This is a genomic window from Kitasatospora sp. NPDC058492 (assembly GCF_042720685.1).
GTDB lineage: Bacteria > Actinomycetota > Actinomycetes > Streptomycetales > Streptomycetaceae > Kitasatospora.
In genome coordinates, this window is sequence record NZ_JBHXMU010000001.1 from 55,897 (window position 1) to 113,567 (window position 57,671).

Genomic DNA, 57,671 nt, shown 5'->3' on the forward strand with positions numbered 1-57,671 from the left:
TGGCCGGTGTAAGTGCAGGTCCAGCTACACGTGTTCTGGCAAGGACGCAGGCCAGCGGCCTCCTCCTCCCCGTCCAGCGCCTGCAGCGCATCGACGTCAACGGTCATCGTGTTCACCCCCCTTCGGGCAGAAAGCTCAGCATCCGACCGACCCGAAATCACTGGCCGGTGTAAGTGCAGGTCCAGCTACACGTGTTCTGGCAAGGACGCAGGCCAACGGCCTCCTCCTCCCCGTCCAGCGCCTGCAGCGCATCGACATCAACGGTCATCGTGTTCACCCCCCTTCTTGAAGGTCGTCGCAGGTGACACCGGCCGTACCGGCGTCGCACGGCCCGATTGGCCGTGAGTCTCTGGTCCCGCGGTCCCGAGCGGTCCTCACGCGTTCCCGGGGCGTTGGGAGAGGAACTCCACCAGCTGCTCCCGCAGGTGCGCGCCCGCACGGTCCTCCAGCGGGGAGTGTCCGCCGCCGGGTACTTCGGCGTAGCGGAAGTGGGTGCCCTCGCTGCGGCCGGTGTCGAGCAGCCGTTGCCGCAGCTGCCGGGACTGGTCGACCGGGATCGTCCGGTCGTCCGTGCCGTGGACGATCATCAGTGGGGTGCGGATCCGGTCGGCGAGGGTCCACAGGTCGCGGGGGCCCAGTCCGTCCTCGATCTCGGTCCGGCCGCCGAGCCGGTCGATGAGCGCACGGACCGCGGGCGCCGCCTGAGCGTGCAGCCGGGCGGCGGACAGAAAGGGGGCGACGACCGCGCAGCGGGACCACAGCTGCGGGTCCGCGGCAGCCGCCAGCAAGGCGAGATGGGCGCCGTAGCTGACCCCGTACAGCATGGGTGGTGGCGCCGATCCGGGTCGCCCTGTGGCGAGGGCTCTGACCAGGCCGCGGATGTCGGCGAGGTCGGGTCCGCCCCAGGCGCCGTGCAGGGCCTGGGCGTGCGCGGCCCCGTAGCCGGTGCTGCCGCGCTGGTTCGGGGCGACGATGGCGATGCCGGCGGTGGCGAGCCGGTGCAGCACGGGCTCGTATCCGAGGTCCCAGGCTGCCTCGGGCCCGCCGTGCAGGGCGACCAGTACGGCGTCGGCGCTGCGCCAGTCGCCTTGGCAGACGGCCTCGAACTGCCCTGCGGGGCCGGAGAACCGCTCGACTCGCGAGCGTCCCGCCGCCTGGCTTCCGGCTGGGGCCCACTCCGTCGTGGCCTCGGGCGGGAGCACCGCGATCTCGGCCGGGCGGTCCGCCGTGGAAACGGGCACCAGCAGGCCGCTGCGCCCCCAGCCGGCCACCTGCTGGACCGCCCCCGCTGCCAGCGGCACCTCCGTGATCCGGTCCTGGCGCAGGTCGTGGACCAGCAGCCGGGCCCGGGCTCCGCGGAGCACTCGCAGGGCCACCCGCTCACCGACCGGGTCGAAGGCCAGTGGCAGGACGGCGCCGTCGATGGTGTTGAGCCGCTCGGGGACGCGCAGTCCGGCCGGCTCGGCCAGGGATCTCCACGCCAGCCGGCGTCCCTGTGGCGTGTCGGTCGCCATCAGCAGCAGACCGGAGGACGGGCTTGCCAGCAGGAGGGCGTCGCCTTCCCGGCCGGGCGTGCAGGGCAGGTCGTGGTGGCTGCCGTCGGTGAGATCGACGAGTACGGTCCGGGAGCGGCTCTCGTGTCGCAGGGCCACGCCGAGCAGCCGTCCGCCGTGGTCCAACCCGCAGATGCGGCCGACCGTGCCGGGCAGGACCGCGACCGGCTCCAACCGCAACGGACTGTCGAGCACCCGGTACAGCACCGACCGGCCCGGGCTGTCGGAGCGGACCGCCAGCGCCAGGGTGCCCGGTTCGGCGGAGGCGACCAGACGCAGCGCGCGGCACTCGACGGTGAGGTGCTCACCGGCCCGCCCCGTCTGCGGGTCGGCCAGGACGAGTTCGTGCCGGCCGGCCGCACCGCGCAGCAGCAGGAGTCTCCCGTCCTCGGTCGGCAGCGGCTGGGTCCGCAGGGACTCCTCCAGCGCGAGCGTCCGGCGCCGGGGCGACGACCCGTCGAACGACCAGTGCTCGGGCACCAGGCCGCCCTGCGCGCCTGTCGTCAGGCACGCGGCATGCTCGGCCGTCGCGGAGAAGGCGAAACTCGTCCGGGTGGCCGGCAGCGCGGGCACCACGGGCACCTCGGGCGCGCGGCTCGGAGCCGGGGTCCAGGTCACCATGCGCCGGCCTCGATCCCGACCGGCTCGTCCGTCGGCACGGAGAGTGCGAGGGAGTCGGGCAGCCAGAGCCGGGTGCCGCCGTGCCGTAGCCGGACCAGTGCGGCCAGCATGCCGGCGGTCCCACCGCTGTAACCGGCCGTCACCTCGGTGTTCGACTCGTCGGGCAGGAGCAGGAGACCGTCACGCAGCGTGTGGCGCGCGTGGGCACAGGCGACGAGTTCCGCCGCCCGCTGCCGGTAGCCCGGGTCGTCCAGGGCGGCGGCCAGGTCCAGCAGGAACTCCGCGTTGCCCGCCAGTCCGTGGCAGGCCGCCGGAGAGAGCTGCCACCTCCTGCGGTACACCTCTTCTGCGGCCTGTTCGGCCAGGTTCCGGTAGCGCTGGTCGGCAGTGGCGGTCCAGAGCCTCACCAGGAAGGTCCCCACTCCCGAGGATCCGCTGCACCAGTAGGGCAGCCGGAAGGGGGCGTTCTCGTCGTGGTCGCCCTCGGGCCACCAGGCCGCACCGTCGCCGGTCCGCGCTGCCGCCACCAGGGTGTCACCGGCACTTTGCGCGAGTGCCAGGAAGTCGTCCCGTCCGATGGCCTGGCCGGCCAGCAGGAGAAAGGTGCCGATTCCGGCGACGCCATGGGCGAATCCCAGGTGCTTGGCTCCCGCCATCGCGGAGTCGAAGTCCTTCGGAACAGGCCAGAGCGTTCCGGACCGGCCCGGTTCGGCGGCGGCCAGCAGCCCCTCGGCGGCCTCGACCGCCCGGGCCCGGAAGTCCGGCTCGCCGGTGGCCTGCCAGAAGTGCAGCTGTGTCAGACCCGCGCCGGCCGCGCCGTGGCAGACGTCGGGGTTCGGCCAGCGCACCGGCACCGCCCGGGCCAGGCGTGCCGCGGTGTCGGCCAGTTTGTCGTCGTCCAGCAGCCGGGCTGCGTCCAGCAGTGCCCAGGCGGTGCCGGAGCGGCCGAAGTACAGGCCGGGGAGCTGCGGTTCGTCCAGCCGCAGACGGCCCGCCATCCAGTCGGCCGCCTCGGCGACCCCGGACCTGAGCCGGGGGTCCGTCCGCGCGACGTCGGCCGCGGTGAGCACCGCCAGGACCCCGGCGGCGCCGTGCTGCACGTTGAGCGGGTCGTTGAGGGCGGCGAACCCGTCGGCGGACCACAGCCGCGGCTGCCCGGCCGGGGTCATGGTGTCCAGCAGGTGGGTCAGCCCGTCGGCCAGCACCCGCTCCTCGACATCCGCCGCAAGGACCGGGCTTGCCGCTTCCCCGGGAAGCTCCGGCCGGCCGGACCGCAGTTCGGCCAGGAGCTCGCGCAGCCGCTCCAGGCTCCACCGCTGATCGACGGACTCCGCCGTCAGCCCGAGGATCGCGGGGACGAACGGCCGCGCGACCGGGTTGTCGGCAAGGGTCCGGGACACCAGAAGGGCCAGCCGCTCGCCGTTCGTGCGGGTCGTCGGGCGGTCCGCGGCGAGCACCGTCTCGGCGCCACTCACCAGGTGGAACAGGACCGCGCCGAGACTGAACAGGTCCGAGGTGAAGTCCGGCGCCGGGCCGCTGCGTTCCGCAGCCACCACCTCGGGCGCGGCATACCCTGGGGTGTAGGCGCGCTGGACCTGGTCGCCCGGTCGAACGACCATCTCCAGGTCGATCAGCCGCAGCGCCCCGTCCCGGGTGAGCATGAGGTTGTTCGGGTTCAGGTCCCGCAGCACATGGCCGGCGGCGTGCACACGCTCGACGATCGTCACCAGCTGCTCGACCAGGTCCAGCAGGACGGCGCCGACCGGCGCGGGATTCGCCACTACCCAGTCCCGCAGGTTCTCTCCGTCCACGCGTTCCTGGACGAGGTAGAGATTGCCCCCCTGGGTGAACACGCCGAACGCCTGCGGGCACACGCCCAGGGGTGCCAGCACCGCGTGCATCCGCGCCTCGTGCTGCAACAGGTCGCCGGCGTCCGTGCCGGCGACGGTCGACCCGACGTGGCGTCGGGCCTCCTTGATGACGACCTGCCGATCGGTCTCCCGCTCCGTGCCGTAGTACACCCCGCCCTTGTAGGTGTGCCGGATGGCCGAGCGCACCACGTAGCGGCCGTCGAGAAGGACGGCGGCCGGCCGGCTCGCCGCCTGCGGCTGCGAACCGGCCTGCGGCTGCGAACCGGGCTCCGGCGGCTGCTGCGGCAACGGCGACCGCGCCCAGGCCGGTGGCTTGAACCGCGCCAGGCGGAGGTCCCTGACCAGAGCGCCGTCGGGGGTGCGCAGCAGGGACTCGACGGTGCCGTCGTTGCCGAGCTGCGTCGTGCCGGTGAAGACGCCGTAGCGGTAGTGCACCAGGCTGCCGGGGCGGTACGGCCGGTCGGAGAGGATGCCGGGGCCGGGCAGCCCGCGGGTGGCGTGGTGGAGCTCCTCGGCGAGTGCGCGGAAGTGCTCGTCGTCATCCGGATAGACGGTGATGAACTTGCCACCGCCACCCCGGTCGTAGCTCGCGGAGACCAGTTCGGTCACCCGGTCGAGGGTGCCGGCGAACTTGAACGAGGCCCGCCCGGCGACCAGGACCTCTGCTGCCTTGAGGAGGACGATGGGCGCGGACAGCGGAGTCGCCGAGAGGTGAAGCTTCCACCCCTGCGCCGGGATGGTGCGGCCTTCCGGAGTGACATGGCACCAGAACTCCCGCGAACCGACCGTCCAGCCGCGCGCATCCCGCCGGTGCAGGACCGACGCCACGAGGCCCGGGAGCAGGTCGGAGTCCTCGTCGCGGACCGCGCTCGGCGTCGCGCTCGTACCTGTCATCAGCGGGCCTCCTACGGCGGTGGGGAGCGGCGGTGCGGAGCGGCGGCGGACCGCTCTGCTCCGTTTGCATCACCGATCCTTCCGGCGATCCGCCGGCCCGGCATCGGGGCGGCCCACGTAGGTTCCGGCCGGCGACCGGGCGAATCCGGCCTGCGGGCACGTAGGTTCCCGGACCGGGCCGTTCATCGCCCGGTACCCGCAGGCCGGTCGCGGGGCCGGTCGCGGGGTCAGGCACGGGGGGAGACCTCGATGGCCAACCGGCAGAGCGCCGCACGGTCGGGACTGCCGGTCTTGCTGATCAGCGTGGCCATGTGCTTCTCCACCGTGCGCGGCGAGATGGACAGCCGCCGGGCGATGTCCTGGTTGCCGGGCCGCTCCACGAGCAGTGCGAGGATCTCGTACTCGCGAGCGGTGAGGCCCTGCGCGCGCAGCTGGGCCGGGATCCGGTCCCACCCGCTGCGGCGCTGGGCGACCGTCGCGCCGCTGCGACGCAACAGGGCCCGACAGGCGCCCGCCACCGAGGGGACGTCGTGGTCGTGGAAGTACTCCTCGGAGCTGCGCAGCCATGCCACCGGCTCGCCCCAGCCGTCGGCGATCGCCGCCTCGGCGACCAGCCGCAGTCCGAGGTGATGGGCCATCGGGAACAGCCCGGCACTCTGCTCGGCCCTACGGACGGCCAGGGCTGCCTCCTCGGCCCGCCCCTCCCGGCCCAGTAGGACCGCGTGGGCCAGCAGCAGGAACTGCCGGTTCCAGACCAGCCCCGCCGCCGGGGCGGCGGCCACGGCTTCGTACTCGGCCCGGCCTGCGGTGCCCGCGAGAACGTCCAGCAGGGGGCCCAGCCCGTACCGCCCGGAGAGGTAGAAGACGTTCGGGTGCCGCTCCTCCCATGCCGCCGCGGCGGCGAGTTCGGTGACCGCCTGGATCCGGTCCTCCTCCAACAGCGCGCAGATCGTGCGACAGAGGCCGAGCATCACCGGGGTCAGGAAGGACTCACCACCGCCGGACTGCCGGAAGGCCAGCAGCTCGTGCTCCATCTCGCGGCGGCGTCCCCCGTGCGCGGCGAGCGTCGCCGAGGTGAGCAGCAGGTAGCGGTGGGTCCCGAGGTCGCTCATCCGCGCGCTGGCGTCCAGGCAGCGGTCGATGGTCTCGCGCGCCTTCGCGCCGTTCCCGGTGAGCACCGCGTTCATCGCGAGCAGTGCCTCCACGCGCTGGGTCAGCATGATGGCACCCAGCCCTCGCGCGGCGTCCCGCGCCTGTTCGAGCGTGCGGGTGTCACCGGTCCGCATGAAGCTGTTGGCGCCGAGCCGCAGCGCGGCCTCGATGCGCCAGGCCGGCAGGCTGTGGGTCTCGGCGACGGCCAGCATCCGCTTCAGGCACTCGTCCGCGTCGTCGAAGCCCCGCTCCCGGGCCAGCAGCGCGAGCAACTGCCAGGCCTGGCAGGCGACCACCGGAAGCCCCTCGCGCTGCGCCACCGCCGCCGCCTCCAGGGCCGACCGCTCGGCGTCGACCATCCGCTCGCCCTGGCCCGGGAGCAGGGCGAGGTGCCCCTCGACCACGGCCAGCGCGGCGGTCTGTTCGGGACCGGCGCAGCTGTCGAGGAGCGCCCTGGCCGCCGCCACGTGCGCGACGGTGTCGGCGCTCCGTTCCGCGATCACGGCGGCCCAGGCGAGCCGGGTGTGCAGCGCTATCCTGCGGTCGGTGCCGAGAGACCCCGCCCCGACGGACGGCAGGGTGTCCGCCGAGGCGAAGGCGCGGTCGAGTTGACCGGCTTCGGCGAGGGCGGACAGCAGCGCCTCCGTGATGTCGGTCCGGTCCGCCTGGTCGGCGAGGTCGTGAGCGCGCTCCAGCAACCGGACCGCGGACCCCGACGTACCGTCGGCCAGCGCCCGTCGGCCCGCCTCCGCGTACGCCAGCGCCGCTGCGGCCTCGTCCCCGGCGGCGAGACGGAGCCCCGCGACCACCTGGCACCGGCCGTCGGTCAGCTCGGGATCGGCCTCCAGCAGCGACGTGGCGGCCTGGCGGGCGATGGCCGCGCGCTCCGCCCGGGGGAGGTTCGCCAGCAGCGCCTCGGCGGTGAGCGCGTGCCGGAACGCGTACTGGTCCGTACCGGCCCAGTCGGGGACGATCAGGCCTGCCTCGACGCCGGACCTGAGATGGGCGAAGAGGGTCTGTTCGTCGTGCCCGGTGATGAGCCGGAGCGTGCCGATCGAGAAGCGGGCGCCCAGGGTGGCCCCGACCAGCAGGAGTTCCCGCAGCGCGGGGTCCAGCAGATCGATCCGGTGCCCGTAGCTCTGGACGACGCTCTGCGGAACGGTCGCGGAGAGGTCGCGGTCCACGCGCCAGCCGCCGTCCTCCAGGCGGAGCGCCCCGGAGCCGACCATGTCCTTCAGCAGTTCCTCGATCAGGTACGGGTTCCCGTCGCCGCCCTCGGCCAACCGGTCGGCCACGGCCACCGGTACCTCGTCGACGGGAACGGCGAGGCAACCGCCGGCGATCGCGCGGACGTCCGGCGCGGCCAGTGGGCGCAGTGGGAGAAGGGAAGCCGTCCGGCGCCGTTCGGCCGCGCGGGCCAGGTCGGAGGCGGCCCCGGGTTCGGGGCGCAGCGTGGCCAGCAGCAGCACCGGCAGTCCGGCGATGTTGTCGACGAGGTACTCGACGACGGCGATCGTCTCGGTGTCCGCGTCGTGCAGGTCCTCCAGCGCCAGCACCATGCCCGTCCCCCGCCCGAGGACGGCGAGCAGGCGCAGCAGCGCCTCGGCGAGTTCGACCACGCTCTCGGGGTAGCCGGGGACGGCGGTGTGCCGCCATTCCGGAACGACCCGGGCCAGGGCCGGACGGTAGGGTTCGAGCTCCGCGTCCTCGGGCGGCCCGCTGGTCCGGAAACGGGACGACAGCGCCTCGACGAGCGGGCGGAAGGGCGTTCCCGCGCTCGTCGGGCTGCCCCGGCCGCGCAGGACCGGCAGGCCCAGGTCGGCGGCCTGGCCGCAGCAGTCGCCGAGCAGCCGGGACTTGCCGATCCCGGCATCTCCCAGCAGGAACACGGCACGACCCTCCCCCTCTCGGAGCGCCGTCAAGGCTCCGCTGAGCTGGGACAGTTCGGCTTTCCGGCCGATGGTGACCGACGAGGTTGTACGCATACCGCGCAGGTTACTGGAGGGTTGTGACGGTCCGGCAGGAGTGGATCAAGGGGGGTTTCTCACACCCGGCAGCCGGTACGGCCCTGTCGGAGGCACCGGCTGCCGGTCGGCGGATGCCGACTACCGGCTCACCTCGGGGCCGCCGGTGAAGGTCATCGTCGGGAACTGGTGGGAGAACCGCACGCCGTCGTGCGCGGCGAGCAGAGCGGTGCGACGGGCGAGCCCGCCGGCCGCCCGGAGCCTGATCTCACCGGCGGGGTGATCCACGGCTTCGCCCTGCCGCATGCCGGGCTGCTTCCACTGGCGGACCAGATCGGGGGTGTTCATGGTGTTCGGCCGTTCCTTTCCTGAGGCCACGGTGTCCACGATGACGACCGGGGCGTGATCGGCGGCTGCAGCAGCAGCGCCGAAGCTGTTCGTTCGGGGGCGGCGAGCCGCAGCAGACCGTGTCCGATACCGGCGAGCCCGGTCAGCAGGCCGGGTGTGCTGAGCCCTCCAGGAGTGCCGCAGCGCGGTCCGCTCCGGTCGAGCGTCTCCAGCAGCGCGCCCGCGCGCCGGTTGTGCACGGTGTGCTCAACGGAGTGCTCAGCCGTACCGGTGAGCAGTTCGAGGGCGCCGAGTTCGCCGTGGCAGAGACTGTGGTTGGGCAGTGGGTCACCAAGCGCGAGCACCCTGACCGCGCTGTCGACGATCTCCGTCGGCCCGGCTGCGCTGTCGGAGGCCGCCAACGCGATGCCCGGCAGGCCCGTGCACCAGGAGTGGTCCAGGTCCTGTCCGACTGCCGCCCGCAGGGCGGCCAGCCCCGCCTGCTCGTACCTGGCACCGCCGCCTACCGCCGCGAACCTGAGCAGAGCCCAGCCGATGCCCGCCGATCCGGTACCGAAGCCGGGGGCGGCGGGGAGGGGACGATCGGCGAGGCGGGCCGCGCACAGCTGCGCACCCTGCCAGGCTTCGGCGGAGCCGGTGGCCTCGTGCACCGAGAGCAGGGCCACCAGGCCGCCGGCGGTGCCGTCGAAGACACCGGACGCGTCCTCGGCCCGGGCCGCAGCGGTGGTGAGGTCCACCGCCGGTCCGATCCAGCCACGGATCTCGGCGTCGTCCACAATGGTGGACACCTGGGTGAGGCCGTAGGCGATACCGCCCAGACCGGCGAAGGCCCCGGACCCGACGACACCGAGCTCCTCCGGGTGCTCCGCAAGCCGCTCCAGCAGGCGGGGCAGCGGCCGCAGAGCACGGCGGGCCACCTCCGCGTAGCGCGCCTCGCCGGTGAGGCCGGCGAGTTGCGCCAGGAAGAGCGCCACCCCCGGGTAACCGGCGCCCAGGTCGGCACCGGACGGTCCGAGGCGCCAGTACCGGTCCGCGAGGAGTTCGAGCCCGAGCCAGTTGACGCGCGTCCCGCTCTGCTTCGCCCTGTCCACCAGCTGGTCGCCGATGCCCCGGGCGGCGGCAAGCAGCCGTGCCGGATCCAGGGCAGATCCGCGGGCGGGCCGGGGAGGAAGCCGGGGCGGGGCGCCGACGCCGTGGGCGGAGGCGGTGGACCTGCCGGCCATCGCCGCCCGGACTATCCACTCCTGCTCGTCGCGGTCCGTGCGGCCCATCGCCCGGATCTTGTCCGACACCCGGTCCAGGCCCGGCCGGTCGAGTACGCCGGGCAGCCGGCGGCCCGTGCCGCTCCAAAGGTCCGACGAACCCGGCCGCGTGGTGAACAACGGGATGTCGCCGTCCCACAGTTCGGCGATCTCCTCATCGAGCAGCCCGGGCCAACCGGAGGCTTCGAGCGCGTCCGTCCCCAAGAGGCTCAGGATCTCGTCCCGGTCCACCGCGTCCCGCAGGACATCGGGATGGGTCGACTCATCGAGCAGCGTCGCGTAGACGAGGCTGGCCCGGGCCACCACACGCACCTCGTCCCCCGCGAACCCTCGCAACAGGCCCTGTGGTCCCACGAGTTCGTCCCGGCCGGCCTCGATCGCGCGGTATCCGGCGCGGAAGCCGGCGACGAGGGCCTCGGTGTACCCGGCCGGGTCCACTTCGGCTCCGTCGAGCAGGGGGCGGTTCCCGGCGCCGGTGATCTCTCCGGCCCGGCGGACCAGTCTCATCTCGTCCGTACCTCCGGCCGCCCAGTCCACCCCCTCCACCGGTGAGCGGCACCCCGCGTCGCCGCCCAGGCCCGAGACGTCGACCGCCGTCTCGTCGCCGAGCAGCAGACGCGGCAGCAGGCCGCTGCGGTACACCGAGGACTCCAGCGCGCGAGCCGCCGGATCCTCCTGCGGGTCGGCCGGGACGCACGGATGGAAGAGGGTCTCGACGTCGACCAGGACGGGTTCGTCCCCGCAGGCGATCAGGTTCTCGAAGTGCAGGTCGGTGCCGTCCAGTGCGTACAGCAGCGCCAGCCACGCCCCCTGCCGGAGGTAGAACCGCTCCAGCTGCCGCTCCGCCGTGCAGGAGCCGGGCGCGACGAACTCCACCCAGCCGTACCCGTCACGCTCCAGCAGAGCGAGGACCCGCAGCCCCGGTGTACCGGGCCGCGCGTTGAACCAGCCGACCAGCTCGTTGAAGCGTCCGTGCACGCGCAGCGATCTCGGCTTGTACACGACCCGGGTGCCGTCGGCGAACCGCAGCACCGCGACGCTGCGCCCACGGCGGTGCCCGTCGCCCGTGGTCCGTTCGACCGCGACCAACCGCCCGGGGTCGGCGCCGGCCAACAGGGTGGCGACGACGGCGGCCCGGTCGGCGGCGAACCGGTCGAGCAGTTCCGCCAACGCCGAACCGCCGTGGCGGCAGGCCTGCGCCAGGAGGCGGGCGAGCACCGGGTACTCGCCCAGCAGTGCGGACAGCCCATCCTGACGTCCGACCAGAAGAAGGAAGTTCCGGAACCGATCCGATGGTGCCGCGCCATCGAGGCGGCCCGTCACCCTCGCGACGTTGAGCTCCAGTACGAGGGTGCGGGCGGCCAGTCGGGCCAGCACACCGGCGAGCTGTCGGACGAAGTCCGCCCGGATGGCCCGGAGGTCGGCCACGGCGTCCGGCACGACGGTTGGGAGTCGCGCTCCGGCCAGCTCGGCGAAGGGCGCCAGCACGGCCGCGAAGCCGGTGATGCCCGGCAGCTCCCCAGTCGGCACGCGCGGCGCCGACGCGGCGCGCGCGAGGGCCGATTCGGCGAACTCGGCCCACTCCGGCCGCTGGCCGCAGGGCATTTCGGCCGCGAGTACGCCCCGCAGCCACCAGGCGCCGTCCGTGGTCTCCGCTGCTCCGACGTCCTTGTCGATCATGATTCTGAGCCTCCCAGCCAATGGCAGGCCCACACAAGCCAATTCCGTTGTGTCCACCGGACCATCAGGATCGAGCCCCTGCTCCCGTGTCCGCCGCCCCTGTTCCTGCCTCATCTGCTGACTCCGAGCGGCCGGGATCGGCTGCCGCCCCGAGGGGCCGCGGGAATGGTACGTTCGCCCCATGACCCTATCTGGAAGATATAGCGAGGATCCAGGCGCCGCCGACATCGGACTGCCGAAGCTCACGCCCACGGGATGGACGGTGCTCGGCTTCCTGTCGCTCAGCTCCCGCAACGGCTACCAGCTACGACAGGCCGTGCAGCGCTCCGTCGGGCACTTCTGGGGCGTGAGCTACGGCCAGCTCTACCCGCAGCTGAAGCACCTGGAGGCGAGCGGCCTGATCGCCGCGGACGAGCCGGCCGCCGAGCGGGGCAGGCAGACCGTCTGGCAGCTGACCGAGCAGGGCGCGACAGCCCTGGACGGCTGGCTCAGCCTCCCGGCCCAGCCTGCCCAGCGGCGCGACGAGGGCATGGTCAAGCTGTTGTTCAGCGACCACGCCGGTCCACGGGCGATGTTGCGGCTGATCGAGCAGCGCCGCGACGAGGCACACGCCCGCCGCGATCAGGCCACGGCGACCGTGCCCGGCGCCCAATGGCCCGAGCAGACCGAGCGCAGCGCCGACACCGTCCCGGCCACCTGGCTGGTCCGTGCCCACACGATCGCCCTGGCCGACGCGGAACTCGCCTGGTGCGACCAGGCCCAGGCCCTGATCGCCGAACAACTCGGCGCCTCCAGCGAGTCCGACGATGTCCGCTGACCGCGACCTGCCCGGGCGGCGACCACGCGACGTGACCGTGATCCGGATGCTGCTGCTCCTCACGGGCGTCGCCACCGTGCTCAACGGCCTACTGGAACAGAACCCGGCCTACCCGGCCACCACCCGGGGCTTCGGCCTGCTGCTGGCCGTCTTCGGCCTCGGCTGCTGGTGGACGGTCTGGCGGCTGCGCCGGCCCGGAACACGGCTGTTCGGCCAGTTACTGGTGCTGCTCGGGCTGCTCGCGGCGATCCGGGTCTACCAGGCCCTCCGGTTCGACAGCGCACTGCCGGCAGCCGGACTCGTCCTGCCACTGCTGGTCTACGGGCGGCTGCGCAAACCTGCGGTCCGCCGCTGGCTGGAGCAGGGCACCGCGGACGGGCCCGCGACACAGCGCACAGCGGCCGGTCGGGCACCGCTGCTGCGCCGATGGGTGGGGGCGTTGGGAGTGCTGGGCGTCACCGTCGCCGCACTGGGCGTGCTGACCGGTGCGGGCGCCGCCGTCGCGCTGATGCCCTGCGCCTTCCCCACGCCCGCGGTGGGCGGATTGCAGCAGGACCAGACCACCGCAGCCACGAACGCCGACCCGACCGGGCGGGTCGCCGCGACCGACGGGGTGCCGCTCGCCTACCACGCGTACCTCCCCGCCAACCCGGTCGCGAGCCTGGTGTTCTACCACGGCTCGGGCGCCAACAGCGCGGCCGGATACCTCCCGCTCGGCCGCGAACTCGCCGACGACCACCACATCGCGACGTACCTGGTGGACATTCGGGGCCACGGCGCCTCCGGCGGCCCGCGCGGTGACGCGCCGACACCGGAACAGGTCTGGCAGGACACCCGGACCATGGTCGACTTCGTGCACCGGCAGCAGCCGAAACTGCCGCTCTTCGTCGGTGGCCACTCGGCCGGCGCCGGCCTGGTACTCAACAGCCTCGACCGGATCGACGACCAGGTAGCCGGCTATGTCCTCCTCGCCCCGGACTTCGGCCTGCACTCCGACACCGAACAGGTGAGCGGCGCCTCGAACTTCGCCACCGTCTGCCAGCGCGCCTTCGTGGTCAACGCGGTCAGCAACCACGTGCTCGACGGACACACCCCGGCACTCGGGTTCGCGTACACGTCCCAGGAGGTCCAGTCAGCGAAGCTGGTCCCGCGCTACACGGTGAACATGGCACTGGCGCAGAACGCCGACAACAGCGCCGCCGTGCTGCGCGGCCTGACCAAGCCGCTCGGCGTGTGGATCGGGGCCCAGGACGAGGTGTTCAACCCGGCCCGGGTGATCGCCTACGCGGCACAAGCCGGCCACCCGGCCAACGACACCTTCCAGACCGTGGCACATGACAACCACCTCGGCATCCTGACGGACGGCGCCGCATCGATCGGCCCGTGGATCGACCATCAGGCCGGCCTCCGCCAACGGTGACCTCTCGACGGCGGGTCAGGGCTCCGGCGGGCCGGCAACAGAGGAACCGCTGCCTCGCCACCCGAGAGCTGCGATGACCCGCCGTCAGCCGTCGTGTCGGCCACCGGGTATCTCAGGACAACCCACGGCCTCGGGCGCCGAAACCGCCCGAACAGCAGCGCCCCACCACCCGGTTCGCCGCTTGGCCACCGCCGGGCGTTCGGACCGGATCGGCTGCGACGGGACGTCCCGGAAACCTCGAATTCGCACACCTCGTCGCTCCCGGACGGGCAGAGTGGGAACCCGATCCGCCGAACAGCAGACCTGGAGGCTCCCGTGCTCAACCTCTCCCGCGAGGAACTACCGGAACGGCACCAGGAGTTGCTGGACGTCCTGGTGACACGGCATGACCTGGCCACCGAGCGCCGCCGTAACACCTCGTTCGTACTCCTCGACCACGACGGACGTCGCTTCGCCGTCTGCGAGTACGGAGCGCACTGGTACGAGGAAGGCGTGCCGGTGCACCTGGCAGTCGACCTGACCACGGGCAGCCATGTGTCGATCACCGCCTACCGCGCCTCCGCCATGTGGCCGGGAACGTTCTGGTCGTTCTTCGAACCCGGCCGCGTCCCCTCCGACGACCCGGTGCGGGCCTGGCTGGCGACCCCGGCGGCCGCCCCCGGGCCGCGCCCGAGCGTCGCCGTGGCGTGGCCGGACCAACTCGAACGGTTCTGCGCTGCGGAGCTGGTCCGCACCGACCAACCCGAGCTGCTCGCACAGGCCGAGCTGGTCGCGGACCCGGAACTTCCCGAGGACCAGACCACACTGGTACGACGGCACTCCGCGGCGGCACTGCCGTACGCCGTGCTGTTCCGCCACGAGGACGCGCTGAGCGTCGTCAACAAGCTGATCGGCAGCGGCCGGGGCTGTCCGCTCCCCGATCTCTGAGCCAGCGTTTATCGTCGCAGGTCGAGTGACCTGCGACGATAAACGCCAAGCTCAGAGCGGGAGCGTCACCCAGGGTCTACCAGTCGGTGCCGATGTTGGTGCGGTTACCGAAGGTGCTCTGGCCGGTGCCGGGGTAGAAGTACATGTCGCCGGTGGATCCTTGAGGGGCCTGGACGGCGGCGACGTCCGACTTCCCGTCGGCGTTGAAGTCGCCGCCGATGAGGTCGCGCATGATGTTCCAGCCGGTGCCGGCATTGACCGGCGCTGCGAAGGAACCAGCGCCATTGCCCGGATAGACGTACAGATTCCCGTCAGCGGTGCCGACCGCGGCGATGTCCGTCTTCCCGTCACCGTTGAAGTCACCGCTGGCGAATTTACCCACGGTGTTCCAGCCGGTGCCGGCGTTGATCGGGGCTGCGAAAGAGCCGGCGCCATTACCCGGATAGACGTACAGATTCCCGTCAGCGACGCCGACCGCCGCGATGTCCGACTTCCCGTCACCGTTGAAGTCACCGCCGATGAGGTGGTCCAGGTTGTTCCAGCCGGTGCCCGCCAACCACGGCGTTCCGAACGCACCGGCGCCATTGCCCGGGTAGACGTACAGATTCCCGTTGGCGGTGTTCACCGCGGCGAGATCGATCTTCCCATCGCCGTTGAAGTCACCCGGTGTCACATTGCTCACCGTGTTCCACCCGGTACCGATCAGGCTCCGCTCACCGAACGTACCGACACCGGTACCCGGGTACAGGTACATCTTCCCCGTCGCCGCGTCCACCGCCGCCAGATCGGTCTTCCCGTCACCATTGAAGTCAGCCGACGCAAAACCCGTCATCCCCACCGGAGTCGCCGGCGGAGGCGTGGTGTTGTCCTCAACGACCTTGTTGAGGCGGAGGGCCACGTAGCTGCTTGCCGGGTAGCTGGAGATGTTTCCGGTGTAGACGTTCCCGTTCCCATAGGTCACGTCGGTCCTCGGGTTCGACTGGTGGATGTAGGTGAAGTCCCCGGTCGCCTGGTTGTTCCACCTCACGAAGAGCACGACGTGGTCGCTGATGTTGTCCAGCGCGTCGCCGGGGCGGAGTTCGCTCTTGTTGATGCGCGTGCTCAGCGATCGGCTGTCGAGGGTGTTGGTGGTCGGCGAGCCGAGCCCGGTGGCCGACAGGTGCCAAGCCATCGAGATGAACCCTGAGCAGTCGGTGCGGTAGGTGTGGCCGTCGCCGTCCCCGTACGTCGCGCCCTGGTTGTACTGGACGTTCTGGTCGTCCCAGTACTGGGCGCGCTGCAGGATCTCGGATCGGTTGACGGGGCCTCCGAGGGAGGAGCCGGCCTGGGCGGGCGGCGCGGTCAGGCCCACGGCGGCCATGGCGGCGATTAACGGAACGAGAACGGACGCGCGGCGGAATCGGCTGTTCTTGGGCATGGCTGTCTACCTCGATCTGGTAAATGGTGTGTGTCGACTACTGAGTTGGGGGGCGGGCTACCAGCCGGTGCCGATGCTGGTGCGGTTGCCGAAGGTGTTCTGGCCGGTGCCGGGATAGAAGTACATGTCACCGGTGGATCCTTGCGGAGCCTGGACGGCGGCGATGTCCGACTTCCCGTCGGCGTTGAAGTCGCCGCCGATGAGGTCGCGCATGATGTTCCAGCCGGTACCGGCGTTGACCGGCGCTGCGAAGGAACCGGCGCCGTTGCCCGGATAGACGTACAGATTCCCGTCAGCAGTACCGACCGCGGCGATGTCCGACTTCCCGTCACCGTTGAAGTCACCGCTCGCGAATTTACCCAGGGTGTTCCAACCGGTACCGGCGTTGATCGGCGCTGCGAAGGAACCGGCACCGTTACCCGGATAGACGTACAGATTCCCGTCAGCAGTACCGACCGCGGCGATGTCCGACTTCCCGTCACCGTTGAAGTCACCGCCGATGAGGTGGTCCAGGTTGTTCCAGCCGGTGCCCGCCAACCACGGCGTGCCGAACGCGCCGGCGCCATTGCCCGGATAGACGTACAGATTCCCGTTGGCGGTGTTCACCGCGGCGAGATCGATCTTCCCATCGCCGTTGAAGTCACCCGGCGTCACATTGCTCACCGTGTCCCAACCGGTGCCGATCAGACTCCGCTCACCGAACGTACCGACACCGGTACCCGGGTACAGGTACATCTTCCCCGTCGCCGCATCCACCGCCGCCAGATCGGTCTTCCCGTCACCATTGAAGTCAGCCGACGCAAAACCCGTCATCCCCACCGGAATAGCGGGGCTCTGACCGATGGCGTTGACGATCTTCTGCGCGTCGGCCGCCTGACCCTGGTAGAGGCTGGGATAGGCCGACTGCTGGACACCTTGGCAGACCTCGCCGATCGACTTGCTCTGCCACGTGTTGTTCGGATACGTCGAGAGCATCGCGCTGATGAACTTGCGGGTCGTCGTCGCCGGGTCGAGCCGCTGCGCGGTGGTGCCCCACGAGGCCCGCTGCTGGAACAGGCCGACGCTGTCGTGGTCCTCCATGTTCGGGTTGTTCCGCAGGGTGGATTCCACGACCGCCGTGGTGATCGCGATGACCTCCGCCTGCTGCGGTAAGCCGTTGGCCCGCACGGTGTTGACGATGGCCCGGGCGCAGGACATCCGGTACGCGTTCATCGCGTTCCGCAGGCTGCCGGTGAGCTGTTGGTTCAGTTGGACGGCGGCGGTGGTGTCGGCGGAGGTGACCGTGCCACAGGACACATCGGGCAGCGCCGCGTGCGCGGGGCTCGTCGCAACCATCGTCCCGCCGGCCAGGACCCCACTCACCGCGAGAAGTTGCAGGGCGTTGCGCACAGTCCTCTTCATGGTGAAACGTTTCCTTCGTTCGCAGGTCGGATGTGTCGTGGCCAGAGATCTGGGCCACGACAGGTCTCAAGGGCAGTGAGGGAATTCGCCTTCGACCGTGCGCCGGACAGGGCATGGACAAGCCCGGCGCGCAACACGTGAGAGCAGAGTGAGAACGCCCCGGATCGACGACCGCCCCGGTTCGGCGACCGCCCCGGCCGCGCGGCGCCATCACGGCGACGGGCGCGGCGCCCGGGCCGGTGACGTGCGGGTGGGCCCGAAGTGGGCTGCTACCGCCGGCCCATGGTGTCGGTGCACACCAGGGGCGGCGCCGGAAGCGGGGTGGCGGTGACGAGCGGGGTGACGAGGGCGGCGACCGCGGCGGCCTTCGCGATGCGGGTGCGGATCATGGCAGGGCTCCTTCGGGACACACGCGCAACAGGGAGTGGTCCGGATCCGGTGCGTCCCGCGGTGACGCTGCCCCGGTTCCTTTCGGCTGCGTGTCGCTGCCGTTGGGTACGATCCTGCCCGCCGGCCAGTGGCCCAACTAGGGTTCTGTGCTGGCCTGAACCGGCCTTGGCCCAAGCCGTCCACCGTGGTCGGATGCGGACGCCCAGCGCCTCGGGCCGACGCATGCGGCTGCAGGGCGATCGATGTTCCGGAATGCGGTCGGTGACGGTTCGGACTGTGGCCTTGAACGAGCGATCGGCAGAATCAGCAGGCTATCTGACTGATCATCATCGCCCGGCGGATGCTCGCGGCCAAGGCCCGGTGAAGGCGTGCCAGGCCCGCGACGCGATATGCCAGTGGGGCTGTCCACGACGCCGGGCCCGGTCACCGCGACGGCGAGCACCGTGCCAGCCCGGCTGTGCGAGGCGGGGCCGGCCGAGGTGAAGGTCGAGTTGGATCGGGCAGCTGGTCGACCGGGCCCGCGTCACCGGCGCTGGAAGGCTCCGGCAGCAGATGACGCAGTAGCTCCTGGAGCCCGCCCTTGAGGGCGAGATGACGGACCACCCCGGCTACGAGAAGCACGACCATGCGGGGGCTGGCAGCGGGAAGTCACGCAACGCGGTCCGGTCGAAGACCGTGCTGACCGAGGTCGGCCCGACCGTGGCCGGGGGCCGACGCTTCGGGACCGTTCAGCGGGCGTCGGTCTCGTCGATCAAGTACTGGAGTTCGTCGAAGATCTGGAGCACGACGACGACCAGGACATGGTCGGCGACCATGAATTCCACCACGACGCCGGGCGCGGCGTAAGCCTTGCGCAGGTGCTCGTCGGGGCCGATCGGTGCCGTCGCCGTCTTGTGGTACGGGTCGCGGGCGAGAACACCCAGTGCACGCTCCAGCAGATCGCGACGTTCGGCGGGCAGGGCGTCGATCGTCGTCCTCGCCTCGACGGTGTACTGCACGCGGTACGTCATACCCGACACGATAGCCGGGACGGCGTCCGAACGGGGAACTGTCCAAGGAGAGGCCGGTGGCCAAGCTGCTGACCGCCCAGCTCTTCCAGGACCGCCCGACGGTTCGGCGCGGCAGGCCGAAGGGCTCGGGCGGGAGGGCGGTTTCTGGTGCTCCGGGCCCCGCCCGAGCCGTTCGGGGTCAACGGCCGGCGGTCTCCGGCTCCAGCACGAAGACGGGGATCACCCGGTCCGTCTTCGTCTGGTACTCGGCGTAGTCCGGCCAGACCTCGACCGCGCGGGCCCACCACAGCTCCCGCTCCGCGCCCTCGACCTCGCGCGCCGTCATGTCCTGGCGCACGGCGCCGTCCTGGAGCTCGACCCGCGGGTGGGCGACCAGGTTGTGGTACCAGGTGGGGTTCTTGGGCGCGCCGCCCTGCGAGGCCACCAGGGCGTACGTCCCCTCGTGTTCCACCCTCATCAGCGGGTTCTTGCGGATCTTGCCGCTCTTGGCCCCCAGGCTGGTGAGGACGACCACCGGCACGCCCCGCAGCGTCGTGCCCTCGGTGCCCCCGGAGCTCTCGTACAACGCGACCTGGTCGCTGACCCACTTCTCCGGGCTCGGCTGGTATTCGCCGCTAAGAGGCATGCTGTTCCCATCCCACTCGATGAGGACCACCGACGGCCGACCTTGTGTCATCCGCCCCGAGGCCCTCGCTCCGTTCGGCCGCCTCCATGATTCACCACGAGGCCGCCGCCCGATAGGAGGCGACGCAACGGCGGGGCGCGACGGCGGGGCGTGCCGCCGCGGACCGGACCAACGGCGATCGACGGTCAACGGTGCGGCTGCGGCGGCCGGTTCGGGGCACGATCGTGAACTGCCCGGCAGTGGGGGTCCGGACCAGGCCGGACCCTCAGCGGATTTCGGGTCAGGGGCAGGTGACGTTGAAGGTGGCCTCGTGGGTGGCGGCCACGTTGCTGCCCCAGTTGCCGAGGATGTCCTTCATCTGGACGCCGTAGTAGGACCACAGCTTCCAGGTGCCGTTCTGGCAGGGGTAGGTGCTGCCGTTGCTCGCGGCACTGTTCTTGCCGGAGGCACCGGGGAAGAGCGCGTCCTTGGTCTTGGTGCCGTCCGGGAAGGTGATCTCGTAGGAGCTGGGCTCCCAGATGCGGCAGCCGTTCGGCGGGTCCGCCCAGCCGATGATCTTCCACCAGCCGCACTCGGTCCACAGCGTCGGGTAGATCCCCCCGTCTCCGCTGTCGTAGAGGCACAGCCAGCTCTTCATCCGGCGGTCCTGGTTGCCGTTGTAGTCGACCCATTCGCCGCAGTGCGGCTCGGCGACCGTACGCGTGGACGGGGCGGCCTGGCGTGGCGCGGGGGCGGCGGCGGCAGTTGTGGCGGTGAGGGCGAACGCGCCGAGGGCGGCGAGGGCGGCAGCACCCGCACGCAGCCGTCGGGCGGGCCGAGGACGGGGCCGAGGAAGCGAAGTGATCATGGAGGCATGATGTCGCCGTCCGGGCCCTCCGATGCCGGCGGCCGCGGAGGTTTCACCCGAACGAGGTGGGGTGGGACGGGTTTTCAAGGTGCCGCCCTGACCGTTCAGGTGCCGTCACCTGCCGCCGCCGCCGTCGTCGAGGAGGGCCAGGCGGGCGATGACGTCGTCGGCCAGCTTCGCAAGCAGGCGGCCCAGGTCCCCGCGGTCCTGGTCCGGCCAGTGCGCTATCGCGTCCGTGAACCAGCCGATCATGGACGTCGCGTAGGCGTTCGCGGCCCTCGTTCCTTCAGTGGTCGCCTCGATGAGGCTGGCACGCCGGTCGTGCGGGTCGCCGACGCGGTGGACGAGGCCGCGCCGCTCCAGCGCCTGGACCTGTCGCGTGACGTGCGGGCCGACCACCTGCATCCGTTCGGCGATCTCACCGATGCGCAGCGGCCGGTCCGCCATGTGCAGGGTCATGAGCGCGCTCAGTGCGGGGCGCTCCAGGGCGAGTCCCGCTGCGTCGGCCGCCCGTTCGGCCAGGCGTCCGCGGGTCATGGCGTTGCTCAGCTGGGCCAGCCGGGGCAGGGCCGCCCAGACGGCTGCCGCCTGCTCGTCCGCGCCGGGGTTGCCCGGCGAGTCCGCGGTCATCGGACCATCACCTCCACTTGAATACCTAACTTAGGTATCTATATCCTGGGGCTGCGCCCGCTCTCCGCGGGTGCACTGTGCCGTCCATAAAGATACCTAAGGTACGCATCTTCGGTGTGACCGCCAGGAGGCGACCGCCGGGCTGCGCCGCCAGGAGGAGAGCACACCGTGAACAACCACTCCGCGAACCGCAAGGTCCTCATCTCGGGCGCGAGCATCGCCGGCCCCGCCCTCGCCTACTGGCTCGACCGCTACGGCTTCGACGTCACCGTCGTCGAACGGGCGTCAGCCGTACGGGGCGGCGGGTACGCCATCGACATCCGCGGGGCCGCCCGCGAGGTCGTCGACCGCATGGGGCTGCTCCCGCAACTGCGCGCAGCCCACGTGGACACGCGCAAGCTCTCGTTCGTGGACGCGGACGGGGCGCTCATCGGCTCCGTCGCCCCCGAGGCCGTCACCGGAGGCGCCACAGGCCTGGACCTGGAAGTACGGCGCGGCGACCTGGCGGGCGCCCTCTACGCCCCGCTCCGCGACCGGGTCGAGTTCCTCTTCGGCGACTCCATCGCCACCCTGGACGACCGGGCGGACGGCGTCGACGTCACCTTCGACAGCGGCGCCCACCGCACCTTCGACCTGGTGATCGGCACCGACGGGCTGCACTCCAACACCCGCGGGCTGGTCTTCGGCCCCGAGGACGCGTTCCACCGCTACCTCGGCCACGTCTTCGCCGGTTTCACCCTCGCGAACGACCTGGGCCTCGCCCACGAAGGGATCATCTGGAACACGCCAGGCCGCTCGGCCGTCCTCTACGCCCACGAACCCGCCGACCACATACACGGGTTCCTCCTCCTCAAGCGGGAGGACGCCCCCGTCGACGCCATCCGGGACCCACAGGCGCAGCGCGAACTCATCGCCGCCGCCTTCCCCGAGCGCAGCTGGCACCTCCCGCGCCTGGTGGACGCGCTGCGCGAGGCCGACGACCTGTTCTTCGACGTCGTCAGCCAGATCCACATGCCCACCTGGTCCCGTGGCCGCGTCGCCCTCGCCGGTGACGCGGCCCACGCGACCTCGTTCCTGTCCGGCCAGGGCTCCAGCGTCTCGCTCGTCGGCGCCTACCTCCTGGCCGGAGAACTGGCCTCCCACGCCGACCACGCGGCCGCCTTCGCGGCCTACGAGCGCAAGGCGCGCCCCTTCGTCGAGCGGAACCAGGCGCTGGCCGCCTCCGGCGGCACCAGCCTCATCCCCGGCACCCAGGACATGCTCGACACCCGCAACGCGGCCCTGCGCAACCCCACCACCTCGGCGGGCGCCGGGGGACGCGCCGCCCACAGCGACGTGATCCTGCCGGACTACGACCACGCCGGATGACGGCGTGCCCGCGTGCCGGGCTCAGCGAGTCGGACGGTTCCGCGCTGCCCAGCGGCCACACCTGCTGAGGGATGCGACAGGTTGCTGGTCCCGGCTTCGCGCACGTAGTGGTGGTCCAACGCGGTGCTGACGCGGCGCTAGAGAGTCACCCCTTGCAGGGACAGCACGATGCCCGCGCCGATGCCGCCCATCCCCAGAGCGACGGCCGCACTCCACCACCCGCCCTGGCCCCACCGGAACGGGCGGTCCAGTGCCAGGCGTCCGGGGCCGATGGCGGAGACCGCGATCGCGATCAGCGCCAGGCACAGCGGGTACTCCATGCCGCCCTTGTCGGCCCACAGGCCTCTGCCCGAGGTGACGGACATCGCGTTGATCATCACCCCGATCACGGCGGCGGCGGCCAGCGGGGTGAACAGCCCGAGGGCGAGGCCCAGGCCGCCGCACAGCTCGGAGGCTCCTCCCAGCGTGGCGAAGAGGACGCCGGGCCGGTAGCCCAGGGCCTCGAAGCCCTTACTGGTGGCATGCAGACCGGCGCCACCGAACAGGCCGAAGAGTTTCTGGGCACCGTGGCCGGCCAGCAGCAGGCCGGCCAGCCGGAGCACCAGCAGGCCGACGTCGGCGGCGGACACCGGCGGCGGATGCGTGGAGGTCGGAGCGGCACTGCGGACGGAGGTCCGCAGCCGCTCGGCGGTCAGTTTCATGGCGAAGGTCTCCTCCCGCGCGCCGCAACCGCCGCGAGCAGGATCGCCTCTCCCGAGACGAGGCGTCGACGCGCAGATCAGATCGGCCGGGCGCGACTCGCGCCGCCGTCGACCAAGTCCAGGAACAGCCGGACCGACACCGCCTCGCCGGAGGCATCCGCGTGTCTCACCGATAACCCTCCGAGAAGGGAAGCCGTGATCCAGCACTCTCCGTATCCACTCTACGCGGCAGCAACCGGCGGCAGGATTCCTCGTAGCGGCCGATACGGGGCTCAGCGGAGATCGGCGGAGCTCAGTGGAGCACAGCGACTGCCGCGCGGAGTTCGTCGAACGCGGCGCGCGTGTGGGGCGCCAGCCCGCCGGGGTCCTCGTCGTGGCTGGGGTCGGTCCACCGGGCGTAGCCGAGCCTGAACGCGAGGACGCCGAGTTCGGCGGCCACCTGCGCCACGGGTTCCGCGACGTTCCGTCGCTTCAGCGCGTCGACCATCGCCGTGGCCATGCCGATGCACTTCAGCACGTTGCGCGCCTGCAACTCCGCGTTCGCCTCGATCGCCGCGTGCAGCAGCGGGCTGAGCTCGCGGTTGAACGACGTCATCTCGCCCGATGCGCGCTCGAGTCCGGCCGCGACGGCCGTCATCGGCGTCGCATCCGCGGGGGCGCCGTCGATGCCCTCGGCCAGCAGGCGGCTGAGCGCCGTCTGTCCCATGGTGAGGATCTCGCGCTTGTCGGTGAAGTGGCGGAAGAAGGTGCTCCGCGTGAGCCCTGCCCGCTCGGTGATCTGAGCGACGGTCGTTTCGTCGTAGCCCTGCTCGGCGAACAGGCCTAGCGCAGCCACGACCAGGCGCTGTCGGGCATCGGGTTTCCATCGCGGCATGTTGCCAGTCTAGATGACGGGACAAGTGTCGCATCGCGTCGTACAGTGATGGGACAACAGTCGCATCACTCCTCGGAGCTCACCATGCGCGTCTTCATCACCGGCGGCACAGGCCTGATCGGCTCTGCCGTCGTCGCCGAACTGCTCACCGCAGGCCACCTGGTCACCGCCCTCGCCCGATCCGACGCCTCCGCGGCCGGCGCGAAAACCGCCGGCGCCGACGTGCTCCGCGGCGGGCTCGCCGACCTCGACGTGCTGCGGACCGGCGCGGAACAGGCGGACGGCGTCATCCACCTCGCCTTCAGCAACGACTTCAGCTCGCCCGACGCACTCGCGCGAGGGATCGCCGAGGAGAGCGCCGCACTCGCGGCCCTCGGCGACACCCTCGTCGGCACGAACAGGCCTCTCGTCACCGCGTCCGGCACGCCCCTCGTGGCGGGACGCGCCTCGACCGAGGAGGACCCGCTGCCGCTGGACGGCCCCGTCAGCGGACGCAGCCTGTCGGTGAACCGCACACTCGCACTCGCCTCACGCGGCGTGCGCAGCTCGGCGGTACGGCTGCCGCGCACGGTCCACAACCAGGGCCAGGGCGGGTTCGCCGGGCTGCTCACCAACATCGCCCGCGACACCGGCGCCGTCGGCTACCCCGGAGACGGCGCGCAGCGCTGGCCCGCCGTCCACGCGCTCGACGCCGCCGCCCTGTTCCGGCTCGCCCTGGAGAAGGCCCCGGCCGGATCCGCGTGGCACGCCGTCGCCGACGAAGGCGACGCGGTACGCGACATCGCCGCGGTCATCGGACGGCGGCTCGGCCTTCCGGCCGAGCCGGTGCCGCAGGAGAATTTCGGCCCCCTCGGCCCGGTCTTCGCGGCCGACCAGCCCGCCTCCAGCGCTCACACCCGCGCCGCCCTCGGCTGGAAGCCGACGCGCCCGGGCCTGCTCGCGGACCTGGAGAACATCGAAGCCTGAGCCGCCTGCCCGCCTGCCGGACGGACCGGCAGCCGCCAGGGAACCCGGCCCCGCTCGCCCGCCGAGCGGGGCCGGGGCCTGCGGCGAACGGTGCTCTGCGACAGGCGGCGCTCAGCCGCGCAGCTCGGGCCAGCCGTCGGCGTTCGAGCAGGACTCGTAGTCGTAGCGGGTGAGGCGGTCCCACTCCGCCCCGGTCACCTGCTCGAACGCCTCCTCGTGCACGTAGAGCAGCGGTTCGCACTGTCGCGCGGTGAACGGAGCGAACCGTTCGGGATCGTGGAACATGCTCTCGTACACGTCGCGGCCCGCAGCCACGACCGCAGCTCGCGCGTACAGGAAGTGGTCGCTCGACTGAGGGAACGGCGAGCCGTCGGGCAACACCGCCCCGGTGATCGGCAGCGTCCCGAACTGCTCCTGGTCCAGGCGGTGCAGCGCCTCGGCGAGACGCTCGCCGAAGCCGATGATCTGGCCCAGCGGCTCGCATGCGAGAACTTCGACCAGACAGGCGCAGGCGGTTTCGAGGTGCTCGCACGTCTCGGTACCGGCCCCGCCCCCGAGGACCTCGATCAGCTGCCAGAACCGCTCCCACGTCATCACCGGCAGGTCGAGGCCGAGGTTGCCGTCGACGTCACTTCCCGCGGACGGTCCGGCGCTGCCCGCCTCACCTCCGCCCTGCCCGTCCGCGTCCTCGAACGGCTCGTCATTCCACCGGAACCAGGCCCTGTCGCCCTGGATGTGCAGCAGGAACTCGGCGACCGGGCCCGAGGGCGAGAGCATCGACACGGTGCTCGTGATCTCGTCGTACGCGTCGTCGAAGGCCTCCCAGTCCTCCGCCTCGGACAACGCGAGCGAACGGGCGAAGAGCGGCTGGACGGCGGGGAACGCCGTTCCCGGCACGAAGCGCCCGTGGAGCCACGGGAAGTCCGTCTCCTCGACCACGATCTCGCCCACCAGCTCTTCCCCGCGCACCAGACGCCAGACCCCGCCCTCAAAACCCATCGCACACAGCCCTTGCCACCCGTTGCCGTCCTCTTCTGCCCGGCAGCATGCCAGCTGGTACTGACAGGCGACGGGGCGAGGCACATCCCCCCCGTGGTGTGGGTCGGCGATGGCCGGGTGAGGTGGGTACGCGGGCCGTTACGCGGGGCGGGCGGCCGCTGAGATCTGGCCGACCAGGACGGCGAAGGGCATGTCGAGGGCGGCGTAGAGGTCGCCGGCCTCGGGGGCGGCGTTGTCGGCCAGGGCCTCGACCATGAGGGTGGCGTAGTCGGAGACGGTGACGCCCGCCTGCTGCATGCGCAGCAGTCCCGCCTCGCGCTTGGCCTGGCTGAAGGTGCCGGAGGCGTCCACGGCGACGTACGCGTGGTGCCCGGCGGCCGTCGCGGCGATCGCGGGCAGCGCCGCGCACACCTCCAGGGACACTCCGGCGAAGATCAGCTTCTGCCGCCCGGTGGCTTCGATGGCTTCGCGGACCCGGCCGTCGTGCCAGGCGTTGACCGTGCTGCGGTCGATGATCCGCTGTCCGGCCGGCAGGGCCTGGACCAGTTCCGGGGTGGTCGGCCCCCACATGCTGTCGGCCGCGGTGGTGGTGACGACCAGCGGGATGCCGAGCACGGTCGCCGCGCGTGCCAGCGCCACCACGTTGTGCTTCAGCTCGCCGAGCGGGATGTCCCGGACGCCGGACAGCAGGCCCACCTGGTGGTCGACCAGGACCACGGCGGCGTTCTCCCGGGTGACCGGCTCCAGGAACTTGCTGTGCTCGCTCATCGTGCGCTCCTTCGGGTTGAACCACAGCTCCGTTGGCGGCCAGTAGTCACTAATCTTGATAGTCAAGATTAGTGACTACTTCGACGCTATACCCCTGCCCCCCGGGGCGCAAGCACTGGTCAGAGCGGGGCGCCGGAACGCCTGGGGTGCCGCCCGAGCCCACCGGGCGGGCGACTAAAGTTGCTGGTCACAGGGCGGAACGCGGGGCGGGCCCAAAGACGGCGGAAGCGGGAGAGGCGTTGAGCGGACACCAGGCGGCGGAACCGGACCTCGGCGTGCTCGCCGCCCGGGTGCTCTTCTCCGTCCAGCGCGAGCTGTTCACCGTGCTCGCCGAACAGGGTTTCGACGACATCCAGCCCCGCGCCGGCGCCGTGCTCGCCTACCTGCGTACCGACGGCATCCGCGCCAGCGAACTCGCCCGCGCCTCCGGACAGCACAAGCAGGTCATCGGGACCCTCGTCGACGACCTCGAACGCCTGGGTTACGTCGAACGCAGACCCGACCCCGCGGACCGCCGCGCCAAACTGATCCACCCCACCGAACGAGGCCTGCTCCAGATGGCGGCGGCCGCCGCCATCATGCGCTCGATCGAGGAGCGCCACGCGAAGGCCCTGGGCGCGCGGGAGTACGCCGCCTTCAAGGCCGCCCTCCACCGTGTGGCCGATCTCCAACGCGAGACCCGGCGCGAAACCTAGGCAGTGCCGCACCCTGCCGGTCGGCGCGACCTGACGCCTCCAAGGCCACGAACATCCGCGCCAGGAAAGGGATTCACGGAGCAGCCTGTCAGGACGTGAGGACGGAGATCCCGTCTCCGAGCAGCTTCAACCCGAGCACGAAGAACAGGACCGCCATCACGGCGACGTTGTGCTGGGCTGCCCAGTTCTTCCAGTTACCGAGCGTGATCTGGGCTCGCTCTCCCCCGAGCAGGAAGACTCCCAGTGGGGCCAACAGGCCGAGGGTGGCGATCACGACGAAGATCGCCAGTGAGGCGATCTGCTGCCCCACCGGCAGTCCGGCCGAGCCGATCGCGGCGCCCGCGGCGAGGGTCAATGGGGCGTTCTTGGCGTTGAGCGCGGACAGGGCCAGTCCGAGTGCGAGGACCTTGACCGGCGTGAGGCGGTCGATCGCGCTCATCCACTTCGGCAGCTGGGCCTGCGACGGATCCTTCGGGCGCCGGTGCCATTGCCGGGCGCCGAAGAGGACGAGGAACAGGCCCAGGGCGAGCTTGAGGACTCCCACCCAGGTGGCCGGGTGATGGTGGGCAGAGGCGCCTGCGGGGGAAGCGATCGCCAGCATCACCGCGCCCAGCGCCGAGAGTCCCAGGATCCAGCCGACGGTGAAGAGGACTCCGTTGAGGCGTCCCCGAGGCGTGGCGAGGATGAGGATGATGGCGATGATCGGGAGTGGGCTGATCGCGACGCCGGCGGCGAGACCCAGGACGTCACCGAGAACTTTGCCCATGATTGCCTCCAGAGGGGAGTCAGAGCGCGTGACGACGACGAACCCGGCAGGCCCGTCTTCCATGATCCTCCGCTCCGACGACGCTGTCCTCGTGAGCTTCTCGGAACTCCGAGGGCCTCGGCCTGTCCGTTGCCCGGTGGTGCCCCCATCGCGCTCGGGTCAGGATGAAGAGGTGAGGGCGATGGCGCCTCATGTTCGGGCGGTCGGCGTCCCTCGCACCGACCACGGCAGGAGGACGTCACCATGACCGCGACGACAGGCGCGACCCAGTCGGCTCACCCCGAGCGCCCGGGCAGGTCGGATGGGGTCTGCAGTGAGTTCACCGTCTTCACCAGGATCAAGCCGGGCCATGCGGATGCGCTGCGCAAGGACCTCGCGACGCTCGCCGACGCGGCGCACGACGAGAGCGCCCATGCGGCGGTGCGCCAGATCGGCACCCTGCACGACGCACGGCACGTGATCTTCGACGACGACACCCGGTTCATGTTCGCCAGCGTTTTCGACGGCTCCTGGGACACCTACATCGACGACTTCGCCCAGACGGTGGTCGGGTCCCGCTTCGACAAGGTCTTCTCGCACAGCGAAGGGTTCCCCGGCGTCGCCGATCCGGGAGTGAAGGACTGGTTCGTCGCCCACCAGGAGCCCGCGAGGGTCTTCGTCAGCGCCTACCCCGACCTCACCGTCCAGCAGATCTACAAGGACCACCGCGTGGACGACGCGTTCCAGGAGGTGCTGGACACCCCCCAGTTCCGGGCCGCCCTGGACAACCCGGCCAACGCGGAGCTGGTGGCCACGCCGGCCTTCCAGAAGCTGCTGGAGGAAGCCTCGGCCTAGGGCGTGTCTTCAAACTCCCGCCTGCGCGCCGGCGTTGGGGCACGCACCTCGCCGCGTTGTCGTCAGTCGCCGATGCTCCGCATGGACTCCCTCCTCCGCCTTGCGATGCACGCACCCCAACGCCGCCACGCCCGCCCTCCGGGCGGACGACGGGAGTTTGAAGACACGCCCTAGCACCCGGACACGGCCAACCGTCGGAGCCCGCCCACCACCGGCGGACCGACTCGGCCGGTGCGAGCCGGCCGTCGCCGGGGTGTCCAGGCAGCGACAGACGCAGAGACAAGAGACAGATGTGGAGAGGCACAAGCAACCATGAACACAGCGGACAGCGGCAGCGCGGCGGGCGTGCGCGTCGAGATCGACGACGTCCAGAGCGGGGCCCTGCGTCCGCGGCCCGTGCCCTACGAGGGACGGTTCGTCTTCCTGCGCGTGGATGACCGCCACGCCGGGCGCGCCCTGCTGCGCCGACTGCTCCCGTTGGCCTCGGGCGGTCTGCCCGGCGTGGACCCGAGCCGGGATGCCTGGGTGACCGTGGCGTTCACCCACCAGGGGCTGAGGGCCCTGGGGGTGCCCCAGGAGTCGCTGGACAGCTTTCCGCGGGCGTTCCGTGAGGGCATGGCCGCTCGGGCGGAGCTGATCGGCGACGTGGGCGAGAGTGCACCGGCCCACTGGGAGGCCCCGTTCGGAACCGGTGAGGTCCACATCGCGTTGAGCGCCCTCTCCTCCGATGCGGCGCAGCTGGAGAGGGAGCTGGGGCGGGCCCGTGTCGCCTACGAGGACACGCCCGGTGTCCGGGTGATCTGGCAGCAGGAGGTCCACCAGCTCCCGACCGGGCGTACCACCTTCGGGTTCCGTGACGGCATCAGCCATCCGAACATCGAGGGCGTCGGGCTGCCCGGCTCCAACCCGCAGGAAGCCCCGATCAAGGCCGGCGAGTTCATCCTCGGCTACCCCGACGAGACCGGAAGCCTGCCGCCCGTGCCCAGCCCCGACGTGCTGGGACGCAACGGGACCTACGTGGCCGTTCGCAAGATCCACACCAACGTGGCGGCCTGGCGCCGGTACCTGCGTGCGAACAGCTCCAGCGCCGAGGAGGAGGCACTGCTGGCGGCGAAGATGGTCGGGCGCTGGCCGAGCGGGGCGCCGTTGACGCTGGCGCCGGAGCACGATGATCCGGAGCTGGCGGCCGATCCGCGCCGCGTCAACGACTTCCTGTACCGGGAGAACGACGATCGCGGCTTCCGGTGCCCGGCCGGTGCGCACATCCGGCGCACCAACCCCCGTGATGCCACCATCATCGGCGACGCACGGATGCACCGGCTCATCCGTCGCGGCACCACCTACGGCCCGCCGCTGCCGGAGGGCGTGCTGGAGGACGACGGCGCCGAGCGGGGCCTGGTCGGCGTGTTCATGGGGGCCCATCTGGAACGGCAGTTCGAGTTCATCAAGGCCGAATGGGTCAACGACGGCAACTTCATCGGCTACCCCGGCGAGAAGGACCCGGTGGCCGGACACCACGGCGGAACCGGCAGCGTCACCATCCCGGAGAAGCCGGTCCGGCGCCGCCTGAAGAACCTGCCCAGCTTCGTGGTCACCCGCGGCGGCGAGTACTGCTTCCTGCCGGGTCTGCGTGCCCTGCGCTGGCTCGCCGAGCTGGAGGACTGAGGGCGGTTCCCACCCCCTGAGGTCCGATCACGCTCTCCGAGGAGAGGTCGGAGTCATGACAGCACAGTTCGTCCGCTACACGCCCGACGTCGAAGACGACGACCCGCACTTCGACCGCGACGTGCAGACGGTGATCGAGAAGACCGAGAGCTACATCGCCGAGTCGGTCGAGGCCGGTGGCACCGGACGGGCCCTGCGCGACGCCCACGCCAAGGGCTACGGGCTGGTCCGAGGGGAAGTGGAGATCCTGGCCGGGCTGCCCCCCGAGTACGCCCAGGGAATCTACGCGACTGCGGGAACCCACGATGCGCTGATCCGCTTCTCCAACGGCTCGCCCCACGCCGGCGCCGACGCGCGACTGGGTGCCGCCACCGGACTGGCGCTGAAGATGTTCGACGTCCCCGGCCCGACCCTGCTGGAGGACGAACCGGACACGGGCACGTTCGACTACGCCAACATCAACGGACCGGTCTTCTTCTGCAACACGGTCGAGCACTACCTGTTCATCCAGGAACTGTTCCTGAACGCGCCGGCGTACTTCTCCCAGGGCCGACCCGGCGCGCATCGGTTCTTCACCGAGTTCGTGACCGGGAAAGGAACCCTGGACCAGGAGGACTGGGCCTGGGACGAGTTCCTGGCCTTCCTGCGCCTGTCGAAGACGCCTCCGGCGAACCTGCTGCTGTCCAGCTACTGGACGATGGGCGCGGTCCGGCACGGGGACTACATCGCCAAGGTGCGCATCACCCCCGACCCGTCCTTCGCCGCGGCGGTGGTGCGGCGCACCATCGACCCGGCCTCGGGGGCGGAGTTCTTCCGGCCGGCCCTGCAAGCCGAGTTGCAGGAGCGGCCCTACGCCTTCGACATCCAGGTCCAGCTCTGCACCGACCTGGAGCGCATGCCGGTGGAGGACACCACCGTGGAGTGGCCCGAGCAGCTCTCGCCGTCCGTCACCGTGGCGAAGCTGCGGCTGCCGCAGCAGGACATCTCCGGCCCCGAGAACCTGGAGAAGATGGACTCGCTGTCCTTCACGCCCTGGCGGGTCACCGCCGAGCACGCGCCCCTGGGCAACATCATGCGGGCCCGCAAGGAGGTCTACCGGCGGTCCTCCATCGCGCGCCACAAGCTCAACCGGCAGCCGCGCACGGAACCCCGCAGCGCCGACGACGTACTCGGCGCCTGACCCGGCCCACCACCGCGACGGTGCGCCGACCGGGGCGGCCGGCCCTGACAGCCCGCTGCCGCCGGCGTGCCAGGGCCCGGCCGGTCACTTCAGGGTGACGATCTTGCGCATGCCCAGGCCGGCGTTCGGGACGCCCGTCCGCTCGTCGGGAATCATGCAGAGCAGGACGTACCGTCCGGGCTGCAGGCCGTGGGCCTGCACGGAGGCGGTGCGGTCGCCGGACATGGCGCCGAGGCCGGTGGCCGGCCCGGTGAACGGGGACCGGGCCGGCAGGCCGCCCAGCGCGACGTCCCTCAGGTACTCCCCGATCTGCTCGTCGGTGGTGTCCGCACCGATCGGCCGCAGCTGCATCTCGTGGATCTGCTTCGACTCGTCGTGCACCAGGTAGGCCAGGTGCGCGTGGTCGACGTCCTCGGTCTGGAAACGTGGGCCCTCTGCCGTGTCCTTCTCGATCACGATGCCGTCGTCGAAGCGGACCTGGTTGTCGTTCTGGCCGTTCGTACCGACCAGGTTCAGTTTCCTGGAGACCGGGTGGGCCGGGTCCGCCCGGAACGCGGTGAGGTCCAGCAGGTAGACCGGCCCGGGGCTGACCTCCTCGGTGAACTGCTCGTGCACCTGCGAGGTGACCAGCGCCCCGCCCAGCAGGTCCGCCTCGCCGTTCACCGCCCGGATCCCGGCGCCCGCGGTGGCCGGCGACGGGCTGACCGCGTCGGCGAGGTCCCGGAGGACCTGGTCGATGGTCACTCCCTCGTGCGGACGCAGCAGCTGCAGCTGCCGGCCGTTCGGGTCGTCCGTCTTGACCCGGAAGCTGACCAGGCCGCCCTTCGCGGTGTCCGGTGCCTGCAGGCCGGAGGCTCCGATGCTCACCTCGACGGGGTGCTCCTCCGGCGAGGCGGCGCCGGCCGTACCACTCGCACCGACGCTCGTCGCCAGGGCGAGGGCCGAGACGGTCACCGTCCGTACCATGCGCGCGAACACGTGCTCCACCATGAAGAATCCTTTCTGTGGGTGGCCTCCGGCGCGGAACATCCCCCACCGCGTGCGGCAGACCACGCCCCGCACCGGAAGGCGACCGGTTCGGACCATCGGGCAGCGGGGCCCGGTCACCGATGGCAACGGTGCCGGCGGGCGCGAAGGGACGCCCGGAGGCCTGGCCGGCCTCGGTTCGGCGGGCGCCGGGCGGATCGTTGCGGTCCTGTTGCGCGGGCAGTGGCGCAGCTCATAGGCGTTGCGGGTGGTTCGTGATCGCATCGGCTGATGCATCAGTTCGAGAACGCCGGGAATCACCTGACGGCCCGCCGGCCCGCTGCCGCTGTCGTGGTGGTCGCGGCCTGCGCGGCCCTGCTCGTGGGCTGCGGAGAGCGGGCGACCGGGGTTTCGGCGGCCTCCGGCGGTGCCGGGCCGTGCGGGGCGCCGTTGCCGTCGGCGTCCCGCAATGGGCAGGCGTCGCCCGGGCTCGCGCAGGGCGGGGTGCGGATCACGGCCGCCAGTGCGGCCTGCGCGGAGTACGAGGTGACCAATCCGGGGGACGAGACCTCTGATGTCACAGCGGTGTTCAGCCGCCTCTCGGCGGCCGGAGGTGCGCTGGACAACGTGACGCAGGTCGTCACCTCGCTCGCTCCGGGGGCCACCGCGAAGGGGCGGATCGAGCTGGACGGGCACGGGCAGGCGCGGCCGGGCGCCGGACCGCTGGTGAAGATCGTCCAGGTCCGCAGTGTGCCCAGCGCCGAGGCCTCGCAGCCGGGCGGCCCCTGCCCGGCCTCGGGCCTGCGGCTGTACGCGGACGACGGCGACGCCGCGATGGGCCTGCGCGTGGTCGGCCTGCACCTGCGCAACTGCGGGACGTCCGCAGTGTCCGTCAACGGCTACCCGAAGCTGCAACTGCTCGACGTGGAGCACCGGCCGGTCGACGGGGTGCGTTTCCTGTCCGGCGGCGCCGGGATCGCCGGCGGCACCGGCGCGGACGACCCGCCGCAGGAGATCGTGCTGCGCCCGGGAGAGGGCGCCCGGTCCACCCTGGTGTGGCGCAACACCGTGGAGGCCGGCAACCCGGTGAACGCCCCTTACGTGCGGGTCCGGGCCACCCCTGACGCGGCCCCGGTGATGGTCGTCCCGGAGATCGACCTGGGTACCACGGGGCGGCTCGGCGTCGGCGCCTGGACCAGGGAGGACAGCCGGCCGTGAGCGGGGCGCCGGCGGTCCTCCCCCAGCGTGCTCTCGTGCTGGGAGAATTTTCCACGGAAAATTCTGGTCCCCGACCGCCCCGCCCGGGGGCGGTCCGTCAGGTCCGTCAGCCTGGCCGGTCCGTCAGGTGCCGGGCCAGGTCGTTCACCAGGGCGTCGAGCCAGGAGCGCACGGTGTCCGGGTCGAACAGGTCGGCGTCGTACTCGGCCAGGCCCGCGTAGCCGTCCGCGTCCGGGGTGAGGACCAGCAGGAGGTCGGAGCGGGCCGAGGGGCCCGGCACGTCCTCGACCTCGGCGGTCAGGCCGGGGAGGTCGAGGACGGCGGGCGGGGTGCTCTGCACGGTGAGCAGGACCTGCGGGTACGCGTCGGGCAGCCGGACGCCGCGTTCGCGCAGCGGTTCGACCAGCAGGCCGAAGGGGACGGTGGCGTGGTCGAGGGCGGTGGCGATCGCCGTCGCGGCCGTGTCGACCGATTCCCCGAACCCGCCCGGGGAGCGGGTGGGCAGCCGGATCGGGAGGCCGAAGGTGAGCAGGCCGACGACCCGTTCGTCGGCCGGCCGGGTGCGGTTGGCGTGGGAGAGCACCACCAGGGTCTCGGACGCCCCGCTCAGCTCGCCCAGCAGCCGCGCGAAGGCGGCGAGCAGGACGGCCGAGGCGGTGGTGGAGCGGGCGGCGGCGTAGCGGCCCACCGCCTCGGCCAGTGCCGCGGGGAGGCGGAAGGCGGCCGTGGCACCCCGCCCGGAGCGCTGTGCGGGGCGGGGCCGGGCGGTGGGCAGCTCCGCCGCCGACGCGACGCCGTCCAGGGTCTTGGCCCAGTGGTCGGCGGCCGCGGCGACGGCGGCGCGGGTGACCACGGTCCGCTCCCAGCAGGCGTGGTCGGTCATCCGGCCCGGGTCCTCCGGCAGCCGCCCGTCCGGGCCGTACAGCGCGCCCAGGTCGGCCAGCAGGGTGGCCAACGACCATCCGTCGACCGCGATGTGATGGAGCGTCAGCAGCAGCACCCACGCGTCGTCGGCGGGCCGCAGCAGCCGGGCGCGCAGCAGCGGGGCCGTGGCCAGGTCGAAGGGGCGGTCGCTCTCGGCCCGGGCGGCCTCGGCGAGCGCCACATCCCGCGCCCCGGGCGTGAGCGCGCGCAGGTCGGCGACCGGGAGCTGTACCGGGGCGTTCGGCAGCACCTGTTGGAGCAGGCCCAGGTCGGTGTCCCGGTAGCTGGTGCGCAGGCTCTCGTGGCGCCCGGTCAGCGCCGTCAGCGCGGCGGCCAGCCGCTCGGGCTCCAGCGGCCCGCGCAGGGCGATCCGCTGGGTGATGTTCCACACCGCCGGGTCCGCCGCCCGGGCGTGCGCCCGGTGCATCCGGCGCTGCGCCACCCCGGCGGGTGCGGCGGCGAGGGCCGTGCCGGAGCCGGTCAGGGTGGCCAGCAGCTGTTCCCGGTGGGCCCGGACGAGCCCGGTGGCCTCCTCGTCGAGCGCGCCGGGCGGGGCCAGGTAGCCGAGCCGGTCGCCGGTGGTGCGCAGGACGATCTCGCGCTCGTCGAGCAGCCGGACGAGCCGGTGCCAGCCATCGTCGATAGCGGTCACAGCGTGCCCTCCTCGTAGGCCGGGGCCTGGCGGTCCTCGGTCTGCGGCTGCTGGGCGGCCATCGCGCGGATGGTCGGGCGGCGGAAGAAGTCCAGGACGCCGGTCCGGATCCCGGTGGCCTCGCGGACCCGGTTCAGCAGCCGGGTGGCGGCCAGCGAGTGCCCGCCGAGGTCGAAGAAGGAGGTCTCCACGCCTGCGGGGCGGCCGAGTTCCTCCTCCCACAGCCGTTGCACGGTGCGTTCCAGTTCGGTGGCCGGGGCGACGGCGGCCCGGCCCGCGCCCAGCGGCAGCGGCTCCGGCAGAGCAGCCACGTCGAGCTTGCCGTGCGCGGTGAAGGGCAGCGCCGCCACTGCGGCCCAGAGCCCCGGCACCATATGCTCGGGGAGCAGGTCGGCCAGGTGGTCGCGGACCCTGGGCAGTTCGGCGGCGGCGCACTGCACGTACCCGGCCAGCATGGTGCCCGTCCCGGTGCGGCGGGCCGTCACGGCCGCGCCGCGCACGCCCGGGACGGAGCGCAGCACGGTCTCGACCTCGCCCGGCTCGATCCGGTAGCCGCGCACCTTGACCTGGCGGTCGGCGCGGCCGAGGTACTCCAGGGTGCCGTCCGGCCGCCAGCGGCCGAGGTCGCCGGTGCGGTAGCGGCGACCCTCCGGGGTGTCGGTGAAGGCGGCGGCGCTCTCCTGCTCCCGGCCGGGGTAGCCGAGCCCGACCTGGACGCCGAGCGCGTGGATCTCGCCGACCGCCCCGGGCGGGACGGGGCGCCCGGCGGCGTCCAGCAGCAGGATGCGGGTGCCCGGCACCGGGCGGCCGATCGGCACGTGGTCCGGCCCGTCCGGGGCGACCTCGCCGGCCGTGACGGCGTGGGTCTCGGTGGGGCCGTAGTGGTTGATCAGCCGGCAGCCGGGGTTGCGGGCGAGGAATGCCCGCAGCCCGGGGGTGAGCAGCAACTGCTCGCCGCCCGTGATCAGTTCGCGCAGGTGGGGCACCGGTTCGTCGCCGAGGGCGTCGACCAGTGCAGCCAGCGGGGTGTACGGCAGGTGCAGCCGCTCGGCCCGGGTGGCGCGGACCACGGCGGCCAGCGCCGTCACGTCGTAGCGGGTCTCCTCCTCGATCAGCAGCAGGGTGCCGCCGCCGGCCAGCGTGGTCAGCACCTCCTGGACGCTGACGTCGAACCCGCAGGAGGCGTACTGCAGGGTGCGGGCGGCCGGGTGCTCGGCGACGTTCCAGGCCAGCAGCGCGGACAGGCCGAGGGTGTGCATCAGCACGCCCTTGGGGCGGCCGGTGGAGCCGGAGGTGTACAGCAGGTACGCGGGGGCCTGCGCGGAGGGGGTGGGCAGCGGCGGCAGTTCCGCGGCGGCCACAGCGTCGGCCTCGGCATCGGTGTCCGTCAGGACCGTCGGCAGGGACAGGCCCATCAGGTCCGTGTCCGAGGCGGTGAGCAGCACGGCCGGCGCACTGTCCGCGGCGATCAGCCGGCAGCGCTCCGGGCCCTGCAACGGGTCGATCGGCACGTGGACGGCGCCGAGGCGCAGCACGGCCAGCAGCGCGGCCACCTGGTCCAGCGAGCGCGGCAGCAGCACGCCCACCCGGCTGCCCTCCCGCACCCCGGCGGCCAGCAGCCGGCCGGCCAGTTCGCCGGCCCGGGCGTGCAGCGTCCGGTAGTCGGTCCCGGTGCCGTCGGCGGCGACCACCGCGAGGGCGTCCGGACGGGCGGCCGCGACGGCGGCCACCGCCGCCAGCGGGTGCGCGGGCGCCGGCTGCGCCTCGGGCCCGCATTCCAGGGCGGGGTCGGCAGGGGCGGCCGTCAGCTCGGCGAGCGGGCGGGCCGGGTCGGCGACGGCGGCGGTGAGCAGCCGCTCGAAGGCGTCGAACAGCCGGTCCACCGTGGCCCGGTCGAACAGGGCCTCGGCGTACTCGACGTGGCAGCGGATGCCGTCCGGCAGGTTGGTGAGGAAGAGCGACAGGTCGAAGGCGGAGCGGTCCACCACGTGGTCCAGCGGGCGGGCCGTCACCCCGGGCAGGTCCAGTTCGAAGACGGCGTGGTTCTCGAACTCGACGAGGACCTGGAAGAGCGGGTTGCGGCTGGTGTCCCGCTGCGGGTTCAGCTCCTGGACCAGGACCTCGAAGGGCAGCTGCTGGTGCTCGTAGGCGTCCAGTGCGCTGGAGCGGACCCGGTCCAGCGCCTCGGCGAAGTCCGGCTCCCCGGACAGGTCCAGCCGCAGCGCCAGCGTGTTGACGAAGAAGCCGACCAGGTCCTCGGTGCCCTCGGTCCGGTTGGCCACCGGGGTGCCCAGCACGACTTCGTCCTGGCCGCCGTAGCGCTGCAGCACCCCGGCGAAGGCGGTGAGCAGCACCATGAACAGGGTCGAGCGGCGGCTGCGGGCCAAGTCCCGCAGGCCGTCGGAGAGTTCGGCGGGCAGTTGACGGACGTGGGAGCGGCCCCGGCCGTCCGGCACCGCCGGGCGCGGCCGGTCGGTCGGCAGGGCCAGCACCGGCAGGTCGCCGCCGAGCACCTTGCGCCAGTACGCGAGGCTCTCGTCGTACGCCCCGGCGGCCACCGCGGCCCGCTCCCGGACGGCTTCGGCGGCCGGGGTGGTGGTGAGCACCGGCAGCCGGGCGGGGCGCTGCTCCCGGGCGGCCCGGTACAGCTCGCCCAGTTCCCGGGTGATCACCACGGTGGACAGGGTGTCGATCACGATGTGGTGCATCGACAGCACCAGGACCTGCCGGTCGGGCCCCGTCTCCAGCAGCCGGGCCCGGAACAGCGGGCCCTCGGTCAGGTCGAAGCGGCGGGTGCCCTCGGCGGCGACCAGCGCGGCCACCGCCTCGTGCTCGGGCCCGTCGGCCGCGACCCGCTCCAGCAGCGGGCCCTCGGGCACCGGGAGCACCTGCTGGAACGGTTCGCCGTCCTGCTCGCGGAAGGCGGTGCGCAGCCCGACGTGCCGTTCGACCAGCGCGCGCAGCGCGGTGTCGAGTGCGGCCGGGTCGAGCGGGCCGTCCAGCTCGATGGCCTTGACCTCGTTGTACTGCCCGGTGTCGGGCAGCATCCGGTGCAGGAACCACATCCGCTGCTGCGCGTAGGACAGCGGGGCGCCGCGCTGGGCGGAGCGGCGCAGGGCGTCGATGTGCGGCATGCCGGAGGCCACCTGGTCGGGGGCGAGCCCGAAGTCCACGAAGCAGGCGATCTCGTCCGCGCCGGCCGCCCGCAGCTCGGCCAGCACCGACTGCACGCTCTCCGGCGTGCCGATCAGCGCGCGGGAGGCGCAGTACCGCTCGTAGGCGCGCTCCAGCACGAACTCCAGGTCCTCCTCGCGGGTGTTCTCGAAGTCCAGGGTCAGGCCGAGGCTGTTGGCCATCTGCCCGAACAGCGAGAGCGAGGAGCGCAGGTAGTGGCAGAACGGGCGGTACGCCTGCTCGCGGGCGGTGGCGAGGTCGGCGCCCAGGTAGGTGTGGACGAGCACGACCACCCGGCCGGCCTCCGGGTCGAGGCCGTGCTCGGCCCGGGTGCGCCGGTAGAGCGCGACGTTCTCGGCGAGCTGGGCGACGTCCTGGGTCATCAGGTTGGTGATGATGCCCAGGTCGTGCCGGGCGGCCTCGCGGAAGCTGTCCGGGTTGCCGACGATCGCGGTGAACATGGGCGGCTGCTCCTGCAGCGGGCGCGGGTGCAGGGTCACCTCGATCGGCTCCCCCTTGCCGTTGCGGCCCCGGTAGGGCTCGCCGCGCCACAGCGCCCGGACGGTGTCGATCTGCTGGTGCATCAGCTCCTTGTGGCCGCCGTAGTTCTCGGGGAAGAACAGGAAGTCGTTGGGGTGCCAGCCGCTGGCGCAGCCCAGGCCGACCCGGCCGCCGGACAGGTTGTCGACCACCGACCACTCCTCGGCCACCCGGACGGGGTGGTGCAGCGGCAGGACCGCGCAGCCCGCGTTGAGCCGGATCCGGGTGGTCTCCCGGGCCAGCGCGGCGGCCAGCACCGAGGGGTTGGGGAAGATCCCGCCGAAGGAGTGGAAGTGGCGCTCCGGCAGCCAGACGGCGTGGAAGTCGTGCCGGTCGGCGAAGCGGGCGCTCTCCAGGACGATGCGGTACTTCTCGTCCTCCGGGGAGTCCAGGGGGTAGTCGCCGAAGAAGTAGAGGCTGAAGTCGACGGGGCGCTGCGGGTCGCTGACCGGGTGGTAGGGCGTCCCGGCGGGCTCGGTGTGGCCGGTACCGGTCTGGCCGGTGCCGGTGCCGGTGGTGCCCGTGGTGCCGGTGCCTGTACGGTCGTCCGCCGCGGGCTCCGGCAGTGCGGCCGCCGGGCGCGGGGCCGGGAGCCGTACCCCGGGCGAGGCCGGGAAGAAGCCGCCGCGCCGCAGGTCGCGCAGCGAGTCGCGGACCGCGTCGGCCACGAACTCCAGGTCGCCGTCGGTGTGCGCGGTGGAGAGGAAGAAGTTGCGCCACTCCCACACGTAGACCCCGCGGGTCAGCAGTTGCGGGAAGAGCAGTTCCATGTCCGCCCGCGGCTCGAACCGGAACAGCGAGCCGAAGTGGGCCAGCCGCAGCGGGAACTCCTCCTCCTCGAAGAACCCGTTGAGGGTCGCGGCCAGCTCGTCGGTGCGGGCGTTCAGCCGCTCCTGCAAGCCGGGGCCGGACGCCTTGAGGTGGCGCAGCACGGCGCCCGCGGCGGTCATCGCCAGCGGGTGCTGGATGTAGGTGCCGCCGAAGAAGGTGGTGTCCTTGGGCGGGTAGCTGTCGTCCCCGTAGTCCCAGTGGCCGCCGTCGATCCCGTCCAGGATGTCGGCGCGCCCGGCGATCGCGCCGATCGGGTAGCCGCCGCCGAGCACCTTGCCGTAGGTGGAGACGTCCGGGGTCACGCCCCAGAAGCCCTCGGCGCCGCGCAGGTGCGGCCGGAAGCCGGTGAGCATCTGGTCGAAGACCAGCACGATGCCGCGGCGGGCGGTCAGTTCGCGCAGCGCGCGGACGAACTCGACCGGCTGGCGCCCCGGGTGGCGGCTCTGGACGGGTTCGACCAGCACGGCGGCGATCCGGTCGCCGAGTTCCTCGATCACCTGGAGGCTCTCCGGATCGCCGTACCGCAGCACCACGAGGTCGGCGACCGCGCTGCCGGGGATGCCGATCGACACCGGGACGGTCTCCCGGTCGGCGCCGCGGCCCACGGTCCGGCCCAGGGTGTGGTCGAAGTGGCCGTGGTAGGAGCCCTCGAACATGACGATCTTGTCCCGGCCGGTGTACGCGCGGGCCAGCCGGATCGCCCCGGCGTTCGCCTCGGTGCCGGAGTTGGCGAACGCGACCCGCTCGGTGCCGGTCAGCTCCGCCAGCAGTTCGGCGGCCTCGCCGGTCTCCGGGCCGCGCGGGCCCAGCCGCAGTCCGCCGGCCAGGTGCTCGCGGACGGCGTCGGAGACGAACTCCGGGTCGTGGCCGAACAGCAGGACGCCGAAGCCCATGGTGATGTCGACGTACGTGTTGCCGTCGAGGTCCTCCAGGCGGGAGCCCCGGGCCCGGCGGGCGGCGAGCGGGTAGAGCATCTCCTTGGTCGCGGAGCGGAAGCCGACCACGGCGCGGCTGTCCGCGAGGGTGCGCCGGTGGCGGCGGGTGACCGCCTTGGAGGCGGCGGTCCGGGCCGTGAAGCGGGCGACCAGCTCGTCCACGTGGGCGCGCTGCTGCTCGGTCAGGCCGCCGGAGGCCATGCCGGACTCCCGGGAGACGGTCACCCGGGGGCCGTGTACCTGCGGGGCGGGCGGGGTGGCCGGCGCGGGGGCGGGTGCGGCGGCGACCGGGGTGACGGCGGCTGGGGTGACGGCGGGTGCGGCGGCCGGTGGCAGGGCTACGGGGGCGGCAGCCCCGGGGAGCGCGGGCGGCGCCACCCCGGTCCCGGCCAGCAGGCCGAGCTGGTCGCGCATCAGGTCGGAGAACTGACCGAGCAGGGCGAGCTGGCGCTCGATCAGGCCGGTGCCGTCGGCCACCGGGGCGAGCGCGGACGGCGACGCGGGCACGGACGGGACGGGCGGAGCGGGCGGGACGGGCGGGACGGGCGGAGCGAGGTGGACGGGCGGCGCGATCGCCTGGGGCGAGGGTGCGGGAGCCGGTATCGGTGCCGCTTCCGGGGCGGAAGCAGGGGCGGCGGCAGGGACCGGTGCCGGAGCCGCCGCCGGCTCGGGTGCGGCGGCCGGCAGCAGCGCGTCCCGGACGGCGGGCTCCAGCCGGCCGGCGATCAGCCCGGCCAGCCGGGCCGGGGTGTCCGCCACCTCGAACAGTTCGCGCATCGAGACCCGTACCCGGAAGGTCCGCTCCAGGTCCCGGATCATGTTGATCATCGAGAGCGAGTCGGCGCCGAGGTCGAAGAAGGGCTCGTCGGCTCCGACCGACCCCTCGTCGTGGCCGAGCTGGCGGGCCGTCTGCTCCAGCACCTGGCGCAGCACGGCCTCCTCGGCCAGTTGCTCGGGGCTCGCTGCGGGCACCGATACGGGCGTCACTGCGACGGGCGCCGGGCCGGGCGCCGACGCGGCCTCGGGTATGGCCGACGGCGGAACGGGCTGCTGGGGCGGCGGTGCCTGGTGCATGGCGGAGTCCTCGGTGGTCGGCCGGTCGGGGGCGGTGAACCAGTGGCGGCGGCGCTGGAAGACGGTGGTCGGCAGGGGCACGCGGCGGGCCGGGCCGTCCGGCCAGTCGCGGGCGGCGGCGAAGCGCGCCCAGTCGAGCGGGACGCCGTGGGACCACAACGCGGCGGCCGCGACGCCGAACTGCCGCTCCGGCGGTGCGCCGCGCCGGGCGCCGGCCACGAAGTCGCGGTGCGGCAGCTCCCGGCGGCCCATGCCGGTGAGCGTCGGGTGCGGGCCGAGCTCAAGGAAGAGCTCGTGGCCCTGCCCGTCCAGGGCGGCCAGGACCAGGTCGAAGCGCGCGGTCTCCCGGGTCTGCCGGACGAAGTAGTCGGGCGTGGGCACGGTGCCGGGGGCCAGCACCTCGCCGCCCAGGTTGCTCACCAGCGGTACGGTCAGCGGCCGCAGGCGCAGCCGGGCGAGCTGCTCACGGAACGGGTCGAGCACCGGGTCGAGCAGGCGGGAGTGGAAGGCCCGGTCGGTGGCGAGCCGTTCGGTGGTCACGCCGTCGGCGGCCAGCACGGCCTCGGCTGCCGCGATCTCGCGCGGCGCTCCGGCCAGCACGCACTGGCCGGCGCCGTTGACCACGGCCAGCTCCACCCCGGGCAGCCAGTCGCCGAGTGCGGCGAGCCGCTGCGGGCCGGCCATCACCGCCGTCATGGCGCCGGGCTCGGTCGCCCGGTGCATCAGCCGTCCGCGCACCGCGGTGAGGAACATCCCGTCGGCGAGGTCGAGCGCGCCCGCCGCGTGGAAGGCCGCGTACTCGCCGGCGCTGTGCCCGGCGACCGCGGCCGGACGGAGCCCGAGCTCCTGCCAGAGCCGCAGGTAGGCCGCTTGCAGGGCGAACAGCGCGGGCTGCGCCGCCTCGGTGGTCCAGGCGTCGTCGGCGCCCTCGGGCACGGCGTCGAGCAGCAGCGGCAGCAGCGGCTCGCCCCAGGCGTCGCGGTGCAGCCGGTCGCACTCGTCCAGCACGGCCCGGAAGACCGGGAAGGCGCGGTGGAGTTCGGCGGCCATGCCCCGGTACTGGGCGCCCTGGCCGGTGAACAGCAGCACCGGCTGCACGTCGCCGCGCCGGGCCTCGCGGTGGACGGGTACAGCGCCGGAGGTGCGACCCGCAACGGGTGCGGCGCCGGAGGCGCGGCCCGCAACCGGTACGGCGCCGGAGGCGCGGCCCGCCAAGTGGGCCTCCAGGCCCCGGCGCAGCTCGTCGGGGTCGGCGCCGGTGACGGCGAGGCGGTGGCGCAGCGCGCGGCGGCCGCCGCCGAGGGTGAGCGGCAGGTCGCCGGGGGCGGGGGCGGGCCCGGTGGCCAGCCGGTCGCGGAGCAGGCCGGCCAGGGCGGTCAGGCCCTGCTCGGTGCGGGCGGACAGCGGCAGCACGGTCGGGGCGGGGCGCGGGTCGGCGATGCCGGGCACGGCTGGCGCCTCCTCCAGCACCAGGTGGGCGTTGGTGCCGCCGACGCCCAGCGCGCTGACCCCGGCCCGGCGCGGGGTGGGGCCGGCCGGCCAGTCCCGGCGCTCGGCGGAGAGCCGGAACGGGCTTCCGTCCAGTTCCAGCGCAGGGTTGGGGCGGCTGAAGTTGACCAGCGGCGGGATCGTGCCGTGCCGCAGCACCAGCAGGGCCTTGATCAGCCCCGCCATTCCCGCGCAGGTGTCCAGGTGGCCGATGTTGGGCTTCACCGAGCCGAGCGAGCAGAAGTCGGCGGCCTCGGTGCGGGCGCGGAACGCCTGGGCCAGCGCCCGGAACTCGATCGGGTCGCCGAGCGGAGTGCCGGTGCCGTGCGCCTCGATGTAGCCGACGCTCTCGGCCGGCACCCCGGCCAGGTCCAGGGCCCGGCCGACCACGGCCGCCTGCCCGTCCACGCTGGGCGCGGTGTAGCCGACCTTGAGCCCGCCGTCGTTGTTGACGGCCGAGCCGAGGATCACGCCGTGCACGGTGTCGCCGTCCGCCAGCGCCCGGTCCAGGCGCTTGAGCAGGACGGCCGCGACGCCGTTGCCGCCGACCGTGCCGCCGGCCGCCGCGTCGAAGGCCCGGCAGGCACCGTCCGGGGAGAGGATCGACCCCTCCTCGTAGCGGTATCCGGCGGCCTGCGGGGTGTGCAGGGCGGCGGCCCCGGCCAGCGCCAGGTCGCAGTCGCCCGCCAGCAGCGACTGCACCGCGAGGTGGACCGCGACCAGCGAGGTGGAGCAGGCGGTCTGCACGCCGATCGCCGGCCCGGTCAGGCCCAGCCGGTAGGCGACCCTGGTGGCGGCGAAGTCGGCCTGGTTGCCGATCGCGGTCTGCAGCGCGGCCACCGGCTCGGCCGGGTCGGCGGTGGCGGCCAGGGTGTGCTGGTAGTAGTTGCGCAGCGCGTACAGGGTCATGCCGGTGCCGGCGAAGACCCCGACCCGGCGGCGCGGGTCCGGGGCGTCGTAGCCGCCGTCCTCCAGGGCCTGCCGGCAGATCTCCAGCAGCAGGCGCTGCTGGGGGTCCATCAGCGCCGCCTCGGTGCCGCTGATGCCGAAGGCCTCGGCGTCGAAGTGGTCGGTGTCGGGCAGCGCGCCGGTCACCGGGACGAAGTCGGGGTGGCGGTACTCCGCCGGGCGCAGGCCGGCCGCCGCCAGTTCGTCCTCGGTGAAGCGGGTGGTGCTGCGGACGCCGTCGACGATGTTGCGCCAGTACTGCTCGGGGGTGTCGGCGCCGGGGAACCGCAGGGCCAGGCCGACGATGGCCACCCGGCGGTCGCCGCCGTCCGGGCCGCCGTCCCGGCCGTCGGGCGCGGCGGTGGCGGCCGTGGCTGCGGTGGACGCGGTGGGCGCTTCGGTCAGGTGCGCGATCAGGGCGTCCACGGTGGGGTGCCGGAACAGCTCGGTGGGTGCCGGGGGCACCGGCAGGACGGCACCGAGCGCGCCGTGCACCCGCATCAACTGGAGCGATCCGATGCCGAGTTCGGCGAGCGGGCGGCCAGGGTCGAGCGGGGTGTCGAGGACGGCCTCGAAGGCGTCCAGGACGGCCCGGCGCAGCTCGGCGGTGGCAGGGGTGGCGGGGCTGGCGGGCCCGGTGGCGGCGGACGGTACGGCTGCGGGCGGCTCGGTGGCCCGCTGCGGGGCCCGCTCGTCGGCCGGCCGTGCGGCAGGCGCTTCGCGGACCGGTCGCGGTGCGGTGGCCAGCAGGCGGCGGCGCGCGGCGGGGGCGCTCGGGTCGGGCCCGGCGTACCAGCGTCCCGGGGCGGCGGCCAGCAGCAGCGAGGCGAGTCGGCGGCCGTGCGCGGCGCTCAGCACGGCGATGCCCCGGTCGGCGGCGGCCTGCTCGTGGTCGGTGGCGCGGTTCATGCCGACCCCGCTCCACAGGCCCCAGGAGATCGTCCAGGCCGGGGCCCCGGTCTCCCGGTGCAGCCGTTCGACGGCGCTCTCCAGGTAGCGGTTGGCGGCGGCGTACGCCGTGGAGCCGACGGCCTCCTGGAAGCCGACCATCGAGGAGAAGCCGACGAACTGGGCACCGGGCCGCTTCCGGACCAGCTCGACGAGGTGGTCCGTGCCGGTCGTCTTGGCGCGCACCGCCTCGCGCCAGCCGTCGGGGCCGGTGTCGGCGAGCAGTGCGAGCCGGTAGCTGCCGGCCAGGTGGAGCACGCCGTCCAGCGGCGCCTGCCAGTCCCGTTCGGCCTCGGCGACCACCGCCGCCAGCTGCTCGGGGTCCGTCACGTCGGCGCGGCGGTAGTCGACCCGGCCGCCGTAGGAGGACAGCCGGTGCAGCGCGGCGCGGCGCTCGGCCGCCTCGGCGGTCGGCGCGTCCAGGTCGGTGCGGCCGATCACGAGCAGCCGGGAGCCGTGGTCGCGCAACAGGCCGGGCAGCAGTTCGGCAGCGATCCCGCCGAGGCCGCCGGTGACCAGGTAGTGGGCGCCCGGGGTGAGCAGTGAGCAGCCCTCGGTTGCGGTCCCGGCGTCGAGGTCGGGGTCGGCGTCGGGCCCGCTTACGGTCTCGGCCGGTCCCAGCCGGGGCACCCACGGGCGGCCCTCGCGCCAGGCGCACTCCGGCTCCGGCCGGGGCTCGGCCAGCAGGGCGAGCAGCGCGGCGGCCTGCTCGGCGGCCGGTGCGCCCGCCGGCAGGTCGATGTGCCGGGCGGCCGGCACCAGTTGCTCGGCCCGGGCTCCGGCGGTCAGCGCGGCCTTCAACTCCGAGCTCGGGTCCGGGAGTTCACCGGGCAGCACGGCATGCAGCCCGGCGCTGACGGTGACCAGCTCGCCGATCGGCGGCCGGCCGGCCAGGGCCCGCAGCAGGGCGAGCAGCGCTTCGTCCCGCGCCGCCGCGTCCGAGGGCCGCGGCGCGTCCTCGGGCCGCGCGCCCCACAGGTGCACCACCCGCGCGGGGCGCTCCTCGCCGAGCGCCCGCAGCCACTCCCCCGGGTCGGTGGTCGGCGGCCGGTCCACCACCACGGCCTGCGGCAGGGCGGCGCGCAGCGCCTCGGCGAGGGTGCCGGGGCCGGCGGGGCCGAGCAGCAGGGTCGGCCCCTGCGGAGCCCCGTCGACCGGGACCGTTCCGGCCGCCGGGGCCTCCGGCACCGGGCGGGGTTCCCAGGCGAGTCGGCGCACGCAGTCCGGCAGGGTCCGGGAGTTGGCCTCCGCCAGGTCCAGGGCCACGATGTGCTCGTCGAGTTCGCCGTCGAGCAGCCGTCGGCGCAGCGCGGTGCGCTGGATCTTGCCGCTGGTGGTGCGCGGGAACTCCGACGGCGGCACCGGCAGCACCAGGGCGGGGGCGGGCTGCCTGCGGGCGGCCAGCAGTCGCCGGACCTCGGCGGCCACGGGCGGTGCGGGGGCGTCCTGGTCGTTCGGCACGTAGACGACCACCAGTTGCTCGGTGCCGGTGCGGTCGTCCGGGACCCCGAAGGCGGCGACGTGCCCGGAGCGCACCCCCGCCACCGAGGCCACCACGTCCTCCAGCTCGTGGCAGAAGTAGTGCACCCCGTTGACGATGATGATCTCCTTGCGACGGCCGGTGAGCACCACCTCCCCGTCGGCCAGGAAGGCCAGGTCTCCGGTGTCGAACCAGCCGTCGCCGACGAAGGACTCCCGGTCGGCGGCCGGGTTGTTCAGGTAACCGGGGGTCACCCGGCCGGAATTGACCTGGAGCCGGCCGACCCAGTGCTCGGGCAGGGCCCGGCCGTCCTCGCCCGCCACCCGCATCCGGGTGCCGGGCGCGGGACGCCCCATGCTGAGGAAGCCGGTGCCGCGCTCGTGCGAGGCCGGGTCGGCGGGCTCCAGCCGGCCGGTCAGCGAGTCGGTGCGCACCAGGCGGCGGGCGCCGTCCTCGTGGTAGCGCTTGTAGGTGATCACTGTGCAGGTCTCGGCCATGCCCCAGCCGAGCAGGACGTGGTCCGCGCGAACGCCGAACGGCCCGGTGGCGGCCAGGAATTCGTCCAGCACTGCTTCGGTGCACTGCTCCCCGGCGTTGATCAGCGACTTGAGCGCGGAGAGGTCCCAGTGCCGGCCGGGACCGGCGGCCCGGACCGCCTCGGCGACCAGCCGGAAGCCGAAGTTGGGCGACCAGGAGTGCGCGCCCCGGTAGCGCTCCAGCGTGTCCAGCCAGACCAGCGGGTCGGCGAGCACCAGTTCGGTGGGCACCTGCACCTGGTCGGCGGCCAGCGCCACGTCCCGCAGGTGGAACATCAGCAGCCCGGCGACGTGGTCCAGCGGCAGCCAGTTGACGGTGACGTCCTCGGGCGAGCTGCCCTGGGAGGCGGCGCCGGCCACGTACTCCAGGATGCCGCAGTGGGTGATCTGCACCGCCTTGGACCGGCCGGTGCTGCCGGAGGACAGCTGGAGGATCGCGACGTCGCCGGGGTCCGGGGCGTGCTCGGCGCCTGGCGCGCCGATGGTGCCGGTGTCGGGCACGCCGATGGTGTCGGGCGCGGCGCCGGTGTCGGTGGCGGCACCGGTATCGGCGGGCCGGTGGTCGACCGCGATGACCCGCAGGCCGGGCGCCGGGTAGAACTCCCCGAGCCGCGCCAGGCCCGCCACCGCCGGGCCGCAGGCGAGCACCGGCGGCTCCTCCAGGGTCTGCCAGGCGTGCCAGAGCTTCTCCAGTACGGGGTTGCGCTCGTCGTAGGCCGGCGGGCGGGCCACCGTGACCGGCTGCACACCGCCCAGCAGGCAGGCCCACAGGGTGGGGAAGTAGCGCTCCGGGTCGGGGACTTGGAGGATCACCCGGTCGCCCGCCCGCAGTCCGGCGGAGGTCAGCAGGGCGAGGGTCTCCCGGGCCTGCTCCAGCAGTCGGCGGTAGGTGAGCCGGGTCGCCCCGCCGTCGGCCCGGACCAGGTGCAGGCCGCGCCCGGGGTGCCGCTCGGCGGCGCGCAGCAGCGCCTCGGGCAGCGTCCGGGGCGCGTCCGGCACCGGGTCGGGCAGCGGGGCGCCGACCGCCTCCGCCCCGGTGCCCTCGGGGGCGGCCGTCGGGCCGTCCGGGGCGGGGCCCGCCGCCGTCCCGGCGTCTCCGAACGGCCGCCAGTGCGCGGTGAGTTCGCGCAGGTGGCGCAGGGCGGGCCCGGGCTCGGCGGGCGGCCGGGCGGCGGCGGCCGCCAGTGCGGCGCGGTCGGGCTCGCCCTGCGGGGTGCGGACGATGCCGTCCAGGAGGTGCAGCTCGGCGCTCGGGTCGGCGTCCAGCAGGGCCGCGGCGGCCCGGCGGCGCAGCGCGGCGGTGTCGGTGTCGGCAGCGGGCACCAGGTAGGCCAGCAGCCCGCGGCGGCCGTCGGCGCGCTCGACCGGCAGCAGCGCGCAGTCGGCGACCTCGGGACGCAGCAGCAGCCGGGCCTCCAGGGCACGCAGCCGGGCGCGGTCGGGACCGGTGGAGCTCATCAGGTACGGCACCTTTCGGATCGGTGCCGGGGCGCGCGGGTACGGACCGCCCCGGGGCACGGAGGGTGAGCGGATCGGGCTGGTGCCTGCGGCGCGGTGGCGCCGGCGGATCCGGTGGCGCGGTGCTTGTGATGGGGTGCTTGTGAGGGGGTGCGTTGGGGTGACTGCGGCGGGGTGGAGGGTTCAGCGTTTGCGGGACCGGGCGACCACGACCAGGAAGCCGAGCGCCAGCACGATCGGGACGGCGTGCGAGACGCCGACCACGGTCAGCGGGCTGAGCAGCGCCAGCAGCGATCCGCTCAGCAGCATCCCGGTGCCCATGCCGACGTTCTCGGCGGAGGCCAGCAACCCGAAGGCCTGGCCGCGCCGTTCGTCGGCGAGGGCCTGGATCCGGGTGGTGTACGAGATCTCGGTGAAGCCGTCGCCGAGCCCGGCACCGATCGCCGCCAGCAGGAACAGCGGGGTCGGCAGCCCGGTGAAGACCAGGATGAAACAGCCGGACATCAGACAGGTGCCCAGGGCGAAGGCGCGCTCGCCCGGTTCGATGCCCCGGCGCAGCAGGAGCCGGGAGACCAGTTGCTGGGCGCCGAGGTTGCCGACCGCCCAGGTGGCCCAGAACATGCCCAGCAGCGCGGCCGGGTTGCCGGGAGAGTGCTGGTTGGCGAAGACCGGCAGGCTGATGTTGTGCGCGGCCGAGCCGAAGGCGTCCAGCAGCCGGATCGCCGCCATCGCGCCGACCACCGGGGCGGCCCGCAGGACGATCAGCGCCTGCCACCGGCTCCCGCGCCGCTTCGTCCCTGCGGCGTCAGCGGGATCAGCCGAATCCGTGGCAGGCTGCTCGGCGGGCTCGGCCCGGGTGCGCAGCGGCAGCCGGAACACCACCACCGCGAACACCAGGAAGCTGGACGCGTCGATGAGCAGCGCCGCGCGGAACCCGGCCCAGGCCACCACCACGCCGGCGGAGGCGAAGCCGAGCACCATGGCGGCCGAACGGCAGCTGGCCATCAGGCTGTTGGCACGAGCCCTGCGCTCGGAGCCGACCATCTCCGGGATGCTGGTCCGCAGCGCGACGGCGCACACCGCGGCCGCGCCGCCGAAGACCAGCGCGAGCGAGTAGAGCACCGGGATACGTGCCGGGACCGGCGCGAAGGCCACCACGACCAGGGCCAGCGCCTGGGCCAGCGCGCAGCCCGTCATCAGCCGCCGCCGGTCGGTCCGGGCCACCAGGCGCCCGGAGACCAGCCCGCCGACGAGGCCGCCGGCCAGTCGGATGATCAGGTACCCGGCCGTGCCGAGCGCGTTCCCGGCCGCCTCGTAGGCGAACAGGCTGAGCGCCACCAGGTCGAGCTGGCTCCCGTACGTGGACAGGGCGTCGCCCAGTGCCAGCCGGTAGAACACCCGGGGCAGCTTGTCGGTGGTCTGGTGCGGTACTTGCTGTGCAGTGTCCGGCACCGGTCCCCCAGGCACGCCGTGTCGGTCGGTTCAGTGTGACATTGCACTGCAATCTAAGGGCGACCCCGCAGCAGATCAAGACCTTGATCGCCTGCTTGTCCGAAAGATCGCAAGTTCGGCCGACCCGGAACCATCTTTCCAGCCAGACTGGCGAGTTGGCGCCGGTACGCCCTACCGCCCGACGGCCGGGCGGGGGGTGCCGGGCGGGAGACCCGCCGGTGGACGACGGAGGACAGGGAGGCGAGCCGGGCCCGGACCGCCCGAGGCGCGACCCTGCGCCGGGAGGCACCGGCCGCGGCTCCCGCCGATACTGGCTGGGGCGCCCGGGCCACGTACGGCCTGCGGGACGCAGCATGGACCACGGTCGCGGCGTCCGGCTCGACCGCCCCTTCCGGCAGGCGGTCGAAACGGTCGCCGCCGCCCTCGACCCACTGCGGGCCTGACCGGCCCGGACCCGACCGCTGGGAGGTCACCGTGAACGGTCCCGTCACCGTGAACGGTCCCGTCGCCGTGGACGGTCCCGTCGTCGCGGGCTTCGACGGTTCGCCGGAGAGCCTCGCCGCCACCGCGTGGGCCGCCCGGGAGGCGCTGCGCCGCGGGCTCGCCCTCGAACTCCTCCAGGCCTGGCCCTGGCCCAAGCGGGACTCGGTCGGCACCAACGAGGTGTACAACCGCAGCCGGGACGCCCTGGCCGCCCGCGAGGCGGAGCTGCGCGCCACGCACGCCGGCCTCCAGGTCTCCTCCCGCCAGGTCCCCGACGACCCGGCCAAGGCACTGGAGACCGCCGGCCGGACCTCCGCCGTACTCGTGCTCGGCTCCCGGGGGCTGGGGCCCGTGCGCGGCTTCCTGGTCGGCTCGGTGAGCCAGGAGGTGCTGCGCCGGGCCACCTGCCCGGTGGTGCTGGTCCGGGCCGGTGAGGGCGAGCAGGGCGCCGCCACCGACCCCGTCCTGGTGGGCGTCGACCTCGTACATCCGCCGGACGACGTCCTGGCGTTCGCCTTCGAGGCGGCCGCCCACCGCTCGGCCCCCCTGCGGATCGTCCACGTCTGGGCGCCACCGGCCGGCAGCGAGTACATGGCGTTCGACGCCATCGGAGGGCTGGAGAAGGAGCTGTCCGCCTCCGAGCGGAAGCAGTTCGCCGACGTCCTGGCCCTCTGGCTGGCCCGCTACCCCCAAGTGACCGTGACGTCCGAACTCGTCCGGGGCAACGCCGCCATCGTCCTGGTGGAAGCGTCGGAGACGGCACGGCTGGTCGTCCTCGGCCGCCACGTCCGGCGGATGCCTCTCGGCGCGCACCTCGGCCCGGTGGCACACGCCGCGATCCACCACGTCCGCTGCCCGGTCGCCGTCGTCCCGGACACCTGACCGGCCGCGGGGGTCCCCCTCACGGCCCCCGATCCGTCCAGGTGAGCGGGACCGCCGTGGAGGCGGCCTTCACGCCGGTCACAGCCCGCTGGCACCGTCGATGACGAGGAGCACCCCGATCACGGCGAGGACCACAGCGGTGACGGTGCTGTTATGGGTCTCCAACCAGGTCCTGGCCCTGCCCAGCGGAGTGAGGACACGCTCCCCCCGCGCGATGTGGAGCAGCACGGGAAGCACGACGGTGGAGACGGCGAGCGCGGTGAACACCGCCACGGCGATGACCGTACGGGGCGGACCCAGTTCGGCGGAGCCGATGGTCAGCCCTGCCGCCGCGGACAGCAGGATGGTCTTCGGGTTGGCCCCCGACAGCAGGAGACCCAGCCGCAGGGCCTTGGCCGGCGTGGCATCCGTGAGGCTCCGCATCCAGGCCGGGGTCCCTTTCTTGCCGCCGGAGAGCCACTGCCGCCCGGCGAGCAGGACGAGGACCGCGCCGAGGACGACTTTGGTCCAGGACGCCCAGGTGGGGGTCTCCTCGCGGGTCTCGATGACGGCCGCGAGTGCCGTGAACGCGGACGCCGCCACGAGGATTCCGGCCGCCCACCCGGCCAGGAAGGCTCCGGCCGTGGCCCTGGGCCGGGGAGTGAACAGCAGGAGGAGCGCCGGCACGATCGGCAACGGCGACAACGCGATGGCCAGGGCCAGCGGCGCCACCTCGCTCAGCACGACGTTCACGGACCACCTTCCTCCCGCCGCTGCACAGGGCCCGGGCGGCCTGGTCGACCTCAATTCTCCCGCCGGACGGGCTCCGCCGCCCGCAGTCCCGGGCGGGAACGGTCACCTGGCCGCACCCCGGGGCCGGCCCCGGCCGACGGATCCGCACGGAGCCGCGCGGAGCCGCGCGGAGCCGCGCGGAGCGGGCGGTCAGGCCGCCGGCCAGTTGCGCAGCAGTGCGTCGAGGGCGTCGAGGATGCGCGCCCAGGTGTCCTCGGTGCCGCGCGGGGTGTGCTGGAAGCTCCCGGCCCGTTCCAGGGCCACGTAGCCGTGGAAGGTGCTGCCGAGCAGCCGGACGGCGTCGGTCTCGTCGGGTTCCGCGAGGTCGTAGCCGCGCAGGATCGCGCGCGTCATCTGGGAGTGCCGGACGCCGGCGCTGGCGCGCGCGGTCTCGGGGTCGAGTTCGAGCTGCGCGGCGGCGTAGCGACCGGGGTGTTCGCGGGCGTAGTCGCGGTAGGCGTTGGCGAAGGCGGCCAGGGCGTCTTTGCCGGCGCGTCCGGCCAGGGCGGCGGCGACCCGGTCGGCGAGTTCCTCGAGTGCGAGCAGGGCGATCCTGGTCTTGAGGTCCTGGGAGTTCTTGACGTGCGAGTACAGGCTCGCGTCCTTGACGCCGAAGTGTCGTGCCAGCGCCGAGACCGTGACCTTGTCGAAGCCGACCTCGTCGGCCAGTTCCGCTCCCGCCCGGGCGAGTCGTTCCGCGTTCAGTCCTACGCGCGCCATGGCCTTCCCTCCGATCGACTGAGGCCATTATACATTTGCCTAATAGTCCTAGGTAATTTACGTTGACTCCTATGAAGCCGTTGACCGAGCAAGAGATCCGTGCCGCCTTCGTGAACTGCACCAAGGGCGAGGCGAAGCGACTGCACATCCCCCGCGACCTGGCCGAACAGCCCTGGGACGACCTGGACTTCCTCGGGTGGCGCGATCCGCAGGCGCCCGATCGCGCCTATCTCGCCGCCGAGTCGGACGGCCGCGTGGTGGCGGTCGCGCTGCGCTCCTCCGGTGCCGCCTCCTGGCAGGCCCGGCGCAGCATCTGTTCGCTGTGCGTGACCACCCACACCGGGGGCGTCTCGCTGCTGGTCGCGCCCCTGGCCGGGAAGGCCGGCAAGCAGGGCAACTCCGTCGGCGCCTACATGTGCAGCGACCTCGCCTGCTCGCTCTACGTGCGCGGCAAACGGGAGACCGGCACCCGGCTGCACGAGTCGCTCACCGTCGAGGAGAAGATCCGCCGCACCGCGGCCAACCTCGCTGCCTTCGTCGCCAAGGTCACCGCGTGAGCCGCGGCGGGGCCTCACCCCGGGACGTCGTCCTCGCCCCGTGCCGGCTCCTCGCATCACCGGACACCGGGCCCGCTGCGGCGGGCCCGGTGTCCGTCTGAGCCGCACCTCACCCACGCTCCGGGATCAGGACTTCCGGCAGCCGTTGCGAGCCGTCAGCGCCCCACTGCCCACGGGCCGGTGCCGGTACTACATGCAGGCACCGGGGTAGGGGTTGGGCTGGTGTCCGGTGGTGAGGGGGGTTGCGGTGGTGGCGGCCGTGTCAAGGGTGTGGAAGAGGGCGCGTGCGGCGGCGCCGGTCACGGACATCTGGGTGGCGGCGGTGAGTTCGCTGCCGGTCATGGGGTTGTGGCCGGCCTGGACGAGGGCGCTCACGCCGTCGGCGCCGAAGGCCTTGACGGTGCCTTCGAGGTCGAACACCGGGATGGTGGTGGCACCGAGGCCGGTGAGCATTCTGATGTCGTTGACGACGGTGGTGAGGTTGTCGTACGGCGGGATCCCGGCATTGCCGATGGTGACCTGTCCCGCGGTGCCGAAGTAGCGCTGGATGTCGGTGAAGTAGGACGCCACGTAGCCGGATCCCAGGTCGATCCCGAAGGCGCGGTAGGCCTGAAGGAAGTACTGGTCGTAGCCGGTCGGCGGGAACGCCGTGATGCCGAGCGCGGCCTGCAGGGCGATGCTGCCGTTGTCGAGGTCGTCCAGCGCGTAGGGCACGGGCGAGCCCGAGATCCGCATCCCGTTCTGGTGCGCCCAGGCGATGGTGTCGGCGTAGGTGTGGATCGCGCGGCACTGTGCGGCGGGGTCGAGGCTATTGGCGTTCAGCAGGGCGTTGAAGCCGGTCAGGTCCTTCTGGGTGAGGGCCTGGGCCACGGCCTGGTCGCCGGTGGGGGATTCCAGGTCGAGTACGGCCTGGGAGAACTGGAGGTCGTGGGCGAGCGACCAGACGTGGAAGTCCTCGACGGCGCTCTGGACGAGGGCGGCGTTCTGCTCGGTGTCGAAGGTGCCGTCCGACAGCGGCACGGTGATCCAGGCGCTGACCGGCACGCCGCGGGTGTTCGCCTGCTCGACCAGGGCCAGAGCGTCGGTGCGCTGGTTCTCGCCCGGCAGCGCGGGGCCGAAGTCCGAGCCGTACACGAGGTCGAGGTAGAGCGGGCTGTGGCCGGCGGCCAGGGTGTTCCACACGGTGTCGGTGAACGCGCTGAGGTCCCGCGGACAGGTCAGCGGGTCCTCCGCCAGACACGGCTGGACCTCCTGCCCCGCCCAGAACGCCACCTGCGCGGCGAGGGCCCGGCCGGCGGGTACGGCGGCGGCCCCGGCCGGCGCTGCGCCGGCGCTTGTGAACACCGAGCAGACGAGCGCACTCGCGGCAACAAAAGCGGACGCCCTGGCGGACAGTGGATTTCTCATGGGTCTTCCTGTTCGCGGTCGTTGTCGGCGACGTGCGCCGTCACCGTCGGGCAGCGACGTCGAGAGAGGCGGGGCTGGTCCGAGCGGGGCGGGCCCCTTCGCGACGGAGTCGGGGAGGGCGTCGCGAAGGACCGCTCCGGCCCCGGTGGAGGCGACCTCGGACGGGTCGGATCCCCGCGTGGCCGAAGAGGCGTCCACCGTTTTCACGTCCGGGCCGGGAGGCCCGGCCTGCCGGTGGGCGGGGCTCAGACCTCGATGAGGCCGAACCGCCCTCCGCTGCCATCGGCCAGGCAGACCAGCAGGTAGAACGGCTGGCGGTAGTGCCCGGTAGGGCCACCACACGATTCCTATCCCGACCTGGCCGCTCCCGCCCTCGCCAGGCACCTAACGGGTGACTACTCTCCGCAACATTGGATTGAACTGCCCCACGCTTCACGGAGTTCGCCATCGTGCCATCCTGAAGCCCACGGAAACCGTCCCGGCTGCGCGAACCGGCCCGACGGCTTCTCGCTCTGCGGGACACGGCGGCCGCCACGGGACGGTTGCCTGGTGTACGGGGAGGAGGAGCACGCCCGGGCCGAAGGGGTGTGGTCAGCCGGCGATGTGCTCCGGATGGGCGGCGGGGGCCGGGTCGTGGGGCAGTTCGCGGTCTCGGGTCTCGGGGAGGCAGGTGGCGGCGATGGCGGCCAGGACGTAGGCGAGCCCCGCGAAGAGGGCGATGCTCGCCGCGAGTCCGAAGCGTCCGGAGAGGTAGCCGACGAGGGCGGGGAACGCGGCGCTGACGATGCGGCCCAGATTGTAGCAGAAGCCCTGCCCGGCACCCCGGACGCGGGTGGGGTACAACTCCGCGAACAGGGCGCCCAGTCCGCCGGGGATGCCGGCCGAGAAGAACCCGAGCGGCGCGCCCGCGATGAGGGTGCCGAGATCGCCGAGTGGCAGCAGCAGGTAGGGAATGAGGGTCACGAGGCAGCACACGGCGAAGAGGACGACGTTGCGGCGGCGGCCGATCCGGTCGGAGAGCCACCCGGATGCGAGGTAGCCGAGGAACGAGCCGGCGATGAAGACGGCGAGGTGCCCGCTGCTGCTCATCACCGACAGGTGCCGGGTGGTGTGGAGGTAGGTGGGCAGGAAAGTGGTGAGGGCGTAGTAGCCGCCGTGGCTGCCGAGCCCGAGCAGGGCGCCGAACACGGTGATCCTCAGCAGGCCGGGGCGGAAGATCTCCGTCGGCGACGCCTTCTCCCGCCGCCGCTGGTCGGCCGTGGGGTCGGCGATCCCACGGCGGAGGGCGAGCACCAGCAGGGCGGGCAGCACGCCGAGCCAGAACATCGCCCGCCACGCCCAGGCCTGCGGCAGGACGGTGACCAGCACCGAGTAGGCGGCGAGGGTGAGGGCCCAGCCGACGGCCCACCCGCTCTGCACCGCCCCGAGGGCCCTGCCCCGGTACCGCGTGGTCACGTACTCGCTGATCAGCACCGCGCCCGCGGCCCACTCACCGCCGAAGCCGATGCCCTGCAGGCAGCGGAAGGCCAGCAGGGACTCGAAGCCGTTGGCGAAGCCGACGAGCGCGGTCGCCACCGCGTACCAGGCGATGGTGAAGCGCAGGACGGCCACCCGGTCCCACCGGTCGGAGGCCGCCCCGGCCAGCCAGCCGCCGAGCGCGGTGCAGACCAGGGTGACCGAGGAGGCCAACCCGCCCTGGCCGCTGGTGAGATGCCACAGCGCGGTGAGGGTCGGCAGCACCAGGCCGTAGATCTGCGCGTCGGCCCCTTCCAGCGCCCAGCCGCCGAAGGTGGCCCAGAACGCCCGTCGGCCCGCGGGCGTTGCCGAGCGGTACCACTGGCGCATGCTCGCTCCTTACCTGAGGTCCGTGCGGTGCCGGAGGGAACCAACGACCGGCGCGGCGCAGCGGCAGCGCCCCCGCGGCGCCGACCGACCTGAACGTGAGCACGTCAGTACGTCGTCGAACATGCAGGCCAATATGACAGTCAGTCAGGTGAAGGTCCAGGGGCCCCCGGACCAGAGGCCCCCGGCCTACCATCCGCGGGTGATCTGCGAATCGGCCGAGTCGGTGCAGCCGGTGGAGTCGGTGGACACCCACGCCCACGTGTTCCACCGCGGCCTGCCCAGGGCCGACCGCCCCCGCTACGTGCCGGAATACGACGCCCTCCCGGCAACGTACCTGGCACTGCTCGACCGGCACGGCATCGGCGGCGCGGTCCTCGTCCAGCCGAGCTTCCTGGGATCGCGCAACGACTTCCTGCTCGACCGCCTGGCCCGGCACCCCGCCAGGTTCCGCGCCGTCATCGCGCTGGACCACGACCGGCCCTGTCGGCCGGACGCGCTCGCCCCGCTCGCCCTCGACGGCGTCGCGGGCATCCGCCTCAACCTGATCGGCCGGCGGGTGCCCGACCTGGCCGGGCCGCACTGGCGACAGGTGGCCGCGTTGCTGGCCGAGCGCGGGCAGCACCTGGAGGTGCACGCGGCGGGCGAACAGTGGGCGGCGATCGCACCCGCCCTCCGCAGCTGGCCGTCCCCCGTGGTGATCGACCACCTCGGCCTGCCGGGCGCATCCGAGGGCACCG

39 protein-coding genes (1 of these 39 running past the window's edge) are annotated in these 57,671 nt (G+C 73.0%); 13 read left to right on the forward strand and 26 right to left on the reverse strand.

The annotated features are described in order from the left end of the window. From ACFWPI_RS00275 to ACFWPI_RS00305, 7 genes are all read right to left on the reverse strand, one after another. On the reverse strand, positions 1–107 hold a 107-nt coding region (locus tag ACFWPI_RS00275; protein ID WP_380424506.1), incomplete at its 3' end, for an ALQxL family class IV lanthipeptide. Positions 108–157: 50 nt separating this feature from the next. After that, on the reverse strand, positions 158–268 hold the full coding sequence (locus ACFWPI_RS00280; RefSeq protein WP_380377178.1) for an ALQxL family class IV lanthipeptide: 111 nt from the start codon (positions 266–268) through the stop codon (positions 158–160). A 106-nt stretch (positions 269–374) separates the two neighbouring features. Continuing rightward, positions 375–2,174, reverse strand: a complete 1,800-nt coding sequence (locus tag ACFWPI_RS00285; RefSeq protein ID WP_380377123.1) for an alpha/beta hydrolase family protein — start codon at positions 2,172–2,174, stop codon at positions 375–377. Next, positions 2,168–4,939, reverse strand: a complete 2,772-nt coding sequence (gene lanL / locus ACFWPI_RS00290; protein WP_380377125.1) for a class IV lanthionine synthetase LanL — start codon at positions 4,937–4,939, stop codon at positions 2,168–2,170. The genes ACFWPI_RS00285 and lanL overlap by 7 nt, the downstream gene beginning before the upstream one ends. Before the next feature lie 227 nt (positions 4,940–5,166). After that, entirely contained in the window at positions 5,167–8,076 is a 2,910-nt protein-coding gene (locus ACFWPI_RS00295) for a helix-turn-helix transcriptional regulator (RefSeq protein ID WP_380377128.1), read from the reverse strand. 120 nt (positions 8,077–8,196) lie between these two features. Then, a complete protein-coding gene (locus ACFWPI_RS00300; RefSeq protein ID WP_363586627.1) occupies positions 8,197–8,403 on the reverse strand; it encodes a hypothetical protein in 207 nt (68 codons plus the stop codon). Next, complete coding sequence (locus tag ACFWPI_RS00305) at positions 8,400–11,345, reverse strand: type 2 lanthipeptide synthetase LanM family protein (protein WP_380377131.1); 2,946 nt, start codon at positions 11,343–11,345, stop codon at positions 8,400–8,402. Before ACFWPI_RS00305 ends, ACFWPI_RS00300 begins: the two co-directional genes overlap by 4 nt. A gap of 181 nt (positions 11,346–11,526) precedes the next feature. Here ACFWPI_RS00305 and ACFWPI_RS00310 point away from each other — a divergent pair, with 181 nt between their 5' ends. The 3 genes from ACFWPI_RS00310 to ACFWPI_RS00320 all read left to right on the forward strand — a co-directional run bounded on the left by ACFWPI_RS00310 (position 11,527) and on the right by ACFWPI_RS00320 (position 14,509). After that, entirely contained in the window at positions 11,527–12,162 is a 636-nt protein-coding gene (locus ACFWPI_RS00310; RefSeq protein WP_380377133.1) for a PadR family transcriptional regulator, read from the forward strand. After that, on the forward strand, positions 12,152–13,582 hold the full coding sequence (locus ACFWPI_RS00315; RefSeq protein ID WP_380377136.1) for an alpha/beta hydrolase: 1,431 nt from the start codon (positions 12,152–12,154) through the stop codon (positions 13,580–13,582). The genes ACFWPI_RS00310 and ACFWPI_RS00315 overlap by 11 nt, the downstream gene beginning before the upstream one ends. A 315-nt stretch (positions 13,583–13,897) precedes the next feature. Then, positions 13,898–14,509: a hypothetical protein gene (locus ACFWPI_RS00320; RefSeq protein ID WP_380377139.1), complete on the forward strand. Its 612-nt coding sequence runs from the start codon at positions 13,898–13,900 to the stop codon at positions 14,507–14,509. 76 nt (positions 14,510–14,585) lie between these two features. Here the strand turns inward: ACFWPI_RS00320 and ACFWPI_RS00325 are convergent, their stop codons facing one another. The 6 genes from ACFWPI_RS00325 to ACFWPI_RS00350 all read right to left on the reverse strand — a co-directional run bounded on the left by ACFWPI_RS00325 (position 14,586) and on the right by ACFWPI_RS00350 (position 20,829). Continuing rightward, on the reverse strand, positions 14,586–15,926 hold the full coding sequence (locus ACFWPI_RS00325; protein ID WP_380377142.1) for an FG-GAP-like repeat-containing protein: 1,341 nt from the start codon (positions 15,924–15,926) through the stop codon (positions 14,586–14,588). Between the two features lie 57 nt (positions 15,927–15,983). Next, the gene (locus ACFWPI_RS00330) at positions 15,984–17,327 is read right to left on the reverse strand and encodes an FG-GAP repeat domain-containing protein (protein WP_380424486.1); all 1,344 of its coding nucleotides are present in this window, start codon (positions 17,325–17,327) and stop codon (positions 15,984–15,986) included. Positions 17,328–18,445: 1,118 nt separating this feature from the next. Then, the gene (locus ACFWPI_RS00335) at positions 18,446–18,727 is read right to left on the reverse strand and encodes a hypothetical protein (protein WP_331743240.1); all 282 of its coding nucleotides are present in this window, start codon (positions 18,725–18,727) and stop codon (positions 18,446–18,448) included. A gap of 178 nt (positions 18,728–18,905) precedes the next feature. Further along, positions 18,906–19,352: a nitroreductase family deazaflavin-dependent oxidoreductase gene (locus ACFWPI_RS00340; RefSeq protein WP_380377147.1), complete on the reverse strand. Its 447-nt coding sequence runs from the start codon at positions 19,350–19,352 to the stop codon at positions 18,906–18,908. A 280-nt stretch (positions 19,353–19,632) separates the two neighbouring features. Next, the gene (locus tag ACFWPI_RS00345) at positions 19,633–20,199 is read right to left on the reverse strand and encodes a hypothetical protein (RefSeq protein ID WP_380377149.1); all 567 of its coding nucleotides are present in this window, start codon (positions 20,197–20,199) and stop codon (positions 19,633–19,635) included. 114 nt (positions 20,200–20,313) lie between these two features. Further along, on the reverse strand, positions 20,314–20,829 hold the full coding sequence (locus tag ACFWPI_RS00350; protein WP_380377151.1) for a MarR family winged helix-turn-helix transcriptional regulator: 516 nt from the start codon (positions 20,827–20,829) through the stop codon (positions 20,314–20,316). A 168-nt stretch (positions 20,830–20,997) separates the two neighbouring features. On the opposite strand from ACFWPI_RS00350, the gene ACFWPI_RS00355 reads away from it, so the two are divergent. Beyond that, positions 20,998–22,197, forward strand: a complete 1,200-nt coding sequence (locus ACFWPI_RS00355) for an FAD-dependent monooxygenase (RefSeq protein ID WP_380377154.1) — start codon at positions 20,998–21,000, stop codon at positions 22,195–22,197. A gap of 137 nt (positions 22,198–22,334) precedes the next feature. Here the strand turns inward: ACFWPI_RS00355 and ACFWPI_RS00360 are convergent, their stop codons facing one another. Beyond that, entirely contained in the window at positions 22,335–22,898 is a 564-nt protein-coding gene (locus tag ACFWPI_RS00360) for a DoxX family protein (RefSeq protein WP_380334145.1), read from the reverse strand. A 292-nt stretch (positions 22,899–23,190) separates the two neighbouring features. Next, positions 23,191–23,772 (reverse strand): TetR/AcrR family transcriptional regulator, encoded by a 582-nt coding sequence (locus tag ACFWPI_RS00365; protein ID WP_380377158.1) that lies wholly within the window; start codon positions 23,770–23,772, stop codon positions 23,191–23,193. Between the two features lie 84 nt (positions 23,773–23,856). On the opposite strand from ACFWPI_RS00365, the gene ACFWPI_RS00370 reads away from it, so the two are divergent. Beyond that, complete coding sequence (locus ACFWPI_RS00370; RefSeq protein ID WP_380377161.1) at positions 23,857–24,738, forward strand: SDR family oxidoreductase; 882 nt, start codon at positions 23,857–23,859, stop codon at positions 24,736–24,738. A 111-nt stretch (positions 24,739–24,849) separates the two neighbouring features. Here ACFWPI_RS00370 and ACFWPI_RS00375 read toward each other — a convergent pair whose 3' ends face one another. After that, complete coding sequence (locus ACFWPI_RS00375) at positions 24,850–25,737, reverse strand: DUF4240 domain-containing protein (protein ID WP_380424489.1); 888 nt, start codon at positions 25,735–25,737, stop codon at positions 24,850–24,852. Positions 25,738–25,875: 138 nt separating this feature from the next. Beyond that, entirely contained in the window at positions 25,876–26,505 is a 630-nt protein-coding gene (locus ACFWPI_RS00380; RefSeq protein WP_363620733.1) for an isochorismatase family protein, read from the reverse strand. Between the two features lie 239 nt (positions 26,506–26,744). Here ACFWPI_RS00380 and ACFWPI_RS00385 point away from each other — a divergent pair, with 239 nt between their 5' ends. Then, a complete protein-coding gene (locus tag ACFWPI_RS00385) occupies positions 26,745–27,200 on the forward strand; it encodes a MarR family winged helix-turn-helix transcriptional regulator (RefSeq protein ID WP_380377167.1) in 456 nt (151 codons plus the stop codon). Positions 27,201–27,288: 88 nt separating this feature from the next. On the opposite strand, the gene ACFWPI_RS00390 is transcribed toward ACFWPI_RS00385, so the two are convergent. Next, entirely contained in the window at positions 27,289–28,029 is a 741-nt protein-coding gene (locus tag ACFWPI_RS00390; RefSeq protein WP_380377170.1) for a GAP family protein, read from the reverse strand. 180 nt (positions 28,030–28,209) lie between these two features. On the opposite strand from ACFWPI_RS00390, the gene ACFWPI_RS00395 reads away from it, so the two are divergent. The 3 genes from ACFWPI_RS00395 (at position 28,210) to ACFWPI_RS00405 (ending at position 31,645) form a co-directional block, all read left to right on the forward strand. Next, positions 28,210–28,800, forward strand: coding sequence for a hypothetical protein (locus ACFWPI_RS00395; protein ID WP_380377172.1), 591 nt, complete (start codon positions 28,210–28,212; stop codon positions 28,798–28,800). Between the two features lie 312 nt (positions 28,801–29,112). Continuing rightward, a complete protein-coding gene (locus ACFWPI_RS00400; protein WP_380375748.1) occupies positions 29,113–30,465 on the forward strand; it encodes a Dyp-type peroxidase in 1,353 nt (450 codons plus the stop codon). 55 nt (positions 30,466–30,520) lie between these two features. Further along, positions 30,521–31,645 (forward strand): catalase family protein, encoded by a 1,125-nt coding sequence (locus ACFWPI_RS00405; protein WP_380375750.1) that lies wholly within the window; start codon positions 30,521–30,523, stop codon positions 31,643–31,645. Between the two features lie 84 nt (positions 31,646–31,729). Here ACFWPI_RS00405 and ACFWPI_RS00410 read toward each other — a convergent pair whose 3' ends face one another. Continuing rightward, on the reverse strand, positions 31,730–32,635 hold the full coding sequence (locus ACFWPI_RS00410; protein ID WP_063351896.1) for a hypothetical protein: 906 nt from the start codon (positions 32,633–32,635) through the stop codon (positions 31,730–31,732). A gap of 267 nt (positions 32,636–32,902) precedes the next feature. Here ACFWPI_RS00410 and ACFWPI_RS00415 point away from each other — a divergent pair, with 267 nt between their 5' ends. Further along, the gene (locus ACFWPI_RS00415; RefSeq protein WP_380375752.1) at positions 32,903–33,829 is read left to right on the forward strand and encodes a DUF4232 domain-containing protein; all 927 of its coding nucleotides are present in this window, start codon (positions 32,903–32,905) and stop codon (positions 33,827–33,829) included. A 106-nt stretch (positions 33,830–33,935) separates the two neighbouring features. On the opposite strand, the gene ACFWPI_RS00420 is transcribed toward ACFWPI_RS00415, so the two are convergent. The 3 genes from ACFWPI_RS00420 to ACFWPI_RS00430 all read right to left on the reverse strand — a co-directional run bounded on the left by ACFWPI_RS00420 (position 33,936) and on the right by ACFWPI_RS00430 (position 50,269). Beyond that, positions 33,936–35,405 (reverse strand): condensation domain-containing protein, encoded by a 1,470-nt coding sequence (locus ACFWPI_RS00420; protein ID WP_380375753.1) that lies wholly within the window; start codon positions 35,403–35,405, stop codon positions 33,936–33,938. After that, entirely contained in the window at positions 35,402–48,817 is a 13,416-nt protein-coding gene (locus tag ACFWPI_RS00425; RefSeq protein ID WP_380375755.1) for a MupA/Atu3671 family FMN-dependent luciferase-like monooxygenase, read from the reverse strand. The genes ACFWPI_RS00420 and ACFWPI_RS00425 overlap by 4 nt, the downstream gene beginning before the upstream one ends. Before the next feature lie 183 nt (positions 48,818–49,000). Beyond that, a complete protein-coding gene (locus ACFWPI_RS00430) occupies positions 49,001–50,269 on the reverse strand; it encodes an MFS transporter (protein ID WP_380375756.1) in 1,269 nt (422 codons plus the stop codon). A gap of 474 nt (positions 50,270–50,743) precedes the next feature. Between ACFWPI_RS00430 and ACFWPI_RS00435 the strand changes: the two genes are divergently transcribed. Continuing rightward, positions 50,744–51,634: a universal stress protein gene (locus tag ACFWPI_RS00435; protein WP_380375758.1), complete on the forward strand. Its 891-nt coding sequence runs from the start codon at positions 50,744–50,746 to the stop codon at positions 51,632–51,634. Positions 51,635–51,712: 78 nt separating this feature from the next. Here ACFWPI_RS00435 and ACFWPI_RS00440 read toward each other — a convergent pair whose 3' ends face one another. Both ACFWPI_RS00440 and ACFWPI_RS00445 read right to left on the reverse strand, forming a co-directional pair. After that, positions 51,713–52,366 carry a GAP family protein gene (locus ACFWPI_RS00440; RefSeq protein ID WP_380375760.1) on the reverse strand — a complete coding sequence of 218 codons (654 nt, stop codon included), beginning with the start codon at positions 52,364–52,366 and terminating at the stop codon, positions 51,713–51,715. 189 nt (positions 52,367–52,555) lie between these two features. After that, on the reverse strand, positions 52,556–53,125 hold the full coding sequence (locus tag ACFWPI_RS00445; protein WP_380375761.1) for a TetR/AcrR family transcriptional regulator: 570 nt from the start codon (positions 53,123–53,125) through the stop codon (positions 52,556–52,558). 71 nt (positions 53,126–53,196) lie between these two features. Between ACFWPI_RS00445 and ACFWPI_RS00450 the strand changes: the two genes are divergently transcribed. After that, a complete protein-coding gene (locus ACFWPI_RS00450; protein WP_063351910.1) occupies positions 53,197–53,682 on the forward strand; it encodes an FBP domain-containing protein in 486 nt (161 codons plus the stop codon). Positions 53,683–53,871: 189 nt separating this feature from the next. Here the strand turns inward: ACFWPI_RS00450 and ACFWPI_RS00455 are convergent, their stop codons facing one another. Next, complete coding sequence (locus tag ACFWPI_RS00455) at positions 53,872–55,089, reverse strand: hypothetical protein (RefSeq protein ID WP_380375763.1); 1,218 nt, start codon at positions 55,087–55,089, stop codon at positions 53,872–53,874. A gap of 591 nt (positions 55,090–55,680) precedes the next feature. Further along, complete coding sequence (locus ACFWPI_RS00460) at positions 55,681–56,934, reverse strand: MFS transporter (RefSeq protein WP_380375765.1); 1,254 nt, start codon at positions 56,932–56,934, stop codon at positions 55,681–55,683. Positions 56,935–57,133: 199 nt separating this feature from the next. Between ACFWPI_RS00460 and ACFWPI_RS00465 the strand changes: the two genes are divergently transcribed. Further along, positions 57,134–57,671, forward strand: partial view of an amidohydrolase family protein gene (locus ACFWPI_RS00465; RefSeq protein ID WP_380375767.1) — the 5' portion only. The gene runs 320 nt beyond the window's last position; 538 of the gene's 858 nt are visible here — the first part of the coding sequence; the start codon lies at positions 57,134–57,136; the stop codon falls past the right edge of the window.

What these genes read in the sequence shown, in the direction of transcription:
- ACFWPI_RS00295 (WP_380377128.1), bottom strand. Translation starts at nt 8,076, where the DNA reads ATGCGTACAACCTCGTCGGTCACCATCGGCCGGAAAGCCGAACTGTCC.
- ACFWPI_RS00300 (WP_363586627.1), bottom strand. Translation starts at nt 8,403, where the DNA reads ATGAACACCCCCGATCTGGTCCGCCAGTGGAAGCAGCCCGGCATGCGG.
- ACFWPI_RS00380 (WP_363620733.1), bottom strand. Translation starts at nt 26,505, where the DNA reads ATGAGCGAGCACAGCAAGTTCCTGGAGCCGGTCACCCGGGAGAACGCC.
- lanL (WP_380377125.1), bottom strand. Translation starts at nt 4,939, where the DNA reads ATGACAGGTACGAGCGCGACGCCGAGCGCGGTCCGCGACGAGGACTCC.
- ACFWPI_RS00310 (WP_380377133.1), top strand. Translation starts at nt 11,527, where the DNA reads ATGACCCTATCTGGAAGATATAGCGAGGATCCAGGCGCCGCCGACATC.
- ACFWPI_RS00375 (WP_380424489.1), bottom strand. Translation starts at nt 25,737, where the DNA reads ATGGGTTTTGAGGGCGGGGTCTGGCGTCTGGTGCGCGGGGAAGAGCTG.
- ACFWPI_RS00335 (WP_331743240.1), bottom strand. Translation starts at nt 18,727, where the DNA reads ATGACGTACCGCGTGCAGTACACCGTCGAGGCGAGGACGACGATCGAC.
- ACFWPI_RS00395 (WP_380377172.1), top strand. Translation starts at nt 28,210, where the DNA reads ATGACCGCGACGACAGGCGCGACCCAGTCGGCTCACCCCGAGCGCCCG.
- ACFWPI_RS00455 (WP_380375763.1), bottom strand. Translation starts at nt 55,089, where the DNA reads ATGAGAAATCCACTGTCCGCCAGGGCGTCCGCTTTTGTTGCCGCGAGT.
- ACFWPI_RS00305 (WP_380377131.1), bottom strand. Translation starts at nt 11,345, where the DNA reads ATGATCGACAAGGACGTCGGAGCAGCGGAGACCACGGACGGCGCCTGG.
- ACFWPI_RS00370 (WP_380377161.1), top strand. Translation starts at nt 23,857, where the DNA reads ATGCGCGTCTTCATCACCGGCGGCACAGGCCTGATCGGCTCTGCCGTC.
- ACFWPI_RS00360 (WP_380334145.1), bottom strand. Translation starts at nt 22,898, where the DNA reads ATGAAACTGACCGCCGAGCGGCTGCGGACCTCCGTCCGCAGTGCCGCT.
- ACFWPI_RS00350 (WP_380377151.1), bottom strand. Translation starts at nt 20,829, where the DNA reads ATGACCGCGGACTCGCCGGGCAACCCCGGCGCGGACGAGCAGGCGGCA.
- ACFWPI_RS00400 (WP_380375748.1), top strand. Translation starts at nt 29,113, where the DNA reads ATGAACACAGCGGACAGCGGCAGCGCGGCGGGCGTGCGCGTCGAGATC.
- ACFWPI_RS00445 (WP_380375761.1), bottom strand. Translation starts at nt 53,125, where the DNA reads ATGGCGCGCGTAGGACTGAACGCGGAACGACTCGCCCGGGCGGGAGCG.
- ACFWPI_RS00325 (WP_380377142.1), bottom strand. Translation starts at nt 15,926, where the DNA reads ATGCCCAAGAACAGCCGATTCCGCCGCGCGTCCGTTCTCGTTCCGTTA.
- ACFWPI_RS00415 (WP_380375752.1), top strand. Translation starts at nt 32,903, where the DNA reads ATGCATCAGTTCGAGAACGCCGGGAATCACCTGACGGCCCGCCGGCCC.
- ACFWPI_RS00390 (WP_380377170.1), bottom strand. Translation starts at nt 28,029, where the DNA reads ATGGAAGACGGGCCTGCCGGGTTCGTCGTCGTCACGCGCTCTGACTCC.
- ACFWPI_RS00460 (WP_380375765.1), bottom strand. Translation starts at nt 56,934, where the DNA reads ATGCGCCAGTGGTACCGCTCGGCAACGCCCGCGGGCCGACGGGCGTTC.
- ACFWPI_RS00330 (WP_380424486.1), bottom strand. Translation starts at nt 17,327, where the DNA reads ATGAAGAGGACTGTGCGCAACGCCCTGCAACTTCTCGCGGTGAGTGGG.
- ACFWPI_RS00345 (WP_380377149.1), bottom strand. Translation starts at nt 20,199, where the DNA reads ATGATCACTTCGCTTCCTCGGCCCCGTCCTCGGCCCGCCCGACGGCTG.
- ACFWPI_RS00410 (WP_063351896.1), bottom strand. Translation starts at nt 32,635, where the DNA reads ATGGTGGAGCACGTGTTCGCGCGCATGGTACGGACGGTGACCGTCTCG.
- ACFWPI_RS00405 (WP_380375750.1), top strand. Translation starts at nt 30,521, where the DNA reads ATGACAGCACAGTTCGTCCGCTACACGCCCGACGTCGAAGACGACGAC.
- ACFWPI_RS00285 (WP_380377123.1), bottom strand. Translation starts at nt 2,174, where the DNA reads ATGGTGACCTGGACCCCGGCTCCGAGCCGCGCGCCCGAGGTGCCCGTG.
- ACFWPI_RS00450 (WP_063351910.1), top strand. Translation starts at nt 53,197, where the DNA reads ATGAAGCCGTTGACCGAGCAAGAGATCCGTGCCGCCTTCGTGAACTGC.
- ACFWPI_RS00365 (WP_380377158.1), bottom strand. Translation starts at nt 23,772, where the DNA reads ATGCCGCGATGGAAACCCGATGCCCGACAGCGCCTGGTCGTGGCTGCG.
- ACFWPI_RS00280 (WP_380377178.1), bottom strand. Translation starts at nt 268, where the DNA reads ATGACCGTTGATGTCGATGCGCTGCAGGCGCTGGACGGGGAGGAGGAG.
- ACFWPI_RS00315 (WP_380377136.1), top strand. Translation starts at nt 12,152, where the DNA reads ATGTCCGCTGACCGCGACCTGCCCGGGCGGCGACCACGCGACGTGACC.
- ACFWPI_RS00340 (WP_380377147.1), bottom strand. Translation starts at nt 19,352, where the DNA reads ATGCCTCTTAGCGGCGAATACCAGCCGAGCCCGGAGAAGTGGGTCAGC.
- ACFWPI_RS00425 (WP_380375755.1), bottom strand. Translation starts at nt 48,817, where the DNA reads ATGAGCTCCACCGGTCCCGACCGCGCCCGGCTGCGTGCCCTGGAGGCC.